This is a genomic window from Pseudarthrobacter cellobiosi (assembly GCF_023913815.1).
Classification (GTDB): Bacteria; Actinomycetota; Actinomycetes; order Actinomycetales; family Micrococcaceae; genus Arthrobacter; species Arthrobacter cellobiosi.
Window position 1 is genome coordinate 115,344 of sequence record NZ_JAMXBK010000024.1, and the last position, 56,094, is coordinate 171,437.

Sequence of the window (56,094 nt, forward strand, 5' to 3'; positions counted from 1 at the left end):
CTTGACCAGCGTGGACTTGGCTGCCTTGAAGTGGCTGTACTCGCCGTCGAACGCTTCCACCACTTCGCTGGCGAGCTGCCAGGCCTGGGCCCCGCCGAGCAGCACAACGTCGCGTTCCACGCCCAGCCGCAGCCCGTAGTCAGAAACAATGCCGCTAGCAAATGAGTGGTAGGTGGACACCTTGGGCTCCAGGGCGTCGCTGCTGAGCAGCCCCTCGGGGAACACTTCGTGCCGTGTGTCCTGGGCAGCGACCCGCTGCAGTGCCGCCAGCTTGGCCCGGATCCGCGTGGCCAGCTCGCCTGCTGCCTTCCTGGTGAACGTAACGCCCAGGACTTCCTCAGGCCTGACCCAGCCGTTGGCAACGAGCCAGACGACTCGGTCGGCCATGGTGGCGGTCTTGCCGGAGCCCGCCCCCGCGATCACCAGCCGGGGAGCCAGGGGTGAGGAAATGATGGCGGACTGTTCGGGCGTCGGCGTGTTCTTTTCACCCAACAGCCTGGACAGCTGCTCAGGGCTGAACAGGGGCCCTGGAACGTGGGGCTGGCTCATTCGGTGACCTGCTTTCCGCGGACACAGAGCGGACAGACTTCAGGGAGCCTGCAGCCGTGCCCCCCGTGGCTGCTCTTTGCCGGGTCATGCCTGGCTTCGAAGCTGTTGCCGGACATTACCGCGGCCGCATCGGTGACCATGTCCAGCGCCCAGTTGTCCTGGGCCTCCAGGGGATCCTGTTGCTGGACGCCAGGGCTTTTGGTTGTCGTACCGAGCTGCGCCAGCACGGCGCCGCCCGGCAAAGGTGAGCCCGGTACTACCGTGTTGGGCCCTGCTGAGCCGGGCATTCCGTGTACATCGGCGAAACCGCCCGCCAGGACCGCCGCCTGGTAGGCACCCAGCTGGGGATGGCGGGACAGCTCTGCCTTGCCAGGCTGCCTTTTGCCCGTCTTGAGGTCCACAATGACGAGCCTTCCTTCGGCGTCGATCTCCAGCCGGTCAACCTGGCCGCGGAGCACGGCGGCGCGGGGAAGGTCGGTCCCGCCGGCCAAATCTCCGACGGACTCGGCATCGTCCGTCCCGGTGTCCGCCGGCGGAACATCGGACAGCCGGACCTCAAAGTCCTGCTCGACGCCCAGCAGGCTCCGGCCCTCGCTCCGCATCACCAGGACGTACTGGGCGAGCTTGCGCACCATTGTTTCGGCACGCTGGAAGTCGAGTTTGCCTTCCCAGTTGTCCTTCATCCCCAGGGTTGGCCACCGGCGGATGAGTTCGGCGACGTACTCGCCCCCGGAGGCTTCCGGCAGGTCCTGCGCGATGGCGTGCACCAGGGTGCCCAGGCTCCGGGCGAAGTCGGTGGCGGCCTCTCCGCCGGCCGCCTGCACAAACCAGTCGAGCGGTGATTTCTGCACGGATTCCACCTTCGACGGCGAGACGTAAACCGTCCCTCCGGGCGGGACAACCGGTTCCGACGTCGTCAAAGGAGGCAGGCCCCACCAGCTGTCCGGATGCGCTCCCGGGACCGCCGGTTCCGCGGCGGCAAGTCCGGCCAGGACCCTGGCGGCCTCGGCGGCTTCGGGCTCATACTTTCCATCCAGCTGCGCGTATTGCCGCAGTTCGGCCACCAGGGCACGCAGCGTCATGGGCCGTTCCACCGGCGTGAAGCCCCTGCCCTCGACGCCCGGCTCAAGCGGCGCCACATAGTCGAGGAAGGACGACGGCTGGTCGTCCTCGGACGAAACAGCGGTGCAGATCAGCATCTCGCAGGCCCTGGAAACGGCCGTGGAGAAGCTCCGGAGTTCGTCGTAGCGGATTTCCCGCAGCCGGCTCAGCGGGTCCAGCTGCAATGCATAGCTGACCCCATGCTCGACGGCGTCAGCGTACAGGCTGCTGCCCAGCAGCTCACCGCGTAGCCGGGTATTGGGCCAGACGCCTTCCTGCAGCCCCGCCACAATGACCACCGGCCACTGCCGCCCGGCAGCACTGGCCGGGGTCATCAGCTCGACGGCGTCGTCCACCTGGGCCCGCGCGGCCAGGGTATCCATCGGCAACTCCTGGTTCAGGAGGTACTCAAGGAACTGCTCCGGCCCGGCGCCCGGCATCTGGTCCACGTAGCGCTCGGCTGTATGGAAGAGCGCCATCATGGCATCAAGGTCCCGGTCGGCTCGGGCTCCATGGGAACCGCCGGTGAGGGCAGATTCGGTCCATGCGTTGGCCAGTCCGGTGGAGTGCCACAGGGCCCAGAGCACGGTCTCGGCATTGGCGCCGGGCTCGGCGGCTGCGCTCCGCCCTGCCTGGATCATGCGGGCGGTCCGGCGCGCGGAACGGCCTTCCAGGCCCAGCGTCCCCAGGGCGCCGGGCTCCAGCAATGCTTCAACCAGCAGCGCGTCGCTGGTCCGTCCGCCGCCGCCCAGCAGCTCTTCCCGCCTCAGCGACTGGCGGAGCCGGCGCAATTCAATGGACGTGGCACCCCCGATGCGCGACGTCAGCAGCGCAACGGCGGCTTCCGGAGTCAACAACTCGGGATCCAGGGCTATGGCGTAGGCGTCCAACAGCGGGCGCACGGCCACTTCATCGCGGACCGCGGACTCGGCTACCGGGACACGGACCGGGATCCCCTGGCCCGCGAGGTAGCGCTGCAGCTCACCGAGTTGGCCGCCGTTACGTACAATCACGGCGATCTCGGCCAGGTCGCGGCCATGGTTGACGTGCTGGTCCAGGATGCGCTGGGCAACGTACCGGAGTTCGTGGACCGGGGACGGTACCAAGTGTGCTTCCACCGTGCCGGCGGACTGCGGCTGGGGTTCGACGACGGCGGTGGGCCCGTGCGCGGTTCCGGCCAGGGGTTCGGGCTGCTTGAGCCGCCTGGCCAGCTGGCCGCCCCCACGCTGCGAGATCCGGCCCGCGACGCCGAGCCAGGCCTCGGCAATGGCCGGGGCGTGCCGATGGGTGTGCCACAGCGGCCGCTCGATGACGCCGGCTGTCGCAGAAAGCAGGCGCGGCAGCTCAGCGACGAGGTCGGGTCGGGCCCCACGGAAGCCCTGCACAACGGTGTCCGGAGAGTAGGCGACATAGCAGTCCTTGCCGGCGGCGATATCGGCGAGCAGTTCGAACACGGCAGGGTTCGCCTCCTGCACATCGTCCACCAACACGAGCTGAAGACGATCCCGTTCCGAGGCCAGGAAGTCAGGCTCGTCCTGGAAGATCTGCCGTGCCGTGGTGATGATGCCGGCGGGGTCGAAGGCCTCCGGCATGCGCAGGTCCAGGACGTCCCGGTACTCGGCGTATAGCGCCGCCGCGGCGATCCAGTCGGGCCGGCCGCACTGGTGGCCCAGCTCCTCCAGGTCACCGGCGGTCCGGCCGGATTCGATAATCCGGTCGAAGAGTTGGCGTACCTCGTGGCGGAAGCCGCGCGTCTCCAGTGCCGCTTCCAGGTCCGCAGGCCACGGAAGTTCCAGTCCGGGCAACCGGTGGCCCTCCAGGAGTTCGCGGATGATGAGGTCCTGTTCCGGGCCGGACAGGAGGCGCGGCGCGCGCGGAAGCGGAAGGATTCCCTCAGCCTTGGCCCGGCGGATCAGGTCAAACGCATAGGCTGCCCAGGTCCGGGCCGGTATGGTGCTCAGACTGCGGTCCAGCCGTGCGGTGAAGCGGTCGCGGAGTGAGTCGGCGGCGAGGCGTCCGGGTGCCAGGATGAGGATCCGCTCCGGGTCCACGCCGTCCTGCAGGGCCCTACGGACGGCGGCTTCGATCAGGATCGTTGATTTTCCGGTTCCCGGTGCGCCGGGAACCAGGACGGGCCCTGAGCCGTGGGGCACGTCGACGGCGTCGCGCTGGTCCGCAGACAACGCCGGGACATCGGCGTGCAGTTGCCGCGGCGGGAGAAGCCGCAGGCCCGTTTCGCCGGATCGTCCGGCTGCGGACGCGGGCCTGGCTGACGTGGGTGCGGACTCGGCGGTATCAACATCGGGGATTGTTACGGTCACACAGACATTTCATCATCAGCCACCGACAATCTATGCAGCCGCCGCTCCAGCTGCTCCGCAATGGCGTCGATCCGGTCGAAGTCTTCCTCGCCCGGTGCCCAGCGTGCTGCCATCAGGTCCACCCGCCATTTGCCTTCGCCGGTGCGCCGGAAAGCATCGTGGTTGCCGAGCAGGGGCGTCCCCTCCTGCAGGTAGTGGCGGAGGGCTTCGGCCTCGTGCCCTTCCGGACCCTGGCCGCTTGCTTTGAGGATGCGCCACCACGCGACCTGGCTGCCGTAGTGGCTCATGGCGTGGCCCACCTGCCGCGGACCGCCGGACCCCAGCAGCTCGGCCACATCACCGTAGGCCAGTGCGGTGCCGGGTGGAACCAGCTCGACCAGCGCGAGCACCGCCTCAATGTACTCAGTCCGCATACCTCAAGGTTACCGGCAGTGGCGTTGGCGGATCCTGTCGGTGCTGGCCGGTAGCGTTGAAGCATGACCTCCTGGAACACCCTCCCCCGCGCAGCCTTCGATCTCGAAACCACCGGACGGAATTCGCGTGCCGCGCGGATCGTCACGGCGTCGGTCACCGTGGTGGACCACAAGGGGGACGTCATCACCGAACACGAATGGCTGGCCGATCCCGGTGTCGAAATCCCTACCGACGCCAGCGATATCCACGGCATCACCACGGAGCAGGCCCGGCGTGAAGGACGGCCGGCCCATGAAGTCACCGGAGAGCTCGCAACTGTCCTGCAGGACCTGTTCGACGCCGGGATTCCGGTCATTGCCTTCAACGCCAGCTACGACTTCACCGTCCTGGCCGCCGAGTCCGCCCGCTACGGCGTCCGGCAGTTGAGCCGCTTCCCCGTCCTGGACCCGTTCATCATGAACAAGCAGGTGGACCGTTACCGCAAGGGTAAGCGCACATTGACCGCTTTGTGTGAGGAATACGGCATTACGCTGGACAATGCCCACACGTCGGCCGCGGACGCTTTGGCCACGCTCCGGATGCTGGATGCCATGGCCATCAAGTTCCCTAAGCTCAAGATGCCGGCCAGCCAGCTTCACGAACTGCAAAAGGACTGGGCTGTCAGCCAAGCGGCGGACTTCCAGAACTACCTGCGCAAGACTAAGCCCGCCGCCGTGATCGAAGGCGAATGGCCCGTCCTCCCCCCGGAAGACGCCAGCGGCGACTTCTAGCTGAGAGCTAACTCACAATTAGGGCGGAACCGCGGACTGCCGCCGTCGGAACCCTCAGATTCGGCCGCAAGGGCAGCATTCATTCATCAGATGTTCAGGAATAGTTTCATTCGTTCCTTTATTCGGCTAACCGCGCCTTGGAACATGACTTTATTCGTCTGGAAGCACTGAAAGCCGGAAATGAGAAGATTAAGTTCAGCGGTAATCCCGCCCGGCCGGCCGGCAGTTGGGAGCAAGGCGCCAGACGCCACACGCGCAGCCTTAGGCCCGGTTGAACTTATGACTCTGATGAAAGTGACTTCCTCATGAAGACCAAAGCCATGAAGTGGCTGACCAGCGTTCCCGTCGCGGTTGCCCTTGCTGTCTCGCTGGCCGCCTGCGGTAGCGGAACGGCCCAGCCGAGCGGCACGCCCACAGATGCCCTCGCCGGCAGCGACCAGCAGACGCTGGACAAGTACACCACCGCCGACGTCACGCCGTTGGACCAGATCGACAAGACCAAGCTGGGCCTCAACACCGAAGGCAAGCTGGAAGTTGGCACACTCTCCGACGCGCCGCCGAATATCTTCATCGACCCGGCCGGCAAGTTCACCGGCTACGACAACGAGCTGCTGCGCGCCGTTGCCGGAAAGCTTGGCCTCGAGGTTGAATTCGTAGCCACCGATTTCTCGGCGCTGCTCTCCCAGGTGCAGACCAAGCAGTTCGATGTGGGATCGTCCTCGATCTCCACAACAGACGCCCGCCGCGCCAACGTGGGCTTCACCAACGGCTACGACTTCGGCTTTATGGCTGTCGTTGCCAAGACCGACAGCGACGTCAAGGGCTTCGCAGACCTGGATGCCAATGTCCGCATCGGCGTTGTCCAGGGCACTGTCCAGGACGACTACGTCACCAACACCCTGAAGCTCGAGCCGGTCCGTTTCCCGGACTACGCCACCGTGTACGCCAACGTGCGCAACGGCCAGATCGATGCCTGGGTGGCACCCTCGCAGCAGGCCACCGGCCAGGTGAAGGACGGCGACGGAACTGTCATCGCCGAGTCTGTTGTGAACACCCAGAACTTCACCGCTTACGCCGTGAACAAAGACAACAAGGCTCTGATCGACGCTTTGAACTCCGGCCTTGATGCCGTAATTGCTGACGGCACCTGGTCCAAGCTGACCAAGGAATGGTACCCGGACCGCGAGGCCCCCGCCGACTGGAAGCCGGGAAGCAAAGCTGCTCCGGCTCCCCAGAGCTGATCTGGGCTTAACCGCTTATGGATCTCCTGGACCAGCTGGGTGAAACGTTCCTCAACTGGGAGGAAATGGCGAAAGTCGTTCCTTCCCTTCTCACGGTGGGCTTGCCCAACACCCTGATCCTGGCCTTGGCCTCGGGCATCCTCGGCTCCTTGTTGGGGCTACTGCTCGCGCTGATGGGCATTTCCCGGAATCCCGTGGCCCGCTGGGCAGCTCGGATCTACACCGACCTGTTCCGCGGCCTGCCCGCCATTTTGGTCATCCTGGTGATCGGTATTGGGCTCAGCCCCATCGCTCGGGAACTCACCGGTAACCGGAACCCCTATCCGCTCGGGATCCTGGCTCTGACGTTGATCGCCGGCGCCTACATCGGCGAGATCTTCCGTTCCGGTATCCAGAGCGTGGAGAAGGGCCAGTTGGAGGCCTCGCGCGCTTTGGGGTTCAGCTACGGCAAGTCCATGCGCCTGGTGGTGGTGCCACAGGGCATCCGCCGCGTGCTGCCTGCCTTGGTGAACCAGTTCATCTCGCTGCTGAAGGATTCCTCCCTGGTGTTTGTGCTGGGCCTGGCAGCCTCCGACCGCGAGATTTTCCGGATCGGTAACGATGCCATGGCCAACACGGGGAACCTTTCGCCGCTGGTGGCCGCCGGCGTTCTGTATCTGATCCTGACCGTGCCGCTGACACACTTCGTGAACTTCATCGACAACCGGCTCCGTACCGGCCGGCCGGAGAAGAAGGAACCGGACGAGCTGGCGGCACCTATCGGCAAGGGGGCACAGGCATGACGGAATTTACTTCCGGCACCCTGACCGGCAAGAACCTGCACCTTTCGTTCGGGCATAACCATGTGCTCCGCGGCATCGACCTCCACGTGGAGAAGGGCACTACGGCTTCGGTCATCGGCCCGTCCGGCTCCGGCAAGTCGACGCTCCTGCGGGTCATGAACCGGCTGATCGAACCGGACCAGGGCGACATCCTGCTGGATGGCCGGTCGGTCCTGAAAGACAACCCGGACGAGCTGCGCCAGCGGATCGGCATGGTGTTCCAGCAGTTCAACCTGTTCCCGCACAAGACCGTGCTGGACAACGTCTCGCTCGCGCTGCGGAAGCTCCGGAAGCTCTCCAACGAGCAGGCGCGCGCCGAAGCCCTGGAGCAGCTGGACCTGGTGGGCCTCAAGCACAAAGCTGATGCCCGCCCGGCCAACCTCTCCGGCGGCCAGCAGCAGCGCGTTGCAATCGCCCGTGCGTTGGCCATGAAGCCTGAGGTGATGTTCTTTGACGAGGCCACCTCCGCGCTTGACCCGGAACTGGTGAAGGGCGTCCTGGCGCTGATGACCGACCTCGCCAAGGGCGGCATGACCATGGTGGTGGTGACCCACGAAATGGGCTTCTCCCGCAACGTCTCAGACACCGTCACGTTTATGGATGCCGGCGTCGTGGTCGAATCGGGTCCGCCGGAGCAGATCTTCACGGCGCCCGCAACGGACCGCCTGAAGGGCTTCCTTTCGGACGTGCTGTAGGCGCACCAACAGAAAATCCCCGTCTCCCGGACTTTTCCCCCACGCATGCTGCGGGGATTTGTCCGGGAGGCGGGGATTTTCTTGCTTCAGCCGTTGCGGGCGCCCGTCAACGGCCGACGGCGGCGCTAGGCTGTCGCGGCAGCTGCAGCCTTCGCGGCGGCCGGGAGGGCGTCAAAGATCCGGTTCATCGCGATGTCGTCGTGGGCGGCCGACAGGAACCAGGCCTCGAAGACCGACGGCGGCAGGTAAACGCCGGATTCCAGCATGGAGTGGAAGAACGGCGCGTACCGGAAGGTTTCCTGGGCCTGGGCGTCAGCATAGTTGTGGACGCCGTTCGCGGACGTGCCGAACGCCACGGAGAAGAGGTTCCCGGCGAACTGGACGGAATGGTCCACCCCGGCACTGTCCAGGGCCGCGGACAGTGCCGAGGAGAGCTCCAGCGAGCGGGCGTCCACAAATGAGTAGACGTCGCGGGTGGCGTGCGTCAGGGTGGCTACGCCGGCTGCCATGGCCACGGGGTTCCCGGACAGCGTTCCGGCCTGGTACACCGGGCCGAGCGGCGCGAGGTAGTCCATAACGTCGGCACGCCCGCCGAGGGCCGCCGTCGGCATTCCGCCGCCGATGACCTTTCCGAAGGTGAGCAGGTCAGGGGTCCACGGGTCCGCTGCATCAGGAGCGCCGCCGGTGAGCCCCCAGTAGCCGGAGTAGCCGGTGCGGAAGCCGGTGAGCACTTCGTCCAGGATGAGCAGGGCACCGTGCTCGCGGGTGATGCGGGACAGCCCCAGGTTGAAGCCCTCCCCCGGCGTCACCACGCCCATGTTGGCGGGGGCGGCTTCGGTGATGACGGCCGCGATGTTGGGCCCGTGCGCGGCAAAGGCGGCTTCGACGGCGGCGAGGTCGTTGTAGGGCAGGACCAGCGTTTCGGCGGCAGTGGCTTCGGTGACGCCGGCCGAGCCCGGCAGCGCCAGGGTGGCAACACCCGATCCCGCAGCAGCGAGCAGCCCGTCCAGGTGGCCGTGGTAGCAGCCGGCGAACTTGATGATGAGGTTCCGGCCGGTGAAGCCGCGGGCCAGCCGGACTGCCGTCATGGTGGCTTCGGTGCCGGTGGAGACCATGCGGACGCGTTCGGCGGCCGGCACGCGCTCCTGGACGATGGCTGCCAGGTTGGCTTCGTCCGGGGTGGACGCGCCGAAGGAAAGGCCGCGGTCAACCGCTGCGTGGACCGCCTCCAGGACGGCCGGGTGGGCGTGTCCCAGCAGCGCCGGGCCCCAGGAGCAGACCAAGTCGACGTATTCTTTGCCGTCGGCGTCGGTCAGGTAAGGACCCTGGGCCGAAACCATGAACCGCGGGGTTCCACCCACCGAGCCGAAGGCACGGACGGGTGAGTTGACGCCGCCGGGCATCAGGGTCTGGGCACGGGCGAAGAGGGCTTCGGAACGAGTCATGCCCCTATTCTTCCATCCTGTGCGGTGGCATCCGGCGCCACGCCATGTGCGGGCTCCGGATACAGAGGCCGCCGGATATAGTGGCCGCCTGCCTCAGCGATCCGCGAGCATGTCCGCAAGCTTGTCTGCGACGAGAGGCGCCACCTTGGAACCGAACAGCTCGATGGAGCGCATCATCTGCTCGTGGGGCAGCGTGCCGCTGCTGTACTTCATCTCGAAGCGGTCCGCACCGAGGGTGCCCTTGAGCCGGGCCACCTTCGCCGCCACGGTCTCCGGGGAACCAACGAACAGGGCACCGTCCTCGTCGGCCGCGGCTTCGAACTCGCCGCGCCCGGCCGGTCCCCAGCCGCGTTCCGCGCCGATCTTGTTCCGGGTGGCGAGCCAATGCGGGTAGTACTCCTCAAGGGCCTGCTCGTCAGTCTCGGCCACATAGCCGGGCGAGTGGACGGACAGAGCCTGCGGATCCTTACCGGCTTCGGCCAGGGTGCGCCGGTACAGATCGGCATAGGGGCGGAAGCGCTCGGGCTGACCGCCGATGATCGCCAGGACCATCGGGTAGCCGTAGGTGGCCGTGCGGACCACGGACTGGGGTGAGCCGCCCACGCCGATCCACGTGGGAAGCAGTCGGCCTTCCACGTGCGGATAGACCATCTGGCCCCGAAGCGATGCCCGGGTCCGGCCGTCCCAGTTCACCGGGTTCTGGGACCGCACGCGGTCATAGATGTCCAGCTTCTCCTCGAACAGCGCGTCGTAGTCGCCCAGGTCGTAGCCAAAGAGCGGGAAGGACTCGGTGAACGAACCCCTGCCCAGGATCACTTCGGCGCGGCCGTTGGAGAGGGCGTCGAGTGTGGCGAAGCGCTGGAAGACGCGGATGGGATCGTCCGAGCTCAGGACCGTGACCGCACTGCCGAGCCGGATGTTCTCCGTGGCCGTGGCGATGGCTGCGAGCACCACGTCCGGCGCGCTGACGGCGAAGTCCCTGCGGTGGTGCTCCCCCACGCCGAAGGAGTGCAGTCCGACGGCGTCGGCCACCTTGGCCTGTTCCACCACCTGGCGCAGCACCTCCGCGTGGTGCTTGGGTGCGCCGTCGGCAGACAGGTCGACGTCGCCGAAGGTACTGACGCCCAGCAGGATGGTGTCCGCGGGGACGGGGGCGGTGGGATTTCCCGGGGTTGACGGAGCGGTTACGGAAGGCTCGTTATTTTCATGCATACGCATACAAACCACGGAGCATCCGGAAACATTCCCTGCCGTCTCAGGATTCGCGAAGCCAGCCGGCGACTTCGGAGGCCCAGTAGGTCAGCACGGTGTTGGCGCCGGCCCGTTTGATGCCGAGGATGGATTCCGTGATGGCACCCCGCCGGTCGATCCAGCCGTTGGCGGCGGCGGCCTCGATCATCGCGTATTCACCCGAGATCTGGTAGGCCGAGACCGGCACGGGGCTCATGGCGGCGACGTCGGCCAGGATATCCAGGTAGCTCATGGCCGGCTTCACCATGACCATGTCTGCGCCTTCCTCAAGGTCCAGTTCCACCTCGAGGAGGGCTTCACGGCGGTTGGCGGCGTCCATCTGGTAGGTGCGGCGGTCGCCCTTGAGCTGGGAGTCCACGGCTTCCCGGAAGGGGCCGTAGAAGGCGGAGGCGTACTTGGCCGCGTAGGCCAGGATGACGGTGTTTTTGTGGCCGGATTCCTCAAGGGCCTGGCGGATGACGGCGATCTGGCCATCCATCATGCCGGAAGGCCCCAGGACGTGGGCACCGGCGTCGGCCTGGGCCACGGCCATCTGGCCGTAGATTTCCAGCGTGGCATCGTTGTCCACATAACCGTCGGCATCCAGGACGCCGCAGTGGCCGTGGTCCGTGAATTCGTCCAGGCAGACGTCGCCCATGATGACCAGGTCATCGCCCACCTCGGCGCGGACGTCACGGATGGCCTTGTTGAGCACGCCGTCCGGATCCAGGGACGCGGTGCCGCGGGCATCACGCACTGCGGGAACGCCGAACAGCATGATGCCGCCCACACCAAGTTCCACGGCTTCCGCTGCGGCACGCTTGAGCGAATCGGTGGTGTGCTGCACAACCCCGGGCATGGAGGAAATGGGCAACGGTTCGCTGAGGCCTTCGCGGATGAACGCGGGCAGGATCAGGTCCGCCGGAGCCAGGCGGTATTCGGCCGTGAGCCGGCGCATGGCGGGCGTGGTGCGGAGGCGGCGCGGGCGGTGGTTCGGAAAGCTCATCGGGTGTTCCCTTCGTTGGCAAATACGGTGCCCAGTGCGACCACTATGCCGTCCGGGGTGGGGACTTGGGCGGTGGCTGCCACCGGGATGCCGAGGGCGGCAGCCTCCGCCGCCGTCGGCCGTCCGATGGCGACGAAACGGCATCGGCCCAGCGGCAGGAGGGTCGCGGCAATGCGCCGCGCGGCGCTCGGCGAGGCTGCTACGACGGCGTCGAGCGTCCCGGCGTCGAGCTCCCTGCGGGTCTGCGACTGACTGAGCTCGCGGGGAGCGCCAGGGTGGGAGACCCCGACGGCGGACGGCAGTTCCGCCTCCAGGCGGAGTTCCGGCCGGGCCGGGTAATCCACGGTGCGGTAGGCCACAACAGCAGTGACGTCGGCCCCCTTGGCTGCCAGACCATCGCGCAGGGCAACCGCAGCGATGTCCGCCTGTGGCAACAGCACGCGCGCCGGGGCGGCGCTCCAGAGGTCCACAAGCCCTTCGGCGGACTGGATGTCCACCGGGGCGAGGGCCACGGGGATGCCGGCGGCCTCGAGGATCCGCCGGGAGGACGGCCCGATCGTGGCCACGTGCGTTCCCGCCGGCACCAGGGCAGCCGGCGTGGTCCCGCGCTCGGCCGCCTTTTCCACGAGCATCCGCACCGTGGTGATGCTGCTGACCACCAGCCAGTCGAAGCCACCGGCGGCCAGGGTATCCAGGGCGGAATCGAGAGCCGGCTGGTCCGTGGCCCGTTCAAAGTCGATGAGCGGCAGGACCAGCGGTTCGGCCCCCAGGCTGCCGAGCAGCGCGGCCAGAGGGCCGGCACGGTCGGCGCTCCGGGTGATCAGGACGCGCCGGCCGCCGAGGCTGCCTGCCGGTGGATCAGGATGCGGCAAGGTCCGCGATCTCCGCGGCGCCGGCAGCGAGCAGGAGCTCGGCCACCTCGATGCCGAGCAGCGTGGCACCGACTTCAGTGAGACCGTCCGTTGCCTTCTTTTCGCGCACCGTCTTGGTGCCGTCCACGGCGCATACAGCCGCCTCGAGGTACAGCATGCTGCCCTTGCGGTAGGCGAAGGCACCCACGGGGGCGGCGCAGCCGGCCTCGAGGCGGGCCAGCACGGCACGCTCCGCGGTCACGGCGAGGCGGGTGTCCTCATCGTTGAGTGCTGCCAGTGCCTGCGCCAAAACGCCTTGCGACGCTTCGGTGGAGCCTGCCTTGCGGGGGGCGTCGGCGCTCCGGCATTCGATGGCCAGCGAACCCTGCCCCGGCGCCGGCAGCATCACGTCCATCTCGAAGAATTCGCTGACGACGTCCAGGCGGCCGATGCGTTCCAGCCCAGCGGCGGCCAGCACGACGGCGTCGAGGTCCCCTGGCGCGCCGGCCGCGTTTCCGGGCAGGCCGGGCACGCGGCCCAGGCGGGTATCAACGTTGCCGCGGATGTCCTGCACGTCCAGGTCAGGGCGTGCGGCCCGCAGCTGGGCAGCGCGGCGCGGCGAGCCGGTGCCCACCGTGGCGCCCTGCGGCAGGTCAGCCAGCTTGAGGCCGTCGCGTGCGCACAGGACATCCCGCGCATCGGCACGCTTGGGCGTTGCGGCGATCGTGAGGCCCAAGGCGGCGCCCGTCGGGAGGTCCTTGAGCGAGTGCACAGCGACATCGCAGGTGTCCTGCAGCAGGGCATCTCGCAACGCGGCGACAAACACCCCGGTGCCGCCCATCTGGGACAGCGATCCTGTCTTGACGTCGCCTTCAGTGGTGATGTGCACCAGCTCCACCGGGAAGCCTCCGACGGCGGCCAGCTGGTCCGCCGTCTGCTGCGTCTGCGTCAGGGCGAGCTTGCTGGCCCTGGTTCCGATCCGTACGGTCACTGCGTTCCTACTCCCCCGGCAGCGCCCGCAGACGCGGCCGGATATGCGTCATGTCCGGTGCCGACGGTGGTATCAGCTCCGGCGATGGTGGGCTTCTCGCCGCGGAAATTCGCGCAGCAGCCCGGCCGGCAGACGTCGTACCAGGGGCCCAGGCCGGTCACGGCGGGCCGGTCGCCGATGTTGTTGGCGAGCGTCCGTTCCGAGATGAGGTCCACGATGCCGTGCACAAACTTCCGGTGCGTGCCCGGCGTAGGCACGCGCGTGGCAGCCAGGCCGAGGTTGCGGCAGGTCTCCAGGGCTTCGGTGTCCAGGTCCCAGACAACTTCCATGTGGTCGCTGACGAAGCCCAGCGGGACGATGACGATGCCTTTGATGCCCTGGCCAGCCAGGTCGGCGATGGCGTCATTAATGTCAGGTTCGAGCCACGGGACGTGAGGCGCGCCCGAGCGGGACTGGTAAACGAGGGACCAGGGGGCGGTCAGGCCTGATTCGGCCTGCACGCGGCTAATGACGGCTGCGCCGGTGGCCAGGTGCTGGGCCACGTAGGCGGAACCTTCCTCGAACTCGCGCGGCTCGTCCCCGGACCGTCCGGCGGCCTCGGCATCCCGGGTAGGGATGGAGTGGGTGGCAAAAAGGATGTGCACGGGGGCGTCCGGTGTTCCCGCGGCAGCGAGCTGCGCCCGCACATCCGCCAGCCCGGCTGCGGTTCCTTCAATGAAGGGCTCCGCAAAGCCCGGGTGGTCGAAGTACTGCCGGACCTTGTCCACCTCAAGCCGGCCGTCCAGCCCCGACTCCGTCAGGGCGATGCCGATGTCTTCGCGGTACTGGCGGCAGCTGGAGTAACAGGAGTAGGCACTCGTGGTGACCATCAGCAGTTTGCGGTGGCCGGCGTCGTACGCGGCCTGCAGTGTCTGCGGAATGTAGGGGTCCCAGTTGCGGTTGCCCCACAGCACCGGAAGCTCTATGCCGCGGGCCGAGAGCTCCGCTTCGAGGGCAGCCTTGAGCTCGCGGTTTTGCTGGTTGATGGGGCTGATGCCGCCGTTGGCCCGATAGTGGTGGGAAACCTCTTCGAGCCGCTCGTCCGGGATGCCTCGGCCGCGGGTGACATTGCGCAGGAACGGGATAACGTCGTCCTGGCCCTCGGGCCCGCCAAAGGAGGCCAGCAGGACGCCGTCATAGTTTTTGGGCGCCATCCGGCCGGCTTCGGTGACCGGGTTGATTCCAGTGGGCACGGCGCCCGCCGCGGGCTCGGGCTGGGTCATGCGAGGACCTCGGCGACCGCTGCAGCGGTGATGCGGCGGCCGGTGTAGAACGGGATTTCCTCCCGTACGTGGTTGCGTGCTTCGGTGGCGCGAAGGTGGCGCATCAGGTCCACGAGGTCCACCAGTTCGGGGGCTTCCAGTCCCAGGATCCACTCCCAGTCACCCAGGGCGAAGGAGGACACCGTGTTGGAGATGACCTGCGGGAACTCCCGGCCCAGCAGGCCGTGGTCACGCAACATCTTGCCGCGTTCCTCGTCGGGCAGGATGTACCACTCATAGGAGCGTACAAACGGGTAGACGCAGAGCCACTCGGCCGGGGCCACACCGCGTGAATAGGCGGGGGTGTGGTTCTTGGCGAACTCGGCTTCCCGGTGGACGCCCATCGCGGACCAGACAATCTCGGTGCCGGCGAAAAGGGTGCTGCGGCGGATGTCGCGGATGGCCTGCTGCAGCGCTTCGGGCTTCGGGCCGTGGAGCCACACCATAACATCGGCGTCGGCGCGCATAGCGGAGACGTCGTAGCTGCCGCGGTGCGTCACGCCGGCTTCGGCCAGGCGGACCAGCAGGGCATCGAAATCGGCAGCAGCGTCAGCGCTGCGCACGAGTTCCTCAGACCGCTTGAACACAGTCCAGAGAGTGAAGAACTGCTCGGCTGATTCTTCGGTTTTAGTGACAGATTCGGCAGAAGTGTGGCTCATGGTTACCAGTTTGCCCCTTCCCTACCGCCAAGTCGAAACCGGGCGACTTCTACAAGACGTAGAAGTGCTGAAGGTCACAGGTTCGGTCCACTGTGGGTCTTGAGTCGATTCGGCACTGAGGTCAGATCCGGCGGATCCGGGCAAAGAGGAGTCCGGCAGCTCCGGCAGACCCCACCAGTCCCACGCCAAGCCAGACCTTCGCAGGTTCGGCCGCCGCAGCTGCTGCCGTGGCCGACGCCATGTTGTCCCGGCTGGCGGGCGCGTTTCCGCGGCGCCCCGGTCCCGAAACAGGGGTGGCGTTGGTGCTGTGGGAACCCTGCGTGGGCTGGTCCGCAGCAGGATCGCCGTCCTGGCCTGCATCCTGGCCGTCCTCCAGCGTCCCGGCGGCGGGCGAACCGGGCTGTCCGTTCGGCTGCGTGCCGGCCGGCGAACCGGCGGCATCCGGGGAAGTGCTGAGCGGCGCAGGAGCGCTCGACGGCGGGACGGCACCTTGGGGAGCCGTGCTCTGTGGTGCTGTGCCCTCGGGTGTAGGGCTGGCGGACGTCGGGGCTGGAGAAGGAGTCGCCGTGGACGTCGGAGTGGAAGAGGTTGAGGGAGTCGGTGCGGGTGCGGGTGCGGCTGTGGAACGTCCACCGGATCGGCCCAAGAGGCCGTTCAGAAGACCGTTAACCCCGTCGGCGTCTGCGTCGACAGTAACGTCGGCGGCACCGGTGGGATCAGCACTGCCATCGGCTGCCTGGGATGCCGGTACGCCGGCGGACAGGACCAGTACCGCTCCGACGGCAGCCGCTGCAGCGCCACGCCGGAGTCGCCCATGGATACTGGTCCGGGAACGGGAAAATTCGGACCTGTAGATAACCATAGTTATCGACCCTAGCCACATCAGGGGGTGGATTGAAAACCGGAAACCGCACCCCGGAGTGGTCCCGTCCAGGCCCATATTCCACTGAACAGGGGCGATGGTCAGCTGACCAGGCTGTGAATTTCTTTCCGCGTATCGGCCACCACGGCGGCGAGTCCGTTGCCGGCCACCCATCCGCCCACAATGCCGAGGCCGGACTCTGCCGCGCAGAGCTTCCTGACCTCGGCCACCCGGGCTTTGTGTCCGACGGCAGCAAACGGCAGGGCCCCTTGCCACCTGACAACATCCCAGCCGACAACGTCGGTCCCCTGCACCGGGACGCCCAGCAGGGCCGAAGCGTCATGCAGGGCGGCAGCCAGGAGCTCCGCGTCGAGGGCTGGGGCGGCGTTGCGGGTCCCGGTCGAGTTTTCCGAGGCTTCCAGGCGACCGTAGGAGAGCCGCAGCACGTGTGTTCCGGGACCTGCCGCAGCGGCCAGCCAGTCCCACTTCGCGGTTGCGTGCGTGAGGGCTTTTGCCTGGATACCGGGCGTCTGGGGAGCTACCAGGACCCCGGTGCCCCGCGGCCTGCGGTCCAGTTCGGGCAGGTCCACTACCAGGGTGACGAGCCGGACGTCGGGACCGCTTTCCGGGCTCCAGCCGGCGAGTGCGGGCAGGGCTTCCTGAAGTAGCCCCACGGCTGCCGGGCCGGGAAGCGCCACCACCAGCACGCCGCCGTCGTACGTTGTGTCACCGGCGGTGACACGCCATCCGTCCGGCGTCCTTTCGACGGCGTCCGCGGCTGTTCCACTCATCAGGCTGACCCCACGGCTGCGGAGATCACTGACCAGGGCCACCACCAGGGTGTGCATCCCGCCCTCCAGGCCGGCGACGGCGGAACCCGCCTTCGCGGTGGATGGCTGGGGCGAACCGCGCCGCTGGGCGGCCACTGCGGCGGCGAGGGAACCGTGCTCGCGGATTCCGGCACGGAGGCCTGGGGCCACCATGTCCACGTCCAGGAGGCCGGGGTCCGCGGAGTGCACGCCGCCCACCACCGGGGCCACAAGGCGGTCCAACACCCGGCGGCCCATCCGGGCCCGAACCAACGCCGACACGCTGGTGACCTCCGCTGTCGCGCCGATCGAAGCCGGCAGGTACTTGTCCAAGGACGCCCGGAGCGAGCCCACAAATCCCAACGACCGTCTGACCTCCGGGTCCCAGGGGTTGGCGGGAATCCCCAGGACTCCGGTCTTGGGCAGTTCGCGCGGGCCGTCCGGAAGCTGCACCCAGGCACCGCCCGGGCGGGGCGCCACAACGTTGCCGCCGAGTCCAAGTTCATCAGCAAGCTCAGCCACGGCTGAGGAGCGCGTAGCGAAGGACTCTGCTCCGCTGTCCAGGGTGAGGCCGACCACCACGTGGCTGCCCACGCAGCCGCCCCAGGATGCGGTGGCCTCCAGGACGGTCACTGTAAGTCCGGCAGCCGCCAACTCCCGCGCGGCCAGCAGGCCGGAGATGCCGCCGCCCAGGACGAGGGCGGCCTGGTTCGGCATCAAGGAGCTGCCCATGGTCCTACTCCGGGGAAATGGAGTGGATGAGTTCTACAACCCGGGTCAGGACCGTGGGGTCCGTTTCGGGCGGTACGCCGTGGCCGAGGTTGAGCACGTGGCCGGGCGCGGAGGCTCCAGCCGCAATGACCGCACGCACGTGGGCTTCGAGCACGTCCCACGGCGCCGACAGCAGCGCGGGGTCGATGTTTCCCTGCAGCGGCACAGTTCCGCCCAGGCGCCGGTTGGCCTCATCCAGCGGAAGGCGGTAGTCCACGCCCACCACGTCCACGCCCACGTCGCGCATCGCAACGAGGAGCTCGGAGGTTCCGGTACCAAAATGGATCAGCGGTGCGCCGAGGTGGCGGACGTGGTCCAGCGCGCGGGCCGAGGCCGGTGCGACGAACTTGGTGTAGTCGGCCAGGCCCAGTGATCCTGCCCAGGAGTCAAACAGCTGTCCGGCGGAGGCGCCGGCCTCCAGCTGGGCGCGGAGGAACATTCCCGAGGCGTCGGCGGCCCAGTTTGCCAGTGCTGTCCAGGTTTCCGGGTCCGCGTGCATCATGGTGCGCGGGCCCAGGTGGTCACGGGACGGCTTGCCCTCCACCATGTACGCGGCGAGAGTGAACGGCGCACCGGCGAAGCCGATCAGCGGGGTCTTACCCAGCTCGGCGACGGTCAGCCGCACGGCTTCGCGGATCGGTTCCAGGGCTTCCCAGGTCAGCTGCGGCAGGGCGGCAACGTCTTCAGCCGTGCGCACCGGCTTGTCCAGCACGGGGCCCACACCCGGCACAATGTCCACGCCGACGCCGGCGAGCTTCAGCGGAATGACGATGTCGGAGAAGAATATGGCAGCGTCCACGTCATGGCGCCGGACGGGCTGCAGCGTGATTTCGGCCGCGAGCTCCGGCCGCAGGCAGGAATCCAGCATGGCCACGCCTTCGCGCACCTTCAGGTATTCCGGCAGCGAGCGCCCGGCCTGGCGCATGAACCACACCGGCCGCCGCGACGGCTTGCCGCCACGGTAGGCGGTGATGAGCGGCGAATCTGCGGTGCGGCCGTCCATCAGCGGATGGCCGGCAGCAAGGGCACCGGCAGCAGACACGGCATTGGACACGGCGGAGCTGGAAGTCATGCCTTTGATTGTGCCCAAAATCGGCCCTAAAAGATAACGACAGCCTGTCACCTGAAGCCGCACCGGCCGCACCGTGGCAGGAATCACGGCCCTCCACCGCCTGTTGCCGTTTGGCGGGTTGTTCTACCGGGCAACGAAAAAGCTATGATTGATCTGCTGTGGTTCTTTTTTCATTGGTGGCTACACACGCCGACATCGACCTTGAGACCGTTGCTCAACTGAGCAACGGTGCTTCCGGTATCGCCACATCCGCACTCTCCGGATCGCCGGCAGTGACGGGTGCGGTGGTGCTTGCCACCTGCAACCGGTACGAAATCTACGGTGAAGCGCCCCACGCTGACGATGTTGAGGCTGCCCGGGCGGCCCTCGTGTCCGAGATCAGCGGCCTCAGCGGACTCAACGAACAGCTCGTGTCCCGCTCCTTCAGCACACGCACCGGCCCCGAAGTCAGCCAGCACCTTTTTGCCGTCAGCGCCGGACTGGACTCCGCCGTCGTGGGTGAACGTGAAATCGCCGGCCAGGTCCGCCGCGCACTCATCACTGCCCAGCACGAGGGCACGGCCAGCTCCGGCCTGGTCCGCCTCTTCCAGGCCGCCTCCAAGACGGCCAAGGATGTCGGAGCACAGACCGCCCTCGGTTCCCGAGGCCTTTCCATCGTTTCAGTGGCACTGGATCTGGCCACCGATCTTTCCGAAAGCCCCGACTGGTCAACGAAGAAGGTGGTGGTGTTCGGCACCGGCGCCTATGCCGGCGCCACGATGGCGCTGCTCCGTGAACGGGGCTGCACCGACATCTCCGTGTTCTCCTCGTCGGGACGCGCCGAAGCGTTCGTCGCCACCCGCGGCGGAACAGCGCTGGACAGCGAATCCCTGCCGGTAGCCGTAGCTGCCTCCGACGTCATGATCGGCTGCAGCGGCTCCGACACCCGGGTCGAGGCCGGCGAACTTGCCGAGATCCGCGCGGGCTCTCCCCAGCCGCTGATCGCGATCGACCTCGCCCTCACCCATGACTTTGACCCCGAAGTCGGCCAGCTCGACGGCGTTGAGCTGCTCACGCTCGAATCCGTGCGTTTGGCGGCACCCCAGGAACAGGCCGAGTCCCTCACCCAGGCCAGCGGCATTGTGTCCGGCGCGGCCCAGGCCTTCGAACAGGAACGGGAAGCCCGCTCGGTGGATTCCGCCATCGTGGCGCTCCGCCGGCACACCATGAACGTCCTGGACGCGGAAATGGAGCGCGTCCGTGCACGGCACGGCTGCACGGCCGCCGCCGAGGAAGTGGAGTTCGCCCTCCGCCGGATGGTCAAGCAGCTGCTGCACGTGCCCACTGTCCGTGCCCGTGAGCTCGCCGCCAACGGCCAGCAGGACGACTACGTATCGGCGCTCGAAACCCTGTACGGCATCACCGTGGAACAGCCGGCCACTGCAACGCAGGCGGAGTGCCCCGTGGACCACCGGGGCCTCGAAACCGCCTGACCTACCCGTCTAATAGACCGGCTTCTGCGGTTCCACGTCGCGCACCCAGGCCAGGATTCCGCCGTCGAGATGGCTGACCCGCTGGTAGCCTGCCTTCCGCGCAGCCTCCAGCACGTTGGCTGACCGAGTGCCCGCCTTGCAGTGGAACACAATGTCCTTCTCCTGCGGGAGTTCCGCCCAGGCCTCCCCCGCGAGGATCCTGCCCTGCGGGATCAGTACCGAGCCGTCGATGCTCACGATGTCGTGTTCGCCTGTTTCCCTGACGTCCACCAGCTCGAAGTCCTTCAGGCCTGCCTTCCGGGAAGCCAGCATGGTGGCCAGCTGGGTTGCCGTCACCGTGTGCTCCGTGTCTGCAGAGGCGGCAGGTGTTATGCCGCAGAAAGCTTCGTAGTCCGTCAGTTCCGTAATGGGTTCCGCCGCCGGGTCCTTGGACACGCGGATCTCGCGCCAGCTGCCGCCCAGGGCATCAAACAGTGCCACCCGGCCCAGGAGTGAACGCCCGACGCCGGTGATCAGCTTGACTGCCTCGGTCACCATGAGTGACCCCACAGCAGCACAGAGCATGCCGAAGACGCCGCCCTCGCCGCAGGAGGGCACGGATCCGGCCGGCGGGGCCTCGGGATAAAGGTCCCGGTAAGTGGGTCCGTACTTTTCCCAGAACACGCTCACTTGGCCGTCGAAGCGGAAGATCGATCCCCACACATAGGGCTTGCCGAGGACGGCAGCGGCATCGTTGACCAGGTAGCGGGTGGCGAAGTTGTCCGCCCCGTCCAGGATCAGGTCGTAGCCCGCGAACAGCTCCAGCGCGTTGGTGGCATCCAGCCTGACGTTGTGCAGCCGGACCTCCACGAGCGGGTTCAGGGCCGCGATGGCGTCCTGCGCGGATTCGATCTTGGGCCGTCCTACGTCGGCGACGCCGTGTATCACCTGGCGCTGCAGGTTGCTGAGGTCAACGGCGTCGTCGTCGATGATTCCCAGGGTCCCCACGCCTGCTGCTGCCAGGTAGAGCAGTGCGGGCGAACCCAGTCCCCCGGCCCCGATGACCAGCACCTTGGCGTTCTTCAGCCGCCGCTGCCCCACCGCTCCGATTTCGGGAATGATGAGGTGCCGCGAGTAGCGTTCCACCTCGGCCAGCGTCAGTTCACCGGCGGGCTCCACCAGCGGCTTAAGCGATACAGAGGAATCATTTGCGGTCAAAGTCGAAGCCATACTTCAATGTATGCCCCGAGATGCCGCACGGTCATATTACCGCGCAGTATTGTGTAGGTAACGGCAAGGGAAAGTAGGGCAACTGTGGTCCATGAAGCACGGGCTGACCGGGCGTCCGGCGGCGAACCGGCCGCACCTCAACGGACCGCGGGCCAGAGGTCCGCCCGGCTTCCCCGGGATGAGCGCCGGGCGCAGCTCCTCGCGGCGGCGCAGGAGGTATTTGTCGCCAACGGCTACCATGGCGCCGCCATGGATGAAATCGCCGAAACGGCCCATGTCAGCAAACCGGTGCTGTACCAGCATTTCCCGTCCAAGCGCGAGCTGTATCTTGCCCTGCTGGACAGCCATCTCGCGTCGCTGACGGACCTGATGCTCGGTGCCCTGAGCTCCACTACCGACAACGACGAACGTGTCCAGGCCGTGATGCGTGCTTACTACCGCTTCATCGCCAGCGACGACCAGGCCCACCGCCTGGTCTTCGAATCGGACCTCATCAACGACCCCGATGTCAGTTCACGTCTCGAGACATTCAACAAGACATTCGCGGACGCCGTGGCACGCGTGATTGCCGAGGACACCAAACTCCCCCACCTGGAGGCGCAGCTTCTGGGACGCGGCCTGGCCGGAATGGCCCAGGTCAGCGCGCGTTACTGGCTGGAAACGGACGGCAACCTGGACCTCGATGTGGCCAGCGACCTCATTTACCGTTTAGCTTGGCGCGGAATCTCGCGCTTCCCCAAAGAGTCCTAGACTACAAATAAGAGAACCCAAGAAACTTTGATTGGCTGGGAGGCCCCCTTTTGGAAATTAAGATCGGCATTCAGAACATTGGCCGCGAAATCATCCTGGAATCAGCTCAGGACGCTGACACTGTAGCCACGGTCGTTGAAGAAGCCATCACCAAGGGCACCGAACTCCGCCTCAAGGACGACAAGGGACGCATCATCATCGTTCCCGGCAGCGCCCTGGGCTACGTGGAAATCGGCGCCGAAGAGGCCCGCAAGGTCGGTTTCGGCCAGTTCTAGCACGTCCGCGGCCAACCGCCCTGGCGGTTGGCCGCTGCTTTCCGAGGAGATCCCATGCTTTCACTGACCATCGTTGTCCTGGTCACAGCAGCCGCAGGCTTTATTGTCTGGGCCAATGACAAGCGCCACACCCGGTACGGCACAGGGTTGCCCGCAGGGGTTGCCGTTGTGGTGGGCGCGGTGAGCTGGATCATCTTCATCGCGGCAGGTTTTGGCTACCAGCCGGGCCTGACGTGGATTCCCTGGATCCTGCCCATGGCGCTCGGCACCGTCGCTGCCGTCGGGACGGTCATCTACCTGGGTCGGACCCGGGCAAGCCACGATACGCAGCGGCTGACTCAGGCGCTCAAGATGTAGCAAGGACGATGCCTTGAGTACCGGTGACCACCACCCAGCAGGGTGGTGGTCACCGTCTTTTAACTAACCGGTTGGGCGGTGGCTCCGAGCCGTGCCGCAGCCGCACTCACTGCCGCTGCAGCAGCGGCATCCCGCTCAGTGACCTCGCCGCCGGCGTCGTGGGACGTGTAGCGGAGATGGACCTTGTTGTAGCGCCACTCAAGGTCCGGATGGTGGTTCTGCTGTTCCGCGAGGCGTCCGACGGCGGCAATCAGCTCCAGTGCGGCGGCCGCCGTCGGCGTTTTATAGACAGTGACCAGCCCGCCCAACCGGTACCGCCAGTCGGGCAGCGCCTCGAGGACGGCGTCGATCCGCTCCCTGGTGAGTTTGTGTTCCTTGCCGGCCACAGCGGCCTCCTTGGCTCGTCCGGTGAGCCGCCCCGGCAGGCCGAGGGCGCCAGGCCTGGAGAAAACGGCCTAGAGAAACTCTGCCCGGCCTTCCATGGCCGATGACGCCAGGGCGTGCTCGCGGCGCGGAATCCTGCCGGCCGCTTTCGCCAGCCTACCGGCGATGACGGCGTGTTTGAAGGCCTCCCCCATAAGTGCCGGGTTCTGCGCACGCGTGACTGCCGTGGCCAGCAGCACAGCATCACAGCCAAGCTCCATGGCCAGGGCGGCGTCGGATGCCGTGCCGATGCCGGCGTCCAGCACCACGGGCACCGAGGCGCGCGAGACGATCAGTTCGATGTTGTGTGGATTCAGGATTCCCAGGCCGGTGCCGATGGGAGCTCCGAGCGGCATGACCGCGGTGGCACCCAGGTTTTCCAGCCGCAGGGCCAGGACCGGGTCATCGTTGGTGTAGGCGAACACTTTGAAGCCCCGGTTTACAAGCTGTTCTGTAGCATCCACGAGCTCCACCGCGTCCGGCAGCAGGGTCTGTTCGTCGGCGATGACTTCCAGCTTGATCCAGTCGGTTTCCAGCGCTTCGCGGGCCAGTTCCGCCGTCATGACCGCGTCCCGGGCGGTGAAGCAGCCTGCGGTGTTGGGCAGGATCCGGATCCCGTGGTCCACCAGGAGCTGGAAAAGGGACCCCGATTCAGCCAGCGAATAGCGCCGCATGGCCACCGTGGTCAGTTCGGTTCCGGACGCCAGCAGGGCTGCGCCCAGCCCGTCGAGGCTGGGGGCGCCACCGGTGCCCATGATGAGGCGGGAGCCGAGCTCGACGCCGTCGATGACCAGCCGGTCAGTGTCCTCGGGCCGGTTCTGTGTGCTGATGTTGCTGGTTACTGTCATGGTGTCAGCCTCCCTGGACTGCTGTGACCAGTTCGACGTCGTCACCTTCGGCGAGCGCCGTGACGAACCACTGGCTGCGGGGTACTACTTCGGAGTTATGGGCGACGGCGACGCCGAGTTTCTGCCCGTCTGTCGCCTGGCCGTTGGCCGCGAGGGGACGGCCAGTGATCTGGCTGATGAGGGTGGTGATGGACGCGTCGTCCGCCACGGAATGGCGCGAGCCGTTGAGGGTGATGTTCATGCTGATTCCTTCTGTGTGTCGAGGTCCTTCGTGCTGCTGATGTCCTTACGCGGCGACTGTGTACCGGCTACGTGGTGCTTTCCTGAAAAGCGGGCCGGGCTGAGGGCCCCCCATCGGGGGTCCGACCGGCCGTCCAGCAGGTCCCGGCAGATGGCCGCCGCCACCGGAGCAAGCAGCACTCCGTGGCGGAAAAATCCGGTGGCAACAATCAGCCCGGCAATGTTCGCTGTGTTCCCCGTCCTTGGTGCGGAAGCCCGTACGCGGCCGAGGAGAGGGGCGTTGTCCGGGGTCGCCGGCCTTGCCCGTGCCGTGCATTCCAGGAGTTCCAGCTCCGAGACCGCCGGCACCAGGACCTGGGCGTCACGCAGCAACTGGTACACGCCGCCGGCCGAGACAGCAGCGTCGCCCGTCCCGGCGAGCGCATCTTCTCGCTGCGTTGCCCCGATCACCACCGTGCCGTCCTGCCGGGGAACGATGTAGACCGGCACGCCATGGACCATTCCACGGACCGTCGAGGTGAGGAGCGGACGCAGGTGCTCCGGAACAGCAAGGCGCAGGATGTCACCGTAGACGGGCCGCAGGGGCAGGTGCAGTCCAACCGGGAGGCCATCCAGCGACCCCGCCTGCAATCCGTTGGCCACGATGGTCTCCCCGGCCCGGACACTTCCGCCGTGGGCGAGCCTCACCCCAGTGACGCGGCCGTCCTCCCAAAGAAGGGAAGCAGCCCGTTGGTCAACGGCGAATCCCCCGCGGGCACCTGCCACGGCCGTTCCTGCTCCCGGTTCGTGGACGGCCAGGACTTCCTGGAGGCACGCCACCAGTTTCCGTGGATCCACCTGGTGGTCGGCGGGGATGTCCAGGGCGCAGGATATGGCCGGGCTAAGCAGGGATTCCCTCGTCCTGGCCTCACGGACAGTCAGGGGTTCCACCACCAGGCCGCTGGCCTGCTGCACGGCCCGGAGGTCCATCAGCGCGCGGCGGTCCGCAGCGTCCGCGCCGATGGCGAGCGTCGGCGTCGTCAGATATCCGGTATCGCCAGCCCCGGCCAGGGCGAGGTCCGCCGCAAAGGCAGGCCACAGGCCGGAGGATGCCAGCATCAGCTCAAGGAGGTCTTCCTCCTGGTAGTGCAGTTCGCTCACAGGGGCCAGCATGCCGGCGGCTGCCCAGCTGGCGCCGTTCCCGGGCGCGTCATCGATCAGCACGACGGAACGGCCGGATCGCCGGGCCTCCCAGGCTATGGCGTGGCCGATGACTCCGCCGCCGATGACGGCCACGTCGGCGTGCAGGACGGCCGGGCTGGCTGATGCGGTCTCGGGTGGGCTGCTTATTGCGGGGGGCATATGTTCCTTCCCTACGCCGGTACTAGCCGGATCAGGTCAAGCGGTCGGCTCTGACGCCCTCTCAGCCCGGCCGCTTTGTGACGGCTGCAACGGGCTCCCGCAGTACCCGCCCAGTTTAGGGGACTTAGGCTGGTTTCCATGAACGCGCAATCCTTCGCCGCTGCAGGCACGCCCTCCGCCCCCTCCGCCGCTCCCGAATCCTTGACCGGAACAGACCCCGCCGGCGGCATAAACACCGGCCTCCCGCACAGCGCCAGGCTGTACCTGTGCACCGACGCGCGCCGGGACCGCGGGGACTTTGGCGAGTTTGTGGACGCGGCGTTTGCCGGCGGCGTGGACATCATCCAGCTCCGGGACAAGGCGATCGAGGCGGCGGAGGAGCTGGAGCTGCTGGCCGTGCTTCAGGCCGCGGCCGAACGCCACGGAAAGCTGTGGTCCGTCAACGACCGTGCCGATATCGCGCTACTGTCCGGCGCCCCCGTCTTCCACATCGGGCAGAAAGACCTGCCGGTCGCTTCCGCCCGCACGCTCCTCGGCGGGCGGGCATCGATCGGGCTTTCAACCCACACCGCCGAGCAGATCGAAGGCGCCATCCGGCTGTCTGGCGGGCTGACTGACCAAAGCGGCCTGGACTACTTCTGCGTAGGACCGGTCTGGGCCACTCCGACGAAACCGGGCCGGGCCGCCGTCGGCCTTGACCTCGTGCGGTACGCGGCCGAAGCAGTCCGCGCTGCCGGTGGCACCCAGGCCACGCTGCCCTGGTTTGCCATCGGAGGCATCGATCTTGGCAACGTGGAGCAGGTGGTGGAGGCCGGCGCCGGCAGGGTTGTTGTGGTGCGTGCCATCACCGAAGCCTCCGACCCCGCAGCGGCGGCCGCGGCACTCCTGGCCGCCCTGGACGCGGGCGCGTCCTGACAATCCTCCGCGTGGCGGACGGCCGGCGTGCACGATCCGTGGAAATCGAGCTAACCTGACTTTCGTGTCACATCATAGGTTGGCCCCCAATGTCCACGAGCAAACCAACGACCTCGCGGCGGCGCTGAGCGCCCTGCGTACCGAGCTGGAACTGCCGGGGCCATACCCGGCGGAGGCGGTCCGGGACGCGGAAGCGGCAGTGGCCGCACACGAATTGCCGGGCGCTGACCTGACGGACGTGGACTTCCTCACCATCGATCCGGCGTCGTCCACTGACCTGGACCAGGCGTTGTTCATCGAGCGTGCGAGCACGGGCTACCGGGTGCTTTACGCCATCGCTGACGTGCCGTCCTTTGTGCGCCCCGGCGGCGGACTGGACGCGGAGACCCGGCGCCGCGGCCAGACGTTCTACGCCCCTGACGGCCGTATCCCGCTGCACCCGGAAGTCATCAGCGAAGGTGCCGGCAGCCTCCTGGCCGGGCAGCTGTGTTCCGCCTACGTGTGGGAGTTCGGGCTGGACGACGCCGCGCAGGTCTCCACTGTGAGCGTCCAGAGGGCCACCATCCGCAGCCGTGCCAAGCTGAGCTACAAGGGGGTCCAGGCCGAATTCGACGCCGGGACGGCCGGTCCTGTCCTGCAGCTCCTGAAGGAAGTGGGGCTCAAGCGCGTTGAACTGGAGCGACAGCGCGGCGGCGCCAGCCTGAACATGCCGGAGCAGGAAATCGTGCAACTGCCCGACGGCGGCTACCGGATTGCCGCTGCACCGCAGCTGCCGGTGGAGGACTGGAACGCCCAGATCTCCCTGATGACGGGGATGGCGGCGGCAAACCTGATGTTGGCGGGAAAAGTGGGCATCCTGCGGACCATGCCCGCGCCGGATGAGCGCTCCCTGCGTCACTTCCGCCTCCAGACCGAGGCCTTGGGCAAGCCGTGGGACGGCAAGATCAGCTACGGCGAATACCTCCGCAGCCTTGATCCGACAGAGCCCCGGCAACTGGCCATCCTGCACTCCGCCGGTATGCTGTTCCGCGGCGCCAGCTACACGGCGTTCGACGGCACAGTCCCGGAAGACGCCATCCAGTCCGCCATCGGCGCCGCCTATGCCCACACCACAGCACCACTCCGGCGCCTTATCGACCGCTTTGTCCTGGTGATCTGCGAAGCCCTGAGCAACGGCAAACCGGTACCGGACTGGGCGCGGGAAGCCCTGCCGTCCCTGCCGGAGATCATGGCCGGATCCGACCAGCTGGCATCGCGGATGGAACGCATGGCGCTGGACACTGTGGAGGCCGCGCTCCTGGTCAACCATGTGGGCCAGGAATTCGATGCGATCGTGATCTCCGGCTCCAAGCCGCAGAAGGACAACGGCAACGGCAACGGGAAAAACGGCAACGGCACCAAGAACGGTGCCGCAAAAAACGGGAATGGCCCCTCGGGGATCATCCAGATCGCCGAACCCGCCGTGACGGCCCGGTGCGGCGGCGACCTGGAATCCGGCACCAAGGTGCGGGTCCGCCTGATCTCCTCCGATATCGCCGCCCGCGAGGTCCACTTTGAGTTGCTGGCCTGAATGATTTCCGCGCTGCCTGATCGGCCCAAAGCCGGGATTCAGGGTCCGTGCGGCTAGACTGAAGAAGTAGATATGGATGCCCGGTCGTTGATTTCCTTGATTTGAATTCAACAAGCCCGCCCCTACGCGATCTTGAGATGCACCCGTTGGTCACCAGTGCCAGCATTTTGATAGCCCGCGATCGGCTTCCACTGGATTTGCTTGCGCGCCAGAGCGTGCTCCGGAACGGCCACGTTGGCCGGCCCGTTGAGCAGGCAGCGCCAATGCCCAAATGAATAAGGAAACTCCCCTGTGAGTGAATTGCATACCCACCAGATCCTGACTGACGACTCCGGCATCGAGACGATCGAACCCGAAGAAACCATCATCTCGGACGAGAAGCCGCACGAGATCGAGGAGAAATCCTTCGCTGACTACAACGTCCGCGCCGACATCGTGGAGTCCCTCGCCGACGCCGGGATCACCCACCCCTTCCCCATCCAGGCCATGACCCTGCCGGTGGCGCTTTCGGGCCACGACATCATCGGGCAGGCCAAGACCGGCACCGGCAAAACCCTCGGCTTCGGCATTCCCGCGCTGCAGCGCGTGGTGGGTCCGGACGACGCCGGCTACGACAAGCTCGCCGTTCCGGGTGCACCTCAGGCCCTGGTCATCGTGCCGACGCGCGAGCTGGCCGTCCAGGTGGCCAATGATCTCCAGAACGCATCCCGCAGGCGGAACGCCCGCATCACCACCATCTACGGCGGCCGTGCCTACGAGCCCCAGGTGGAAGCCCTGCAGAACGGCGTCGAGGTGGTCGTCGGAACCCCCGGCCGCCTCATCGACCTCTACAAGCAGAAGCACCTCGTCCTCAAGAACGTCAAGATGGTCATCCTTGACGAGGCCGATGAAATGCTGGACCTCGGATTCCTGCCGGACGTGGAAACCCTCATCGCCGGTACCCCTGCAGTCCGCCAGACCCTGCTGTTCTCCGCCACGATGCCGGGCCCGGTCATCGCCATGGCCCGCCGCTACATGACGCAGCCCACCCATATCCGGGCCGCTGATCCGGACGACGAGGGCCTCACCAAGCGCGACATCCGCCAGCTCATCTACCGTGCCCACAGCATGGACAAGATCGAAGTTGTGGCCCGCATCCTGCAGGCACGCGGACGCGGCCGGACCATCATCTTCACCAAAACCAAGCGCACCGCCGCGAAGGTTGCCGAGGAGCTTGTGGACCGTGGCTTCGCCGCCGCTGCCATCCACGGTGACCTTGGCCAGGGCGCCCGCGAGCAGGCGCTCCGTGCCTTCCGCAACAACAAGGTGGACGTCCTGGTGGCCACTGACGTCGCCGCCCGCGGCATCGACGTCGACGACGTCACGCACGTCATCAACTACCAGTGCGTTGAAGACGAAAAGATCTACCTGCACCGTGTGGGCCGTACCGGCCGCGCGGGCAACAAGGGCACAGCAGTGACCTTCGTTGACTGGGACGATATGCCGCGCTGGGGCCTGATCAACAAGGCCTTGGGGCTCAGCGTCCCGGAGCCCGTGGAAACGTACTCCTCCTCCCCGCACCTTTACGAAGAGCTGGATATTCCGGAAGGCACCAAGGGCCGCCTGCCCCGCAACAAGCGTGTGCTGGCCGGCGTCGACGCCGAGGTCCTCGAGGACCTGGGCGAGACCGGCAAAAAGAACACCCGTCCCAGCGGTGGCCGTGACAGCGGGCGCGACGGCAACCGCGACGCGGGCCGCTCCGGTGCTCGCGACAGCAGCAGCCGCCGCACCGGCGAGCCCGGCGGACGCTCCGGTGACCGCCGTCGTCGTACCTCTGATGCGGCGACCGCCGGCACCAGCCCCGCCCCCGAACCGGCTGCTGCGGCTCCGGCCGAAGGCGAAGTGGACCCCCGTGCCCGCCGCAGCCGGACCCGCACCCGCCGCCGCAACGGCGAAGTGGTGGCCGGTGCCGACAACGGCCCGCAGCAGCGCAGCACCGAGGCATAACCGCCTCGATGACTGACACCGTCTGGGCGCCGGACGGCAGCAACCTGGTGGTTCACGCGGACAACGCGGAGTTCCTCCCCTCGCTGCCGGACGGCGCCTTCACCTTGATATACGTTGACCCGCCGTTCAACACCGGCAGGGTCCAGAAGCGCCAGGAAACGCGGATGGTGCTGAACACAGACGGTGACGGCGACCGCGTGGGCTTCAAGGGGCGTTCCTACGACACCATCAAGGGCGCCCTGCACCGGTACGATGACGCCTTCAGTGACTACTGGTCATTCCTGGAACCCCGGCTCGTGGAGGCCTGGCGGCTGCTGGCTGACGACGGCACGCTGTACCTCCACCTGGACTACCGGGAAGTCCATTACGCCAAGGTGATGCTTGACGCAATCTTCGGCCGTGAGTGCTTCCTCAACGAGATCATCTGGGCGTACGACTACGGTGCCCGGGCCAAGTACCGCTGGCCCACCAAGCACGACAACATCCTCGTGTACGTCAAGAACCCGGCGAAGTACCACTTCGACAACGCCGAGGTGGACCGCGAGCCGTACATGGCACCGGGCCTGGTGACACCGGCGAAGCGGGAACTCGGGAAGCTGCCCACCGACGTCTGGTGGCACACCATCGTCTCCCCCACAGGCAAGGAAAAGACCGGCTACCCCACGCAGAAGCCCGAGGGCCTCATCCGCCGTGTGGTGACGGCGTCAAGCCGGCCCGGTGACTGGTGCCTGGACTTCTTCGCCGGTTCCGGAACCCTGGGCGCCGTGGCGGCCAAACTGGACCGGAAGTTCGTGTGTGTGGACCAGAACCAGCCGGCCATCGACGTGATGGCCAAGCGGTTGGGTGCCAAGGCAACCTTTACGTCGTTCCCGCCCAACTGATCAGGGACGGACGACTGCGGTTCCCGTGCCCAGTTCCTCAATCCGTGCCAGCACGTCCGCGGTGGTGAGGTTTTCTCCGAGCAGGTTCGGTTTTCCTGTGCCGTGGTAATCCGAAGAACCCGTGATCAGCAGTCCGTGCTTGGCGGCGAGCCCACGCAGGAATTCCCGCCCTTCCTCCGGATTGTCCCGATGGTCGATCTCCAGCCCTGCCAAGCCTGCATCGATCATGTCCCGATAGGTTCGCTCCCCCACGATCCGACCGCGGCCCGACGCCACGGGGTGGGCGAACACGGGAACGCCACCAGCGGCACGGACCAGTTCGACGGCGGTGGCCGGGTCGGGTGCGTAGTGCTGGACAAAGTAGCGCGAATGGGACGTCAGGATGGACGTGAACGCCTCCGAGCGGTCTGCCACCACGCCGGCCGCCACCAAAGCATCAGCGATGTGCGGCCGGCCCAGCGTAGCCCCGGGAGCCACATGGTGGATGACGTCGTCCCACGTCAGCGGGTAGTCCTCGGCGAGCAGGGTCACCATCCGTTCGGCCCGGGTGAGGCGCGCGTCCTTGGCCTTGGTGATCTCTTCAAGCAGCCCCGGGTGGTCAGGATCGTGCAGGTAGCTCAGCAGATGCACGCTGATGCCCTGCCCGGTCCGGCAGGAGACCTCCATGCCTGGGACCAGTGCCACCCCGTTTTCCAACGCCGCGAGGGACGCTTCAGCCCAGCCGTCCGTGGAGTCGTGATCGGTTAGTGCCACCACGTCCAGGCCCGCCCGGGCAGCCGAAGCCATCACGTCGGCGGGGGTTTCGGTGCCGTCCGAAACGTTCGAGTGGGCATGCAGGTCAATCCTCACTTGCCCAGCCTAGTTGACCGCGTCCGCGCCGGTATTGGCCCCCGGCTCGGTGCCGGTGAGACGATGGTGCCGTGAACGATGCCGAAAACACCCCGACCTCTGCCTCCCAGCCCCTCGACGAGCGCGTCAACAACCGCTCTCAGCGGCCCAGTTCCGCTGCCTTCAAGGCCTTTATGGCCAGTAACTGGGCGCCGTCCGGGCAGCACCTGCCGGCGCTCGACGCCGTGGCCAACTACGCCGCGGCCCGGCGCAAGGCCATCTCAGAGAAGTTCAAAGGCGAACGCCTGGTCATCCCCGCCGGTCCGCTGAAGGTCCGCTCCAACGACTGCGACTACCGGTTCCGTCCGCATTCCGGCTTCGCGCATCTCACCGGGCTGGGCCTGGACCATGAGCCGGACGCCGTGCTCATTCTGGAACCGGCCGGTGAAGGAAAGGGCGACGGCGGCAGTCACCACCGTGCCACGCTGTACTTCCGTCCGCTGGCCGGCCGGGATACAGAACAGTTCTACGCTGACTCCCGTTCCGGCGAGTTCTGGATCGGTGCACGGCCCACCCTGGCCGAGTTCAAAGCGCGCCTGGGCCTGGCCACCGCCCACATCGATGGACTTGAATCCGCGATCACCAAGAACGTGGGTGCCCCGGAGATCGGCGGCATCTCGATCCGACTGGTGCGCAAGGTAGACGAGAACATCGACGCCCTGGTGGATACTGCCCGGTACAACACTGCCAAGGACCCGGACAACCTGGACCTGGCTGTCCTGGATGCACTGGATGAAAAGCTTTCCGAAGCGCTGTCTGAACTCCGCCTCCTGAAGGATGAGTGGGAAATCGAACAGATGATGACTGCAGTAGCTGCGACTGTCGAGGGCTTCGTGGAGGTAGTCAAGGCCCTGCCCCGCGCCCTGACCCATGCCCGCGGCGAGCGCGTGGTGGAAGGCGCGTTCTTTGCCCGTGCCCGCGAGGTAGGCAACGAACTGGGCTACGACACCATCGCCGCCGCCGGCAACAACGCCACAGTCCTGCACTGGACGCGGAACACCGGCAGGATCAACGCCGGCGAACTGCTGCTGCTGGACGCCGGCGTTGAAGCGGACTCGCTCTACACCGCAGACGTCACCCGCACACTGCCGGTCAACGGCGCGTTCACCGCAGTCCAGCGCAAGGTTTACGAGGCAGTCCTGGATGCTGCCGACGCCGGATTCGCCGCTGCCCAGCCAGGTGCCAGGTTCCGGGACATCCACACCGCCGCGACCACCGTGTTGGCGGAACGCCTCGCCGAGTGGGGGCTGCTCCCGGTGAGTGTCGAGGAAGCCGTCAGCCCGGAAGGCCAGCAGCACCGCCGCTGGATGCCGCACGGCACCAGTCACCACCTTGGCCTGGATGTCCACGACTGTGCCCAGGCAAAGCGCGAACTGTACCTCGACGGCATCCTCACGGAGGGCATGGTGTTCACCATCGAACCCGGCCTGTATTTCAAGAACGAGGACCTGGCCATCCCGGCTGAGTACCGCGGCATTGGAGTGCGGATCGAGGACGACATCCTGATGACGGCCGATGGTCCCGTGAACCTCAGCGCCGCGCTGCCCCGCAAGGCCGACGACGTCGAGTCCTGGATGGCAGGCATCTACCAAGAGCTGGAGGGCGGCTTGGCAAGCGGCCACATCCGCTAGAGGTCGTTGCGTCCAGCGCATCTCCGCAGGGATGCGCTGGACGCCATACCCCTTGATGAAGCTCTCATAACAGTTCTTGGCAATCGCTTGCCAAGAGTTGGCGTTGATGAATACGCTAGCCGCAGAGAAAGAAAATCGTAGACTGAATTTTAGTCTCGGATCTCTGCCGCAATGTATGTCTTCAAAGGAGAAGCCTCATGGGTATGTCTAAACCGCGTCGCATCGGCACTATCGCCGCAGCGGCCATTTCCGTTCTTATGCTTGCCGCGTGCGGCGGCTCTGGCGGCTCGGGCGGTGCGACCTCCGGCGCCTCGGGCGGCAAGGTGGACGGCACAGGAAAAACCCTCAACGTCCTGATGAACGTCACCGCGCAGTACCCCCAGGAACAGCAGGCCTGGTTCAAGGAAATGAGCGCCAAGTTCAAGACGGAAACCGGGGCAGACATCCAGTGGGAGACGTTCGCCACCGCCAATGACGAGATGACCCGGATCCAGACATCAGTCGTCTCGGGGCAGGGACCTGACGTCTACGGACTCGGCACCACCTTCACCCCCACGGCGTACTCCACCGGGGCCTTTGTGAAACTCGGTGACAACGAGTGGAACCAGCTCGGCGGCAAGGACAAGTTCGTTCCCGCGGCGCTCGGCATTTCCGGTCCGGATCAGGGCAACCAGATCGGTATCCCGTTCGTGAGCCGGCCGTTCGTGATGGCCTACAACACCGAGCTGCTGGCTGCTGCCGGCATTGAAAAGCCTGCCACCACCTGGGACGAGTTCACCGAGCAGGCAAAGAAGCTCACGAAGGGCGACCAGTACGGTGTTGCGGTGGCCTACAAGGACAACTTCGATCCCTGGAAGTACATCTGGGGCATGTCCATCCAGGCCGGCAATCCCATCATCGACGGAAGCAAGGTCCGTCTCGATGACCCCATCACCAAGAAGGCCTACGAGACCTACTTCGGTTGGGTGACCAAGGACAAGGTAGTTGACCCCTCCGCCGTTGGCTGGGCCAACCCGCAGGCCCTGGCCGCCTTCGCCGCCGGCAAGGCAGCCTACTTCCCCATGACCTCACCGCTGTCCATCCCCGCGCTGGATGCCTCCGCGGTCAAGGGCAAATACAAGTACGCCCTGATGCCCACCGTTCCCCCGGGCGAGACCTCCAACCCTTCGGACGGTAAGCCGGCCGCCAGTATTCTGTCCGGCGACAACCTCGTGGTAGCTGACTACTCGAAGCAGAAGGACCTGGCCTTCGCGTTCATCAAGATGATCACCAACAAGGACGTCCAGCTCAATTACTTCAAGGTCTTCGGCCAGCTTCCCGCCAACCAGGAAGCCGCGAAGGAACTCGCCACCAATGAAGTGATTGCGCCGGCCCTTGAGTCGGGAGCCAAGTCCGTAGCGACGCCCTTCAGCGGTGCGTGGGGCGATGTCCAGCTGTCGCTGACCAACGTAGTTGTCCAGTCCATTCCGGATCTTTCCTCCGGAGCAGTCAGCGAATCCAACCTGTCCCAGCGGCTCAAGGACGAACAGGCCAAATCGCAGACCGCACTGGACCGGGCCAAGAAGTAAGACCGGCCCACCAACTGCGGAAGGTTACGGAAAATGGCTAGCAGCGTTACCGAGCCCCGGCCGTCGGACAGCAGTCCGGTGGCCGGGGCGGCCGCCGGACCCGGCGAAACCACACCCCCTGGGAAGCGACGAAAGGGGCTCAGCGAGAGGAACCGGCCTCTTTGGCTCCTGATTCCCGGCGGACTGCTGATGACGATTGTCATCCTCGTCCCCCTGGCCATGGGCATCTGGATGTCACTGATCGATCTGGATCAGTACACCCTTCGCCAATGGGTCAGTGCCGAATTCATTGGCATCCAGAATTTCATTGAAGCGGCGGTCAGCAGCGAATTGCTTCGCTCCATCTGGCTTTCTGTTTCCTTCGCGGTGATTTCCACGGTGGTGACCATACCCCTGGGCGTGGCCGCCGCCGTCGTCACCCAGAACGCCTACCGCGGCCGTGCCGTGGTGCGGTCCGTCTTCCTGATCCCCTACGTCCTGCCGTCGTTTGTGGTTGCCAGCGTGTGGCGGACCATGCTGCAGCCGGATGGAATCGTGAATGTGACGCTGACCAACATGGGAATGGATGGCGGATTATGGCTTAACGGTCCGAACGCGTACTGGACCCTGGTGTGGGTGGAAATCTGGGCGGCCTGGCCGTTCATCTACCTGCTGGCGCTATCCGGCCTGCAGGCAGTGGACCACGAGGTCCACGAGGCGTCGGCCCTGGACGGGGCACTGTGGTGGAACAAGCTGCGGTACGTGATCTTCCCTTACCTGAAGGGACCGGTTTCGCTCGCCTTCCTGCTTGCTACCTTGAACCACATCAACAACTTCACTCTGCCCTATGTCCTGTTTGGTGCGCCGGCACCATCGGATGTGAATGTGCTGCCGATCCTGGTTTACGTCACCAGCTTCCAGAGCTTCCGGTTTGGCCTCAGCGCCGCCATGGCGGTCGTTTCGCTGATCCTGATCGCCATTCCGCTCTTCATCTACCTGCGCGCAGTCCGGCTTGATGTGCACGAAGGAGGAAAGAAATGACCATCGACGCGGCAAACCCGATCGAGCAGCAGAAGAAGCAGCCCATCCGGCGTGACGCGGCCCTGGAGGTCACACGCCTTATGCCGAGGCCACTGCTGGCCACCCTGACTGTCCTGCTCTGCGCCTTGGTCCTCATCCCGATCGTGTATATCTTCCTGGCCTCGCTGAACACGGATGTGGGAGTCGCCAGCGGCGAGTTCTGGCCGAGCAGCTTCTCTTTGGACAGCTACACCAAGATCTGGGATTCCGTGGGGCTGGCGAAAGCCATCGGCAACAGCCTGATAGTTTCCGGGGCCACGGCAGTCGTCTCGGCCATTATGGCTATCGGCACGGCCTACGTGCTGGTCCGGTTTGAGTTCCGCGGGCGCCTGACGGTGCTGCGAGGGCTGCTGGGTCTCCAGTCCGTCCCGGGAACCCTGATGCTCCTGCCGGTCTTTGTGCTCTTCTCCTCCGCCGGCACCTATTTGGGCGTGACCGTCATCGGCACGCTCTGGGGCCTGTTTATCGCCTACCTGACGTTCGCGCTGCCGTTCTCAACCTGGGTGATGGTCACCTACCTCCGCGGTCTGCCGCGGGAACTGGAGGAAGCGGCGCGCATTGACGGCGCCTCAAACCTCGGGATCCTGTTCCGGATCATCATTCCGCTCAGCTGGCCCGGAATCATCGTTTCCGCGATTTTCGCCTTCCTGCTGGGCTGGAATGACGTGCTGTTCGCGTCGGTATTCACCCGCCCGGACACGCACACAGCCGCAGTTGCGCTGCAGGTGTTCGCGTCCGCGGTCGAGGGCGGAGCAATCCCCGTGTACTCGCAGTTGATGGCAGCTTCGCTGGTTTGTGCCGTCCCTGTGGTGGTGCTGTACTTCATGTTCCAGAAATACCTCGTTGGCGGCTTGACAGCCGGCAGCGTCAAGTAAGACAGCTTCGAATAACAGACAACTCCGCCCGATACAGCATTGCTGTTCCGGTCGGAGTTGTTTGTTTATTGCGGGCCTTGTCCCTCGGGCCGTGGGTCAATCTGGCCGTGGGTCAATCTGGCCTCCGGCGGCGCCGCTTAGGGTGTGGATTCGCCGGAGTCCTTGGAGGAGTCAGGCTGGGAGTGCGCCCGGGACCGATCTGCGGCGGGCTGCTCTGAGCCGGTCTGTTCTGTGCCGGGCTGTTCGGTGCCGGGCTGGCCTGTGGTGGCCTGGTCTGAGACACGGACGCCGTACTGCGGCCGGCCGTCAGGGAGGTCCGGGTAGCGGACGGCGGCAGCGGGAGCCTTCGCCGGCTGGGCCGCTGCCTCCGGCTGCGTGCCCTGGTCCGGGCCGGCAGCCTGGCCCACGCCTTGGGCTGTCCCTTGGCCCGACCTACCGGCACCCTGCTGTCCGTAGGGGTCATTCCAACTGGCAGGGCGTGCGGGTCCCTGACCAGGCTGATTGCCCGGCTGGCCGGGCTGCTGGCCCGTCTGGCCCGTCTGGCCCGGCTGGCCGGGCTGGCCGGGCTGCTGACCCGTCTGGCCCGTCTGGCCCGGCTGGCCGGGCTGCTGACCCGTCTGGCCCGGCTGACCCGTCTGGCCGTACTGCTGGTTCTGGTAGCCCTGGGGATTGTATGGGGCGGCTGCTGCGTCCGAGCGGGTCATGGGCAGTTGCTGGAGCAGCCGGCGCGCATCATGGGCAGCTTCCACCGATACCACAACGTCGTAGCTGGTGGCCACCACCTGGCTGGTGGAGGTGAAATCCCGCTTTCCGCGCTGCATGGCATAGGTGACGATGCCGAACAGCATAAAGAAGGCAGCCCCCATCAGCACAGACGCCAGGATGGAGAAATAGCCGGGCGATGGTGCGAAGAAGGAAAGCATGACGCCCACGAAGAGGCCGAACCACATACCGCTGAGCGCCCCGGAGAGAGCCACCCGAGGGTAGCTGAGGCGGCCGGTCACCCGCTCAACCATCTTAAGTTCGTTGCCCACGATGGAAACCATCTGGACCGGGAACTGCTGGTCGGCGAGGTAGTCCACCGCCTTCTGGGCATCCAAGTAAGAGGTGTACGAGCCTACGGTGTCACCGGTGGGCACCGTGCGGGCATCGTCGGGCCCACTGGGGCCACCGGCCTTGGGAGCACCAAAAATGTTTGACATACACCCATTCTTGCCCATCAGCATGTATGCCGCCTGTAAATTCAGCTAAAAGAGAGCAGACTCGGTAGCCTGTAGACGTGAGCACAAATCTTTCGCGCGTCTTCGTGGCCCGCCTGCTGGGTCTTGACGTCTTCGACCCTTTGGGCGACCGCCTGGGCAGGTTGCGCGATGTGGTGGTGCTCTCGCGTGGCAGCCGCGGCGCCCCGCACGTGGTGGGCATCGTCGTCGAAGTTCCCGGCAAAAAGCGCGTCTTTGTGCCGATGACACGTATTACCTCCATCGACCAGACACAGATCATCTGTACGGGCCTGGTCAACCTTCGGCGCTTTGAGCAGCGCGGCGCCGAGACGCTGGTGGTCGCGGAAATGTTCGACCGCCGCGTCACTCTCCGGGACGGCAGCGGCGACGCCACCATCGAGGACATCGCCATGGACCAGCACCGGTCCCGCGACTGGTTCGTGAGCAAGCTGTTCGTCCGCCGGGGCCACTCCTTGTCCCCGCTCAGCCGGCTGCGCCGGAACGAGACCATGATCATCGACTGGGCCGACGCCCTCCAAGGTGCCCGCACCGAACCCCAGGCAGCCACCCAGTTCGTGGCCAACCACGAGGACCTCAAACCCGCAGACTTCGCCGAGGCCCTGCAGGAAATGAGCGACAAACGCCGCTTCGAAGTGGCCAGCGAACTCCAGGACGAACGCCTGGCCGACGTGCTGCAGGAAATGCCCGAAGACGACCAGGTGGAGATCCTCTCCGCCCTCGACGTCGAACGCGCGGCGGACGTCCTGGAGGAAATGGACCCCGACGACGCCGCCGACCTCCTCGCCGAACTCCCTTCTGCACAGGCGGAGGAGCTTCTCCGCCTCATGGAACCCGAAGGCGCCGAGGACGTCAGGCGGCTCCTCGAATACGACGAGGACACCGCCGGTGGCCTGATGACGCCTGTTCCGGTGATCCTCCCCCCGGAGGCAACCGTCGCCGAGGCACTGGCCCACGTCCGCCGTGAGGAACTCTCCCCCGCCCTCGCCTCGTCCATCTTCATCACCCGGCCCCCGTTGGAAACCCCCACGGGACGGTTCCTGGGCGTTGTGCACATCCAGCAACTGCTCCGCTACCCGCCGCCGGAACCCCTGGGCAACCTCGTGGACAAGAACCTTGAGCCGGTCTCCGACCAGGCCCACATCAGCGAGGTGGCGCGCACCCTCGCCACCTACAACCTGAACTGTCTTCCCGTGGTCAATGACGCAGGCCGGCTCGTGGGGGCGGTGACTGTTGATGACGTTTTGGATCATCTGTTGCCGGATGACTGGCGCGCCTATGATGGCGAAGCCCCGATAAGAAAACTGGGAGGCCGCATTGGCTGACACCGGCGCCCCCAAGAATCCCAATAAGAAGGCGGCTGCCAAGGGCGGACTCGACACACCCCTAAGTGGCCGCCAGCGCATCCTGCCGAAGTTCTCACCGGACCCGGATGCATTCGGCCATGCGACGGAAGGCTTCGCCCGGTTTATGGGCACGCCGCAGTTCCTGGTCTATATGACGGTCTTCGTCGTCATCTGGCTGGTCTGGAACACGTGGGCACCGGCGGAGTGGCAGTTCGATTCGCGCCTCCTGGGCTACACCCTCCTGACACTCATGCTTTCCCTGCAGGCCTCCTACGCGGCCCCGCTGCTGCTGCTGGCCCAGAACCGGCAGGACGACCGCGACCGGGTCTCCCTCCAGCAGGATCGCCAACAGGCGGCACGCAACCTGGCCGACACCGAGTACCTCACCCGGGAGCTGGCGTCGCTGAGGATCGCGCTGCGCGAGGTTGCCACCCGCGACTACGTCCGGGCCGAACTACGGACACTCCTCGAGGACATGCTGGAAGCGCAGGAGGAACTGCGGTCCCACGATCCCGCCGGATCCGGCAGCCATGAGTCCCCGCGTGAGAAGGTCAAGGAAAAGCTGAAGGAAAAGCGCGACAAACAGCGGAACCCCCGCACGCAGCAGATTCCCAAGGTCAAACCCAGCCATGTCGCCTACGACACCGTCGCCAAGGACACGGCCGCTACCGACCCCGCAATCCAGGACCCGGCCGTCCCCAAGCACATCCCCACCACCGAAAGCTGAGCCCCGCCCGCATGAGCGCCTCCCTGGAGCAGGCAGTCCACGCTGCGCTGGCCACCGTGATCGATCCTGAGCTCCGCCGTCCCATCACGGAACTGGGCATGGTGGAGTCTGTGGATGTCGCTGCGGACGGCCGGGTCAGGCTGGCTGTCCTGCTGACCATCGCGGGCTGCCCCCTGCGCGGGACCATTACCGCAGACTCCGAGAAGGCGCTGTCCGCAGTTCCGGGCGTGACCGCCGTCGAGGTTGAACTGAAAGTGATGAACCAGGCCCAGCGGGACGCCCTGAAGGAACAGCTCCGCGGCGCCTCCGGGCAGCGCGGGATTCCGTTCAACGAGCCGGGGTCCCTGACCAAGGTGTTCGCGGTGGCAAGCGGCAAGGGTGGTGTGGGCAAGTCATCGCTGACCGTCAACCTTGCCTGCGCCCTGGCCGCCCAAGGCCTCCGTGTGGGCATTGTGGACGCCGACGTCCATGGCTTCTCGGTTCCGGCCCTGATGGGCATCACGCAGGCGCCCACCCGGGTGGACGACATGATCCTGCCGCCGGTGGCCTACGGCGTAAAAGTGATTTCCATCGGCATGTTCGTCGCCGGAAACCAGCCGGTTGCCTGGCGTGGGCCGATGCTCCACCGGGCCCTGGAACAGTTCCTGACGGACGTCTACTTCGGCGACCTCGACGCCCTGTTCCTCGACCTGCCTCCCGGCACCGGTGACATCGCGATTTCGGTGGCCCAGTTGCTGCCGAAGGCTGAGATCCTGGTGGTCACCACGCCCCAGGCCGCAGCTGCCGACGTCGCCGAGCGCGCCGGTGCCATCGCCACCCAGACAGGTCAGACGGTGGCCGGCGTTATCGAGAACATGTCATACCTGGAAATGCCCGACGGCGAGAGGATGGAGCTGTTCGGCAGCGGCGGTGGGGCGGTCCTCGCCGAACGGCTCACGACGACGGTGGGCACCGATGTGCCGCTCCTGGGACAGATTCCGCTGGACATCCTGCTGCGGGAAGGCGGCGACGCCGGCACGCCCATCGTGCTTGGCCGGCCAGAAACTCCGGCGGCCATTGCTTTGACCGAAATCGCCGGAAAACTTGCTGCCAGGCCCAGGGGCCTGACAGGGATAAAACTGGGCCTGCAGCCGCGTTAACGCAGCGTTGCCCACCAGAGGCGACGGGGGCCTAGGTGGCTTCGGTATCGAACGGGGCGGGTTCGCCCGGAGGCAGCGACTGGACTACACGTTCCGGACGGGAGGGAGCCGTCCCTCCTGTGGCAACCGCCCCTGCACCGGCAACCGCAGCCACCGCTGCTGGCGCTCCAGCACTGACGGACTTGGTGTCGTCGTCGAGGAGGGCTTCCTTGATGATGCGCCGCGGATCGTACTGGCGGGGATCGTATTTCTTCCAGTCGACATCGTCGATGTCGATGCCGACTTCTTCCTTGATCTGCTCCCGGGCACCGGAGGCCATCCGGCGGACTTCCTTCACGAGATTCGCAAGTTTCTGGGTGTATTCGGGCAGGCGCTGCGGACCGATCACCAGAATGCCGATGATCAGCAGGAGGAAGAACTCCGGGCCGTTGATTCCAAACACTTTAGGAAGATTACCCTCTCAGGAGCCCCGCTGACGATTCCTGCCCGCCAGCGTCGCAAAGTGCCTGCATCAGGGAGCCAGCATCTCCCCGAGTTTGCGGATTCCCCGCTCCAACCGGGCCCCGGGAGAGTCGTCCGCTGCGGTCGTCGGGGAGTCGGCAGGCGCCGTGCTGACACCAGCGTTGATTCCTTCTACGGCGAGGACGCTGAGCCGCTGCAGCACTGGAACGGCGTCATCAGCCTGCTCCGCCGGGAGGTCGGACTCAACCGTGAAAATGCCTGCCGAGGTCTCTACGGTAGCCGTCCAGGGCGCCTGCCTGCTGACCAGCAGCTTCCCCTTGTTCTGACCGGCGATCTGTTCGGAGTTCTGCTGGGCGTCCTGACCCGACTGCTTCTCGGCGTCCGCGGGATGCTGTTCCACGATGGTTGCATAGTGTTGCCCATCGGTCAGGTGCATTTCCACCGCCGGCCGCCCATTCAGCGTTATGGCATTGGCGCTCCGGACGTGGAAGCCGAGTGACGCCAGTTCCGGACAGACCCAGCCTTCAGAGCGTAGGGCCAACAATTGCGGAGCACTGATCTCCCTGCCGTCGGCCGGTAGCTGGGCCGTATGCTGCACCAGGCTCCCGCTGATGGCCGTTTGGGCGACAGGCAGGCTGTCCCCCGCCAGCGCAAACGCGCTGACGGCAAGAATTCCAGCGGCTGCGGCTGTCCCGCCGGCTGCGAGTGCCAGGACCCTCGCAGCCCGGTACTGGCTCGGGGCTGGCTCGGCCGCTGCCGCCAGCAGCTGCGTCCTGACCAGCAGCCGGGCCGTCAGGTCCTCGCTGGCAGGCGGCACGGCCGCGTCACGGAGCCGCTCGATGTACTGGCGTTCACGCTTCAGCGCCGCTGCACATTCTGCGCAGGTCTGCACATGGTCGGCACCGCGGTGATGCCGGCGGCCGAATGGGTTCCGGGGCGTCATGGTGCCGATCAGAGGATGCTGGCGATGCGCGGCAGCGAAAGCTTCGGCTTGCGTCCTTGCTGAGGCCTGGGATCGCGGTGGGCCAGCTTTTCGCGCAGCATGGTCCGGCCCCGGTGGATACGGGAACGGACGGTGCCCAGTTTGACGCCGAGGGCAGCGGCCACTTCGTCGTAGGACAGGCCTTCCAGGTCGCAAAGCACGACGGCGGCGCGGAAGTCCGGGGGCAGCTCTTCCAAAGCAGCCTGCACATCGAGGTCCAGGTTGTTCAGTTCAAAGCTCTGTTCTGGTCCGGGCTCCCGCCCGGGGATCCGGGATTCGGCGTCATCGGCCAGCGCGTCAAACCGAATGCGGGTTTTCCGGCGCGCCTGGTCCAGGAACAGGTTGGTGGTAATGCGGTGCAGCCAGCCATCGAGTGTCCCCGGCTTGAAATTCTCCAGTGACCGGAAGACGCGGACGAACACCTCCTGGGTGAGGTCCTCGGCGTCGAACTTGTTCCCCGTCAGGCGGTACGCCAGCCGGTAGACCTTGGCGGAGTGGTTGGCCACCACTTCCTCCCAGGTGGGCCTGATCCATATAGCGGCGGAATCTTGCGCCGCAGGGACAGGTGCCATACCTGATGCTGACATCGTCCACTCCCGTCGTGGATTGCTATCGCCCGGATACTGTTGACATCTCTGGTTCGGCGCCGATCACCTCATGGATGACCGGACATCCATCATTTCAAAGTTGGCTGGGAATTTCCTGACCGGGGCGGTTCTTCAGCCAGAGGCACAACGATTCCCTTCCGCGGCTGGCACCCCCGCACACAGTAGGCTGTACTAAACACTCCCCTGCCGCCCAGAAAGCGAATCACATGAGCGCCGACAAATCCACGAGCTGGTCCTATGCAGAAGATCTGCCCGCAGAGGATGAGGTTATGCTTCGTGCCAGGGAGCGCTCCTTCGAACTGGGCGTGACGCCCATCGGCGCAGGTGTTGGTGCGGTCCTGACGGTGTTGGCTGCGGGTTCGAAGGCTCAGACCGCCGTCGAAATCGGCACAGGCGCAGGTGTCTCGGGGGTTTGCATCCTGCGGGGGCTCGGACCGCAGGCCGTGCTGACCACCATCGACGTGGACGTCGAACATCTGAAGGCGGCACGTGAAGCCTTTTCGGAGGCCGGCAGTCCGGCCAACCGCACCCGTACTATTTCCGGCCGCGCCGGGGATGTCCTGCCGCGCCTGACCGACTCCGCTTATGACCTGGTGTTTGTCGACGCCGACAAGCCCGGCCTGCCCGGCTACGTGGAACAGGCCGTCCGGCTCCTGAAGGCCGGCGGGCTGCTCATCATCAATGACGCACTGGACAAGGACCGCGTGGCCAACCCGGCCGTCCGGGAGTCCAATACGGTGGTGCTCCGCCAGGTGGGCAAGGCAATCCGCGACGACGACCGCCTGGCGTCCGCGATGCTTCCCACGGGCGACGGCCTGCTGGTCGCGGTTAAGAAGTAGATCCACAGGAAATAAGCCAGGGTCCGCAGCCGGTTGGCTGCGGACCCTGGCCCTGCGGGATTATTCGGCAACGCCGAACAGGATTATTCAGTCACGCCGACGAGGCATTCCTTGAGGTTGGCCGCCTCCGCAGCGTTCAGTTCCACCACAAGCCGTCCGCCGCCTTCGAGCGGTACGCGCATGATCAGGCTGCGGCCCTCTTTGGTGACTTCCATAGGGCCGTCGCCGGTGCGTGGTTTCATAGCCGCCATGAGGAATTTCCCCTCCATTTAGTCCCAGGACATATCAGCCCGGATGGGCTGTGTCCGCATGGTCAAATCAAGCCGCTATGGCGGCCCGTACTGATGCCGCCATGGCTGAACATTTCTGAATGCTTTTTGTCCCTGCTTACTTACTATTATCCCGTAATGACCCGCACGTAGCTAATCGATGGACATTTACGGCCGCGTCGGATTCCCCAATCCACCGGCCAGGCGCCGCCCGCGATCACGGCGGATAATCGCCGCCTCCCGGAAGCTGCGCCCAAGCCCACAGCCAGACGATCCACACGATCTGGAGCAGGACAAACATTGTCAGGACCGTGCCGCGGTATGCCTTCGACCGGGACAAGAGCGCGGCAGCCAGGGCCAACGGGAACAGCGGGAGCAGCATCCGGAAAGTACTGGTCTGGGGGTGGAGGAACACCAGGAGGTAGCCCATGTAGCAGGCGCACCACAGGCGCATTTCCACACCAAGCCGGACCACCGGCGGGGAGAACAGCAGGAGCGCAAAGAGGCCCGCAAAGACGAATGGCGCCACGATCCCCAGGACGGGGCCAAAGAGGTCGACGCCGGCGTCGAACCAGGGCTTGAAGGGCACCAGGTCACGGCCGCGCCACACTGTTTCGGTTTTGGTATACGCCTCAATATCTCCGGTGGCGGCCCAGGCCGCTGCCGGCCACAGCAGTGCCGAGGCCCCGCACACCACGGTTAGGCCCGCCAGGGAGGCTAGCTCCCCGAGGCTGTGGGTGCCCGGCCGCTCCTCGCGCCCCCGTTCGACCAGTCGCCAGAGGAAGAGAAGCCCCACCATGGCGGCAAAGGGAACGCCCACGGGTCGGGAGAGGCACAGCAGCAGGACCACCGGCATGGCAACGAAATAATGACGCCTGATGACGAGCAGCAGGGCGGTGGCCAGCAGGAAAACGGTCAGCGGCTCCGCGTACGGGACCTGGAGAATGGCGGACACCGGAAAGGTCGCGAAGAATGCCACGCCCCAAAGCGCCGCAGTGTGCGAAGCCTTGTGCCTGAACAGGCAGTACAAAACCAGCGCCGCACCCAACCCCGCCAGCATGGCGACGACCGTCAGCGCCGCGGCAGGGCTGATTCCGGTCAGGCCTGCGAGCGCACGGCCCAGGGCCGGGAAGAGCGGATAGAAGGCCCACGCATTTTCCTGCACGTTGCCGGCGGCATCCGTTGGAAGCGGTGAGGGATAACCGTCGGTGACGATCCGGCCGTACCATCGCGCATCCCAGATATTGATGAAGTTCCAGTAGTCAGGGACGGCCGGAAACCACGGGTTGGGCCCTTGGTGCAGGGCGGCTGCCATAAAGATGCAGGCGCTGACCAGCCGGGCAATGGCGTAGAGGGCGGCAACCTGCAGCCACCAGGGCCAGCGTTGGACCGCCCACATGGCGCGGGCGCCGAATGCGGTGATCAACGCCGTCGGGCCCGTCCGGTCCCCCGTGTCAGTGCTCAAACGCCGGCCTCCGGGCGCGCCGCCCGTTCCGTTTCCAGCAGCCGTGCCCGGAGCCTGCCCATTTCTTCGTCTTTGGCCGCGATCTGGTCCCGCAGTTCGTCGAGGACCTGGTCCACCTGGTCCATCCGGTACCCACGCAGGCCGAGGGAGAAGCGGACCCGGTCGACGTCGGCAGGTGCAGCGTCCGCGGGCAGCAGCACCGGCGGAAGGTTGGCGGGCGGCTGCCCGAACCCCGGGTAGAGAATCGGATTCTCCGGGACCTCGGCGCCCGTGGCCGGTTCACTGCCCCGGCGGAGGCTGCGCAGAATGCCGCGGCGGCCACCGGCGCCTGCCCACAGGGTGGCGGCGATCAGCACGATGGCGAGGTAGACCAGGAAAAAACTCACAGCACCCATCGTGCCAGATATGGGCCGGCAGCCTATTCGGGCCGTTGCTCGCCGTTGGTGGGAACCGGGGGCGTCCCGTGCAGCACCAGTTGCACCGCTTCGGCGGGATCGTCCACCACCTGGATGAGGTCCAGGTCCTTTGCGGAGACCATTCCCTCGGCCACGAGGGTGCCCTTGATCCATTCGATCATCGGCCCCCAGAAGTCGACGCCGAGGAGCACGATCGGGAAGGAGGTCACCTTCCGGGTCTGGACCAGGACCATGGCTTCAAAGAGTTCATCCAATGTCCCGAGGCCGCCGGGAAGAACGATGAATCCCTGGGCATATTTGACGAACATGGTCTTCCGGGCGAAGAAGTAGCGGAAGTTGATGCCGAGGTCCACCCACTGGTTCAGGCCCTGCTCGAAGGGCAATTCGATGCCCAGGCCGACGGACACGCCGTTGCCTTCCACGGTGCCGCGGTTGGCGGCCTCCATGGAGCCCGGACCGCCGCCGGTGATGACGGCCACGCCCGCGGCTGCCAGCTTCCGGCCTACTTCCATGCCCATTTCGTAGTACGGGCTGCCGGGCTTGGTGCGCGCCGAGCCGAAAACACTGACGGCGGGCCCCAGATCGGCAAGCGCGCCGAACCCCTCGACGAACTCGCTCTGGATCCGGAGGACACGCCAAGGGTCTGAATGGACGAACTGTCCTGCGCCTTTGGTATCAAGCAAATGCTGGTCGGACATTTCCACAGCCGCCTGCTTGCGACGGAGTTCAAGGGGCCCCTTACGGCGCGGCTGGGAAGTTTTGGCCGGATCTGCGTTGATGCTCATCCCCCAAGGCTAATGCCAACGCCAGCGTGCCTGTGGCAGGTATCTCTTGAATCACGATCCGCGCGAACTTAGCGTGATTCACCTCCTAACCAGCCAATGTTCGCTAGATTCTTCTTTATGACTACTCATGTGCCCGGCGATGCGCTCGTCTCCCTGAATGGTGTGAATAAGCATTACGGTCAGTTGCACGTTTTGAAGGACATCAATCTCCACGTCCGTAAGGGCGAAGTGGTGGTGGTTATTGGCCCGTCAGGCTCAGGAAAGTCCACGTTGTGCCGTGCCATCAACCGTCTGGAAACCATCGAAGGTGGCACCATCAGCATTGATGGAAAGGTGTTGCCGGAGGAGGGGAAGGAACTGGCCCAGCTCCGCGCCGACGTCGGGATGGTCTTTCAGTCCTTCAACCTCTTCGCGCACAAGACCATCCTTGAGAACGTGACGCTTGGTCCCATCAAAGTCAAAGGCGTTGCCAAGGCCCAGGCCGACAAGGAAGCCATGGCATTGCTGGAGCGCGTGGGCGTGGGTCACCAGGCCCCCAAACTCCCGGCGCAGCTCTCCGGCGGCCAGCAGCAACGGGTGGCCATCGCCCGCGCCCTGGCGATGAAACCAAAGGTCATGCTCTTTGATGAGCCCACCTCTGCGCTGGACCCCGAGATGATCAACGAGGTCCTCGACGTCATGATCCAGCTGGCCAAGGAAGGCATGACCATGGTTGTGGTCACGCACGAAATGGGCTTCGCCCGGAAAGCCGCCGACCGTGTGGTTTTCATGGCGGATGGCCAGATCGTGGAGGATGCCAAGCCGGAAGAATTCTTCACCAACCCGAAGAGTGACCGCGCGAAGGACTTCCTGTCCAAGCTGCTCACCCACTGATTTTCCATCAACGAACACACACTCCAGTTCGCACCCAGGCCGTGACCCACGGCCGATCAATGAAAGGAATGTCATGAAGGCATTTATGACCCGCCGGAAGTCGTTCTTCGTGGCGGCTACTGCTGCCCTGGCGTTGTCCCTGAGCGCATGTGGCGGCACCACCCCCGGCACCACCAGCGATCCCACTGTTGCCGACAAGCCGACGTTTGCCGCCGGCACCACCATGGCCAAGCTGTCCGCCGCAGGCACCATCAAGATCGGCACCAAGTACGATCAGCCGCTCTTCGGCCAGGTGGGCCTGGACGGCAAGCCGGTGGGCTTCGACGTCGAGATGGGCAAGCTGATCGCAGCCAAGCTGGGCATCGCTGCGGACAAGATCGAATGGTCAGAGACTGTCTCAGCCAACCGCGAACCCTTCATCGAGCAGGGCAAGGTGGACCTTGTTATTGCCACGTACACCATCAATGACAAGCGCAAGCAGGTTGTCAGCTTCGCGGGCCCGTACTACGAGGCCGGCCAGGCGCTGATGGTGAACAAGGACAACACGTCCATCACCAAGCCTGAGGACGTCGCAGGCAAGAAGGTCTGCTCCGTGACCGGTTCCACCCCTGCCGCGACGATCGTGGACAAGTACAAGGCCGAGCTCGTACCGGCAGCCACTTACTCCGCTTGCCTTGAGCCGCTGCGCAACAAGCAGGTCGAAGCGATCACCACGGACAACGTGATCCTGGCCGGCTTTGTGGACAAGGAACCGGATGCCTTCAAACTGGCGTCGGATCAAACCTTCACCAAAGAGCCGTACGGCATTGGCCTGAAGAAGGACGACACCGAGTTCCGCAACTGGATCAATGACCAGCTGGAGGCGTTTGGCAAGGACGGGTCCTACAAGAAGGCCTGGGAAGCAACGGCGGGTGCGGTCATCAAGACCGCCCCTGAACTTCCCGCCATCAACCGCTACTAGGTAGCAACGGCGGCTTCCGGGGAATTCGTTGAACGCGTTCCCCGGAAGCCGCCAGCCTGCTTTTTGACCCCCTACGCCCAGAGCCGAAGGATCCTATGGAAGTCATCATTGAAAACCTCCCCCTTTATTGGGAAGGCCTTCTCCGCACCCTTTTCCTGTCCGTCGTCTCCGGGATCATCGCCCTTATCCTCGGAACACTCCTGGCGGCAGCCCGCGTTTCCCCCGTTGCGGCCCTCCGGGGATTCAGCACCGTCTACGTGGAAATCCTCCGGAACACCCCACTGACCATTGCTTTCTTCTTCGCGGCGATCGTCCTGCCCCGCCTCGGCGTGACCTTCCAGCAGTTCGAGGTCGCAGCGATCATCGCCCTCAGCGCCTATACAGCGGCCTTCATCGCTGAAGCCGTCCGCTCAGGCGTTAACAGCGTCCCGCTCGGCCAGGCTGAGGCCGCGCGCAGCATCGGCATGAACTTCGGCCAGGTCCTGAATCTCATCATCCTGCCGCAGGCGCTGCGGACCGTGATCCCGCCGCTGATCAACATCCTGATTGCCCTCGTCAAGAACTCGTCCGTCGCCGGCGCGTTCTTTGTCCTGGAACTGTTCGGCTACGGCCGCCAAATGGCCAACGCCAACGGTGACCAGGTCATGGCAGTACTGCTCGGCGTAGCGTTCTTCTATCTGCTCCTCACCATTCCGCTGGGCATCCTTGCCAGCACGGTGGAACGAAAGGTGGCGATTGCCCGATGACTTCAGTCCTCTACGACGTTCCCGGCCCCAAAGCGCGCCGGGTCTCGCTGATTGGTTCCGTGGTTGGAACCGTGCTGATCCTGGGACTTCTGGCATGGATTGGCATGACTCTCGCCCAGCAGGGCATTTTTGAAGGTCGCCGCTGGGCGATCTTCACCCGGGGCGATGTCTGGACGCTGCTCGCCAATGGCCTCGGCGCAACGCTCAGCGCCGCCGCCCTCGCGGCAGTGATCGCGTTCCCCCTTGGCCTGATGTTCTGCCTGCTGCGCATCTCGCTGGTCGCCTGGATCCGGATTCCCGCCCGCGTGGTCCTGGAGTTCCTGCGCGGCATGCCGGTTGTGCTGATGATGCTCTTCGTCCTGCTGGTGTTCGGGACGAGTTCCTTCGTCGCAGTGGTGGCCGGGCTGGTCCTGTACAACACCGCTATTTTCGCGGAGATCATCCGGGCGGGCATCCAATCACTGCCGAAGGGACAGCGGGAGGCGGGCCTGACCATCGGCCTGACCAGTTTCCAGTCCCGGATGCTCATCGAGCTGCCGCAGGCTGTCCGCCGTATGATGCCGTCGCTGGTTGCCCAACTCGTGGTGCTCCTGAAGGACACCTCCCTGGGCTACATCGTGGCGTACGGCGAACTTCTGCGTGCAGTGCAGGTCATGGCGGACTTCCTCGGGAACGCGTTCCTGTTCCCCATCTTCTTTGTGGCTGCCGCCATCTACATTGTGATCAACATCTGCGTTTCCCGGCTCGCAATCTGGATCGAGCGCCGGGGTTCCAAGAAGGCAGCCGGTGGAGTTGCTCCGGCGCCAACCGCAGTGGTCGCACCGGAACTGCCGGACTTGCCGGAACGCAAATAGCAGCACGCGCGCACACGCAAAAGGTCCGGAACCCTTCAGGGGGTCCGGACCTTTTGTGTGGAGCCTGTTGTTGGCTCTTTTACCTTTCGCCGCGGCTACGTGGCGAGCCAGCTACTAAGTGCCCGCAGGCATTCCCGGATGGCGTCGGCGTCGACGTGCTCGTTGTCCTTGTGGGCCAGCAGCGGATCGCCGGGGCCGAAGTTCACTGCCGGGATCCCCAGTTCGCTGAAACGCGCGACGTCGGTCCAGCCGTATTTCGGTTTCGGCTCGGCTCCGACGGCGGCCACGAAGGACGCGGCGGCCGGGTGGTTCAGTCCCGGGCGCGCACCGGCGGCGGCGTCCGTGCGGACCACAGCGAAGCCCGCCAACAGTTCGCGCACATGCGCCTCCGCCTGGTCCGGCGTCTTGTCGGGGGCGAAGCGGTAGTTGATTTCGACGACGCAGCGGTCGGGGATGACGTTGCCGGCCGTGCCGCCATTGATCTTCACGGCGTTGAGGCTCTCGCGGTAGTCGAGGCCGTCCACGTTGATGGTCCGCGGCTCGTAGGCTGCCAGCCGGGCCAGGATGGGTGCCGCTGCGTGGATGGCGTTGCTGCCCATCCACGCACGGGCAGAGTGTGCTGCCTCGCCCACCGTCGTGGCCTCAAAGCGGCTCGTGCCGTTGCAGCCACCCTCGACGGTGCCATGGGTCGGCTCCAGGAGGATGGCAAAATCGCCGCCCAGGAGGCTGCCGTGGTTGCGGACCAGGCGGCCCAGTCCGCTCTTGACCGCTTCCACTTCCTCGTGGTCGTAGAACACGAAGGTGACGTCCCGCTGGGGCGCCGCGCCGCCGTCGAACATTGTGGCCGCCAGCGCGAGCTGCACGGCGACGCCGCCCTTCATGTCCGTGGCTCCTCGTCCGTAGAGCACGCCCTCCCCCGGGATGCCTGAATCCCAGGTGGACGGTACGGTACCGCGCGCGCCTTCAGCAACCGGCAACGGCACGGTATCCAGATGTCCAGCGAGGATAACGCGTTCCGCCCTGCCGAGTTCCGTGCGCGCGATGATGGCGTCACCGTCGCGGACTACCTGGAGTTCCGGGATGGCCCGCAGCGCCACTTCGACGGCGTCAGCCAGTTCCGTCTCATTCCCGGAGACACTGTTGATGTCCATCAGGGCGGCCGTCAGCACAGACACGTCCTGGCGGAGGTCCAAAGGAAAGGTGGTCGGTTCAGGCGCGGTCTCGGCAGTCACGTTGCCAGTCTAGTTCGAACCCGATGCCCGCCTCTCGCTAGACTGGGGGCATGACTGAGACCGCTACCTCCGCCGCGCCCAACGACCAGAACGCAACTTCCGAAGCCCGCTCCGCCTACGGCTTCGGGCTGGCAACCATCGCCAGTGCCACGGGCAAGGAAAATGCCCAGGCCACCGTCCTGGACGTCTGGTTCCCCACGCCCGCGCTTGGCGTTGCGGCACAGAACCTTCGCGCTGTGGAGAATGCGGACGAAACCCTGGTCCAGCTCGCCGCCAGCGGCACCGACGCGGACCGCGGGACCGAGCAGAAGGTGGTCTTCGTCCAGATCAACCTTGACGAAGCTCCGGCTGACACTGCCGACGCATACCTCCGGCTGCACCTGCTCTCCCACCGGCTGGTCCGGCCCAACACGATCAACTTGGACGGCATCTTCGGCAAGCTCCCCAACGTGGTGTGGACCAACTTCGGCCCCGCCGCGGTGGAAGGCTTCGAACTGACCCGCGCCAAGCTTCGCCGCCGTGGTGCCGTCACCGTCTACGGCGTGGACAAGTTCCCCCGCATGGCGGACTACGTGGTGCCCGCCGGCGTCCGGATCGCCGACGCCGACCGCGTCCGCCTCGGTGCCCACCTCGCCGAAGGCACCACCGTGATGCACGAAGGCTTTGTGAACTTCAACGCCGGCACCCTGGGCGCCTCCATGGTGGAAGGCCGCATCTCGGCCGGCGTCGTCGCCGGCGACGGCAGTGACGTGGGAGGCGGCGCGTCGATCATGGGCACCCTCTCCGGGGGCGGCAAGGAAAAGATCGTCATCGGTGAGCGCGTCCTGCTCGGCGCCAACTCCGGCGTCGGCATCAGCGTCGGCGATGACTCCGTGGTGGAGGCAGGCCTCTACGTCACCGCTGGAACCCGTGTGCTCGTTCCCGGGCCCAAGGACCAGGATGGCGAGGACACAGCCAAGATCGTGAAGGCAGCCGAGCTGTCCGGCGTCCCCAACCTGCTGTTCCGGCGCAACTCCACCACCGGCGCCGTCGAGGTGTTGCCGCGCAAGGGCCAGACGGTGGAACTCAACGACGCCCTCCACGCCAACTGACCCGTCGGTGGCACGTGGACGCAGTTTCGTTCGCCCCACCGTGCTGCTGCTTACCCTGGCGCTGGCGGGCGCCGGTATCTACACAGCGGTCTCCTTCCTGCAGCGCTCCGAAACCCTGGTCACGGAGCGCTGCACGGCCGACGTCGGGGCCCAGAGCGCTGAGCTTGCAACGGACCAGGCGGTTAATGCCTCACTGATTACGGCGGTGGCGGTGCAGCGTGGGCTGCCTCCCCGGGCAGCCAGCATCGCCCTTGCCACCGCCATGCAGGAATCCAAGCTCCGCAACATCGCCCATGGCGACCAGGCCGGACCTGACTCCCGCGGACTCTTCCAGCAACGGCCCTCGCAGGGGTGGGGATCCGAGACCCAGGTCATGGACCCGTACTACGCTGCCAATGCTTTCTACGATGCCCTCGTAAAAATTCCAGGCTACGAGTCCCTGGAAATCACTGACGCCGCCCAGCGTGTCCAGCGCTCGGCCTACCCCCTCGCCTACGCCCAACACGAAGATATGGGCCGGTCCTTCGCGTCCGGCCTGACCGGCCAGACGCCCGCCTCCGTGCTGTGCACTTTGCGTGCCCCGCAGGAACCGGGCATCCCCGCCGCCGTCGAGTCCGAGCTAGCCCAGGCGTACGGGCCGCTCGCCATCACCACTGAAAATGAATCGCTCGTGGTGGCAGCTGACGGCACCCAGGCCTGGTCCGTGGCGCAGTGGGCAGTTGCCAACGCCAAGGGCATGGCGGTGACGCGCGTGGATGTGGCCGGCCGGAGCTGGGACCGGGAGGTTCAGGGCGGCTGGCGGGAATCCGACGCGCCCGTTGGCCAGGTCCGCATTACGGTGGCACCGGCCGGCACCGGCAGCTGACGGCCCGGTACTGATGCCCGGATGCTGACCGCGCCGCTCAGACCAGGATGTCCACCACGGGCTGGACGTAGCTGCGGAAGAGCTCCGGCGCGGACATGAGGTTATGGCTCATGATGATCTTGTCCGGCTCCAAATACCACGCCCGCTGTTCGTTCAGAGGCAGTTCGATGATGGTCAGGGTGAAGTCCCGTGCCCCCCGGCCGACCTCCAGCAGGCGGTCATCCACCATGTCGCCCAACAGCTGGTCCGAACCGCTGGCCACCCGTTCTGCTTCCAGCCGGACGTACTCACTGCGGCGCTCCCGTGCCCAGGTCAGGGCGGACCCGAAATGCGCCTGCAGGACGCGCTGGAGGGCCGGGGAATTTCCGAATTCCCCAAAATCCGGCGGGGACAGCTCCGGTGACGTCTGAGGGTGCGCCTTCAGCAGCTGCTCCCACCAGGCTTCCCATTCGGTCTTGAGTGCGCTCAGCCCGCCGACGTCGGAGGTGAGATGCGAGTGGTCGGCATGGCGGATCTTCGGCGCGGCATGCGACAACGCGGGGTGGCCGGCGCCGTCGAGTCCTGCCGCATCACGGACAAAGAGCGCGATCATCAGAGGCCCGGACGTATCCGTAGTAATCTGCCAGCCGGAACCACCTGTGTGATGCATCCCTACTCCTCCTGTGGCCTGCCTGTACCGGCCTGACCCGCCGGTTCCGCTCCCCCGGCTCCCAGTCTATTCCCGATGCCACCGGACGGTAATGTCAGGCGGCCAGGCTCTTCAGGTGCCGGTCCAGGACGTCATGGCACATCTGTGCCGTCATCCAGGCGGGCTGCAGGAGGGCGTGCATGCACAGCCCGTCCAGCGTAGCCAGCAGCCTCTCCGCCTCGACCGCCAGCGACTGCTGCCCGTCGCCGTCGTCCGGTACCAGGGCGGTGATGACCTGCCCGACGACGGCGGCCACCTCCCGGTGGCTCCGATCGGCCTCGGCCGCGAGGAAGGGGCGGATCCTGGCCGCGTTCTTGAAGGCCATCCACACACAGGCGTCCACGGCCCGTTCCTCGTCTAGCGGCAGAAATTCACTCAACAGGGTTAAAACCGCCTCGCGATGCGGGCCGGTCCCGGGTTTACTGGCGGCCATAGCCGGCAACGCCGCGATGAGCCGGCCCGTGATCCGGTCCACAACGGCAGCAAAGGAATGGCTGAGCAGTTCTTCACTGCCGGCGAAGTAGTGCCGGACGGAGCCTACGGCGAGGCCTGCTTCGTCCGCCACCTCCCGCAGTGACGCCCGCTCGAGGCCGTCGACGGCGATGATCCTGAAGACCGCTTCAACGATCTCTGCACGCCGGGCTTCGGCATCAACAATTTTGGGCATCCCCATTATTTAGCACACCCGTGCTTAAATCCACGCATCCGCGGAATTGGGATAGCGTGGGGGCATGAAAATTCTGGTCACAGGTGGCACCGGGTACATCGGTTCGCACACAGTCTTGTCCCTGCAGGAAGCCGGCCACGATGTGGTGGTGATCGATAACCTGGTGAACTCCAGCGAGGAGTCACTGCGCCGGGTATCCGAACTCAGCGGCAAGACCGCCGAATTCCACAACGTGGACCTGGTGGACGAAGCCGCAGTGGAAGGCGTCTTTGCCGCCCACACGATCGACGCAGTGATCCACTTTGCCGGGCTCAAGGCCGTGGGTGAGTCGGTCCGCGAACCGCTCAAGTACTACTACAACAACCTCGTGGGCACGCTGAACCTGATCCGGGTGATGGACCGCCACGACGTCCGCTCCATCGTCTTCAGCTCCTCCGCCACCGTGTACGGTGAGCACAATCCCATCCCCTATGTGGAGAAGATGGAGATTGGCGCCAACAACCCCTACGGCCGCACCAAGGAACAGATCGAGGACATCCTCGCCGACCTGGGCGCTGCTGACACCCGTTGGCATATTGCCCTGCTGCGCTACTTCAACCCGGTGGGCGCACACCCGTCCGGCCGCATCGGCGAGGACCCACAGG

At 65.9% G+C, this 56,094-nt stretch carries 57 protein-coding genes and 1 riboswitch (2 of these 58 running past the window's edge); of the genes, 27 read left to right on the forward strand and 30 right to left on the reverse strand.

Going from position 1 to position 56,094, the window contains the following annotated elements; all coding sequences use genetic code 11:
* The 3 genes from NG701_RS10920 to NG701_RS10930 form a co-directional block, all read right to left on the reverse strand.
* Nucleotides 1-549, reverse strand: partial view of an ATP-dependent helicase gene (locus NG701_RS10920; protein WP_252567346.1) — the 5' end (the start) only. 3,024 nt of this gene lie to the left of the window's left edge; the window shows 549 of its 3,573 coding nt (coding positions 1-549); its start codon is at nt 547-549; the stop codon falls past the left edge of the window.
* A complete protein-coding gene (locus NG701_RS10925) occupies nt 546-3,878 on the reverse strand; it encodes an ATP-dependent helicase (RefSeq protein WP_252567654.1) in 3,333 nt (1,110 codons plus the stop codon). Before NG701_RS10925 ends, NG701_RS10920 begins: the two co-directional genes overlap by 4 nt.
* Nucleotides 3,879-3,967: 89 nt before the next feature.
* Entirely contained in the window at nt 3,968-4,384 is a 417-nt protein-coding gene (locus tag NG701_RS10930; protein WP_252567348.1) for an MGMT family protein, read from the reverse strand.
* 63 nt (nt 4,385-4,447) lie between these two features.
* On the opposite strand from NG701_RS10930, the gene NG701_RS10935 reads away from it, so the two are divergent.
* The 4 genes from NG701_RS10935 (at nt 4,448) to NG701_RS10950 (ending at nt 7,912) form a co-directional block, all read left to right on the forward strand.
* Nucleotides 4,448-5,155 (forward strand): 3'-5' exonuclease, encoded by a 708-nt coding sequence (locus NG701_RS10935; RefSeq protein ID WP_252567350.1) that lies wholly within the window; start codon nt 4,448-4,450, stop codon nt 5,153-5,155.
* Between the two features lie 305 nt (nt 5,156-5,460).
* Nucleotides 5,461-6,396, forward strand: a complete 936-nt coding sequence (locus tag NG701_RS10940; RefSeq protein WP_252567352.1) for an ABC transporter substrate-binding protein — start codon at nt 5,461-5,463, stop codon at nt 6,394-6,396.
* Between the two features lie 17 nt (nt 6,397-6,413).
* Nucleotides 6,414-7,178, forward strand: coding sequence for an amino acid ABC transporter permease (locus NG701_RS10945; RefSeq protein WP_056343886.1), 765 nt, complete (start codon nt 6,414-6,416; stop codon nt 7,176-7,178).
* The gene (locus NG701_RS10950; protein ID WP_252567354.1) at nt 7,175-7,912 is read left to right on the forward strand and encodes an amino acid ABC transporter ATP-binding protein; all 738 of its coding nucleotides are present in this window, start codon (nt 7,175-7,177) and stop codon (nt 7,910-7,912) included. The genes NG701_RS10945 and NG701_RS10950 overlap by 4 nt, the downstream gene beginning before the upstream one ends.
* A gap of 125 nt (nt 7,913-8,037) precedes the next feature.
* On the opposite strand, the gene hemL is transcribed toward NG701_RS10950, so the two are convergent.
* From hemL to hemE, 10 genes are all read right to left on the reverse strand, one after another.
* Nucleotides 8,038-9,357, reverse strand: a complete 1,320-nt coding sequence (hemL, locus tag NG701_RS10955; RefSeq protein ID WP_252567356.1) for a glutamate-1-semialdehyde 2,1-aminomutase — start codon at nt 9,355-9,357, stop codon at nt 8,038-8,040.
* Between the two features lie 93 nt (nt 9,358-9,450).
* Nucleotides 9,451-10,569: an LLM class flavin-dependent oxidoreductase gene (locus NG701_RS10960; RefSeq protein WP_252567359.1), complete on the reverse strand. Its 1,119-nt coding sequence runs from the start codon at nt 10,567-10,569 to the stop codon at nt 9,451-9,453.
* 43 nt (nt 10,570-10,612) lie between these two features.
* The gene (gene hemB, locus NG701_RS10965) at nt 10,613-11,593 is read right to left on the reverse strand and encodes a porphobilinogen synthase (RefSeq protein WP_252567361.1); all 981 of its coding nucleotides are present in this window, start codon (nt 11,591-11,593) and stop codon (nt 10,613-10,615) included.
* Entirely contained in the window at nt 11,590-12,465 is an 876-nt protein-coding gene (locus NG701_RS10970; protein WP_252567363.1) for a uroporphyrinogen-III synthase, read from the reverse strand. Before NG701_RS10970 ends, hemB begins: the two co-directional genes overlap by 4 nt.
* Nucleotides 12,452-13,435: a hydroxymethylbilane synthase gene (hemC, locus tag NG701_RS10975; RefSeq protein ID WP_252567365.1), complete on the reverse strand. Its 984-nt coding sequence runs from the start codon at nt 13,433-13,435 to the stop codon at nt 12,452-12,454. The genes NG701_RS10970 and hemC overlap by 14 nt, the downstream gene beginning before the upstream one ends.
* Entirely contained in the window at nt 13,432-14,697 is a 1,266-nt protein-coding gene (locus tag NG701_RS10980) for a ferrochelatase (protein WP_252567367.1), read from the reverse strand. The genes hemC and NG701_RS10980 overlap by 4 nt, the downstream gene beginning before the upstream one ends.
* Entirely contained in the window at nt 14,694-15,395 is a 702-nt protein-coding gene (hemQ, locus tag NG701_RS10985; RefSeq protein ID WP_252567369.1) for a hydrogen peroxide-dependent heme synthase, read from the reverse strand. The genes NG701_RS10980 and hemQ overlap by 4 nt, the downstream gene beginning before the upstream one ends.
* 121 nt (nt 15,396-15,516) lie before the next feature.
* Entirely contained in the window at nt 15,517-16,257 is a 741-nt protein-coding gene (locus tag NG701_RS10990; RefSeq protein ID WP_252567371.1) for a hypothetical protein, read from the reverse strand.
* Between the two features lie 101 nt (nt 16,258-16,358).
* The gene (hemG, locus tag NG701_RS10995; RefSeq protein ID WP_252567373.1) at nt 16,359-17,798 is read right to left on the reverse strand and encodes a protoporphyrinogen oxidase; all 1,440 of its coding nucleotides are present in this window, start codon (nt 17,796-17,798) and stop codon (nt 16,359-16,361) included.
* A gap of 4 nt (nt 17,799-17,802) precedes the next feature.
* Entirely contained in the window at nt 17,803-18,909 is a 1,107-nt protein-coding gene (gene hemE, locus NG701_RS11000; protein WP_252567375.1) for a uroporphyrinogen decarboxylase, read from the reverse strand.
* A gap of 158 nt (nt 18,910-19,067) precedes the next feature.
* Here hemE and NG701_RS11005 point away from each other — a divergent pair, with 158 nt between their 5' ends.
* Entirely contained in the window at nt 19,068-20,381 is a 1,314-nt protein-coding gene (locus NG701_RS11005; protein ID WP_252567377.1) for a glutamyl-tRNA reductase, read from the forward strand.
* A 9-nt stretch (nt 20,382-20,390) separates the two neighbouring features.
* Here NG701_RS11005 and moeB read toward each other — a convergent pair whose 3' ends face one another.
* Complete coding sequence (gene moeB, locus NG701_RS11010) at nt 20,391-21,590, reverse strand: molybdopterin-synthase adenylyltransferase MoeB (protein WP_252567379.1); 1,200 nt, start codon at nt 21,588-21,590, stop codon at nt 20,391-20,393.
* 84 nt (nt 21,591-21,674) lie between these two features.
* Here moeB and NG701_RS11015 point away from each other — a divergent pair, with 84 nt between their 5' ends.
* The 3 genes from NG701_RS11015 to NG701_RS11025 are packed head-to-tail and all read left to right on the forward strand — an operon-like array spanning nt 21,675 to nt 22,972.
* A complete protein-coding gene (locus tag NG701_RS11015) occupies nt 21,675-22,340 on the forward strand; it encodes a TetR/AcrR family transcriptional regulator (RefSeq protein WP_056343929.1) in 666 nt (221 codons plus the stop codon).
* A gap of 50 nt (nt 22,341-22,390) precedes the next feature.
* Nucleotides 22,391-22,615, forward strand: coding sequence for a DUF3107 domain-containing protein (locus NG701_RS11020; protein WP_252567380.1), 225 nt, complete (start codon nt 22,391-22,393; stop codon nt 22,613-22,615).
* A gap of 54 nt (nt 22,616-22,669) precedes the next feature.
* Nucleotides 22,670-22,972: a hypothetical protein gene (locus NG701_RS11025; RefSeq protein ID WP_252567382.1), complete on the forward strand. Its 303-nt coding sequence runs from the start codon at nt 22,670-22,672 to the stop codon at nt 22,970-22,972.
* Between the two features lie 59 nt (nt 22,973-23,031).
* Here the strand turns inward: NG701_RS11025 and NG701_RS11030 are convergent, their stop codons facing one another.
* From NG701_RS11030 to thiO, 4 genes are all read right to left on the reverse strand, one after another.
* Nucleotides 23,032-23,358, reverse strand: coding sequence for a 4a-hydroxytetrahydrobiopterin dehydratase (locus tag NG701_RS11030; protein WP_252567384.1), 327 nt, complete (start codon nt 23,356-23,358; stop codon nt 23,032-23,034).
* Between the two features lie 69 nt (nt 23,359-23,427).
* A complete protein-coding gene (locus tag NG701_RS11035) occupies nt 23,428-24,243 on the reverse strand; it encodes a thiazole synthase (RefSeq protein WP_256475747.1) in 816 nt (271 codons plus the stop codon).
* Between the two features lie 4 nt (nt 24,244-24,247).
* A complete protein-coding gene (gene thiS, locus NG701_RS11040; RefSeq protein WP_058931870.1) occupies nt 24,248-24,484 on the reverse strand; it encodes a sulfur carrier protein ThiS in 237 nt (78 codons plus the stop codon).
* Nucleotides 24,481-25,824, reverse strand: coding sequence for a glycine oxidase ThiO (thiO, locus tag NG701_RS11045; protein ID WP_252567393.1), 1,344 nt, complete (start codon nt 25,822-25,824; stop codon nt 24,481-24,483). Before thiO ends, thiS begins: the two co-directional genes overlap by 4 nt.
* Nucleotides 25,815-25,935, reverse strand: a riboswitch (TPP riboswitch). (Overlaps the previous gene by 10 nt.)
* Before the next feature lie 27 nt (nt 25,936-25,962).
* On the opposite strand from thiO, the gene thiE reads away from it, so the two are divergent.
* The 4 genes from thiE to NG701_RS11065 all read left to right on the forward strand — a co-directional run bounded on the left by thiE (nt 25,963) and on the right by NG701_RS11065 (nt 31,176).
* Nucleotides 25,963-26,739 (forward strand): thiamine phosphate synthase, encoded by a 777-nt coding sequence (thiE, locus tag NG701_RS11050; RefSeq protein ID WP_252567395.1) that lies wholly within the window; start codon nt 25,963-25,965, stop codon nt 26,737-26,739.
* A gap of 64 nt (nt 26,740-26,803) precedes the next feature.
* Nucleotides 26,804-28,309 carry an RNB domain-containing ribonuclease gene (locus NG701_RS11055; RefSeq protein WP_252567397.1) on the forward strand — a complete coding sequence of 502 codons (1,506 nt, stop codon included), beginning with the start codon at nt 26,804-26,806 and terminating at the stop codon, nt 28,307-28,309.
* A gap of 291 nt (nt 28,310-28,600) precedes the next feature.
* Nucleotides 28,601-30,295 carry a DEAD/DEAH box helicase gene (locus NG701_RS11060; protein ID WP_252567399.1) on the forward strand — a complete coding sequence of 565 codons (1,695 nt, stop codon included), beginning with the start codon at nt 28,601-28,603 and terminating at the stop codon, nt 30,293-30,295.
* Between the two features lie 8 nt (nt 30,296-30,303).
* On the forward strand, nt 30,304-31,176 hold the full coding sequence (locus NG701_RS11065; protein ID WP_252567401.1) for a DNA-methyltransferase: 873 nt from the start codon (nt 30,304-30,306) through the stop codon (nt 31,174-31,176).
* Here the strand turns inward: NG701_RS11065 and NG701_RS11070 are convergent, their stop codons facing one another.
* Nucleotides 31,177-32,025, reverse strand: coding sequence for a PHP domain-containing protein (locus tag NG701_RS11070; RefSeq protein ID WP_252567403.1), 849 nt, complete (start codon nt 32,023-32,025; stop codon nt 31,177-31,179).
* A gap of 71 nt (nt 32,026-32,096) precedes the next feature.
* On the opposite strand from NG701_RS11070, the gene NG701_RS11075 reads away from it, so the two are divergent.
* The 4 genes from NG701_RS11075 to NG701_RS11090 all read left to right on the forward strand — a co-directional run bounded on the left by NG701_RS11075 (nt 32,097) and on the right by NG701_RS11090 (nt 37,197).
* Nucleotides 32,097-33,695 carry an aminopeptidase P family protein gene (locus NG701_RS11075; RefSeq protein ID WP_252567405.1) on the forward strand — a complete coding sequence of 533 codons (1,599 nt, stop codon included), beginning with the start codon at nt 32,097-32,099 and terminating at the stop codon, nt 33,693-33,695.
* 203 nt (nt 33,696-33,898) lie between these two features.
* Nucleotides 33,899-35,263: an ABC transporter substrate-binding protein gene (locus tag NG701_RS11080; RefSeq protein ID WP_252567407.1), complete on the forward strand. Its 1,365-nt coding sequence runs from the start codon at nt 33,899-33,901 to the stop codon at nt 35,261-35,263.
* A gap of 33 nt (nt 35,264-35,296) precedes the next feature.
* Nucleotides 35,297-36,283: a carbohydrate ABC transporter permease gene (locus tag NG701_RS11085; RefSeq protein ID WP_252567409.1), complete on the forward strand. Its 987-nt coding sequence runs from the start codon at nt 35,297-35,299 to the stop codon at nt 36,281-36,283.
* 80 nt (nt 36,284-36,363) lie between these two features.
* On the forward strand, nt 36,364-37,197 hold the full coding sequence (locus tag NG701_RS11090) for a carbohydrate ABC transporter permease (RefSeq protein ID WP_252567658.1): 834 nt from the start codon (nt 36,364-36,366) through the stop codon (nt 37,195-37,197).
* Between the two features lie 137 nt (nt 37,198-37,334).
* Here the strand turns inward: NG701_RS11090 and NG701_RS11095 are convergent, their stop codons facing one another.
* Nucleotides 37,335-38,399, reverse strand: coding sequence for a YflT domain-containing protein (locus NG701_RS11095; RefSeq protein ID WP_252567411.1), 1,065 nt, complete (start codon nt 38,397-38,399; stop codon nt 37,335-37,337).
* A gap of 77 nt (nt 38,400-38,476) precedes the next feature.
* On the opposite strand from NG701_RS11095, the gene NG701_RS11100 reads away from it, so the two are divergent.
* From NG701_RS11100 to NG701_RS11110, 3 genes are read left to right on the forward strand one after another with little or no spacing between them, the layout of a single operon-like run.
* Nucleotides 38,477-39,760: a magnesium transporter MgtE N-terminal domain-containing protein gene (locus tag NG701_RS11100; RefSeq protein ID WP_056343970.1), complete on the forward strand. Its 1,284-nt coding sequence runs from the start codon at nt 38,477-38,479 to the stop codon at nt 39,758-39,760.
* On the forward strand, nt 39,753-40,508 hold the full coding sequence (locus NG701_RS11105) for a DUF1003 domain-containing protein (protein WP_252567413.1): 756 nt from the start codon (nt 39,753-39,755) through the stop codon (nt 40,506-40,508). The genes NG701_RS11100 and NG701_RS11105 overlap by 8 nt, the downstream gene beginning before the upstream one ends.
* An 11-nt stretch (nt 40,509-40,519) precedes the next feature.
* Nucleotides 40,520-41,647, forward strand: a complete 1,128-nt coding sequence (locus tag NG701_RS11110) for an Mrp/NBP35 family ATP-binding protein (protein WP_252567415.1) — start codon at nt 40,520-40,522, stop codon at nt 41,645-41,647.
* Nucleotides 41,648-41,678: 31 nt separating this feature from the next.
* Here the strand turns inward: NG701_RS11110 and NG701_RS11115 are convergent, their stop codons facing one another.
* From NG701_RS11115 to sigE, 3 genes are all read right to left on the reverse strand, one after another.
* Entirely contained in the window at nt 41,679-42,089 is a 411-nt protein-coding gene (locus NG701_RS11115; protein ID WP_252567417.1) for a twin-arginine translocase TatA/TatE family subunit, read from the reverse strand.
* 69 nt (nt 42,090-42,158) lie between these two features.
* On the reverse strand, nt 42,159-43,052 hold the full coding sequence (locus tag NG701_RS11120; protein ID WP_252567419.1) for an anti-sigma factor: 894 nt from the start codon (nt 43,050-43,052) through the stop codon (nt 42,159-42,161).
* Nucleotides 43,053-43,060: 8 nt separating this feature from the next.
* Nucleotides 43,061-43,678: an RNA polymerase sigma factor SigE gene (sigE, locus tag NG701_RS11125; RefSeq protein WP_252567421.1), complete on the reverse strand. Its 618-nt coding sequence runs from the start codon at nt 43,676-43,678 to the stop codon at nt 43,061-43,063.
* A gap of 227 nt (nt 43,679-43,905) precedes the next feature.
* On the opposite strand from sigE, the gene NG701_RS11130 reads away from it, so the two are divergent.
* A complete protein-coding gene (locus NG701_RS11130) occupies nt 43,906-44,538 on the forward strand; it encodes an O-methyltransferase (RefSeq protein WP_056343985.1) in 633 nt (210 codons plus the stop codon).
* An 83-nt stretch (nt 44,539-44,621) separates the two neighbouring features.
* On the opposite strand, the gene NG701_RS11135 is transcribed toward NG701_RS11130, so the two are convergent.
* From NG701_RS11135 to NG701_RS11150, 4 genes are all read right to left on the reverse strand, one after another.
* Nucleotides 44,622-44,789, reverse strand: a complete 168-nt coding sequence (locus tag NG701_RS11135) for a DUF3117 domain-containing protein (RefSeq protein WP_009357720.1) — start codon at nt 44,787-44,789, stop codon at nt 44,622-44,624.
* A gap of 235 nt (nt 44,790-45,024) precedes the next feature.
* Nucleotides 45,025-46,206 (reverse strand): putative hexosyltransferase, encoded by a 1,182-nt coding sequence (locus NG701_RS11140; RefSeq protein ID WP_252567660.1) that lies wholly within the window; start codon nt 46,204-46,206, stop codon nt 45,025-45,027.
* A gap of 62 nt (nt 46,207-46,268) precedes the next feature.
* Nucleotides 46,269-46,667, reverse strand: a complete 399-nt coding sequence (locus NG701_RS11145) for a DivIVA domain-containing protein (RefSeq protein WP_252567423.1) — start codon at nt 46,665-46,667, stop codon at nt 46,269-46,271.
* 23 nt (nt 46,668-46,690) lie between these two features.
* Complete coding sequence (locus NG701_RS11150) at nt 46,691-47,473, reverse strand: LOG family protein (protein WP_252567425.1); 783 nt, start codon at nt 47,471-47,473, stop codon at nt 46,691-46,693.
* A 117-nt stretch (nt 47,474-47,590) separates the two neighbouring features.
* Here NG701_RS11150 and NG701_RS11155 point away from each other — a divergent pair, with 117 nt between their 5' ends.
* From NG701_RS11155 to NG701_RS11170, 4 genes are all read left to right on the forward strand, one after another.
* Nucleotides 47,591-48,346: an amino acid ABC transporter ATP-binding protein gene (locus tag NG701_RS11155; protein ID WP_104062136.1), complete on the forward strand. Its 756-nt coding sequence runs from the start codon at nt 47,591-47,593 to the stop codon at nt 48,344-48,346.
* A gap of 73 nt (nt 48,347-48,419) precedes the next feature.
* Entirely contained in the window at nt 48,420-49,307 is an 888-nt protein-coding gene (locus NG701_RS11160) for a glutamate ABC transporter substrate-binding protein (RefSeq protein ID WP_252567427.1), read from the forward strand.
* A gap of 95 nt (nt 49,308-49,402) precedes the next feature.
* On the forward strand, nt 49,403-50,053 hold the full coding sequence (locus NG701_RS11165) for an amino acid ABC transporter permease (RefSeq protein ID WP_056343998.1): 651 nt from the start codon (nt 49,403-49,405) through the stop codon (nt 50,051-50,053).
* Entirely contained in the window at nt 50,050-50,907 is an 858-nt protein-coding gene (locus NG701_RS11170; protein WP_252567428.1) for an amino acid ABC transporter permease, read from the forward strand. The genes NG701_RS11165 and NG701_RS11170 overlap by 4 nt, the downstream gene beginning before the upstream one ends.
* A 95-nt stretch (nt 50,908-51,002) precedes the next feature.
* Here the strand turns inward: NG701_RS11170 and dapE are convergent, their stop codons facing one another.
* Nucleotides 51,003-52,139 carry a succinyl-diaminopimelate desuccinylase gene (gene dapE, locus NG701_RS11175; RefSeq protein WP_252567430.1) on the reverse strand — a complete coding sequence of 379 codons (1,137 nt, stop codon included), beginning with the start codon at nt 52,137-52,139 and terminating at the stop codon, nt 51,003-51,005.
* 50 nt (nt 52,140-52,189) lie between these two features.
* On the opposite strand from dapE, the gene dapD reads away from it, so the two are divergent.
* Nucleotides 52,190-53,230: a 2,3,4,5-tetrahydropyridine-2,6-dicarboxylate N-succinyltransferase gene (gene dapD, locus NG701_RS11180; RefSeq protein ID WP_252567432.1), complete on the forward strand. Its 1,041-nt coding sequence runs from the start codon at nt 52,190-52,192 to the stop codon at nt 53,228-53,230.
* A gap of 7 nt (nt 53,231-53,237) precedes the next feature.
* Nucleotides 53,238-54,095 (forward strand): transglycosylase SLT domain-containing protein, encoded by an 858-nt coding sequence (locus NG701_RS11185; protein WP_374208681.1) that lies wholly within the window; start codon nt 53,238-53,240, stop codon nt 54,093-54,095.
* Nucleotides 54,096-54,132: 37 nt separating this feature from the next.
* On the opposite strand, the gene NG701_RS11190 is transcribed toward NG701_RS11185, so the two are convergent.
* Together NG701_RS11190 and NG701_RS11195 are read right to left on the reverse strand one after the other, a co-directional pair.
* On the reverse strand, nt 54,133-54,744 hold the full coding sequence (locus NG701_RS11190; protein WP_252567436.1) for a hypothetical protein: 612 nt from the start codon (nt 54,742-54,744) through the stop codon (nt 54,133-54,135).
* A gap of 94 nt (nt 54,745-54,838) precedes the next feature.
* Nucleotides 54,839-55,450 (reverse strand): TetR/AcrR family transcriptional regulator, encoded by a 612-nt coding sequence (locus NG701_RS11195; RefSeq protein WP_252567437.1) that lies wholly within the window; start codon nt 55,448-55,450, stop codon nt 54,839-54,841.
* Nucleotides 55,451-55,514: 64 nt separating this feature from the next.
* Here NG701_RS11195 and galE point away from each other — a divergent pair, with 64 nt between their 5' ends.
* Nucleotides 55,515-56,094 carry the 5' portion of a UDP-glucose 4-epimerase GalE gene (gene galE, locus NG701_RS11200; protein ID WP_252567439.1) on the forward strand. The gene runs 434 nt beyond the window's last position, so the window shows 580 of its 1,014 coding nt (coding positions 1-580); it begins with the start codon at nt 55,515-55,517; the stop codon falls past the right edge of the window.

Excerpts from the sequence above, each read along its gene's own strand:
- NG701_RS10930 (WP_252567348.1), bottom strand. The coding sequence starts at position 4,384 with ATGCGGACTGAGTACATTGAGGCGGTGCTCGCGCTGGTCGAGCTGGTT.
- NG701_RS10935 (WP_252567350.1), top strand. The coding sequence starts at position 4,448 with ATGACCTCCTGGAACACCCTCCCCCGCGCAGCCTTCGATCTCGAAACC.
- NG701_RS10940 (WP_252567352.1), top strand. The coding sequence starts at position 5,461 with ATGAAGACCAAAGCCATGAAGTGGCTGACCAGCGTTCCCGTCGCGGTT.
- NG701_RS10945 (WP_056343886.1), top strand. The coding sequence starts at position 6,414 with ATGGATCTCCTGGACCAGCTGGGTGAAACGTTCCTCAACTGGGAGGAA.
- NG701_RS10950 (WP_252567354.1), top strand. The coding sequence starts at position 7,175 with ATGACGGAATTTACTTCCGGCACCCTGACCGGCAAGAACCTGCACCTT.
- hemL (WP_252567356.1), bottom strand. The coding sequence starts at position 9,357 with ATGACTCGTTCCGAAGCCCTCTTCGCCCGTGCCCAGACCCTGATGCCC.
- NG701_RS10960 (WP_252567359.1), bottom strand. The coding sequence starts at position 10,569 with ATGCATGAAAATAACGAGCCTTCCGTAACCGCTCCGTCAACCCCGGGA.
- hemB (WP_252567361.1), bottom strand. The coding sequence starts at position 11,593 with ATGAGCTTTCCGAACCACCGCCCGCGCCGCCTCCGCACCACGCCCGCC.
- NG701_RS10980 (WP_252567367.1), bottom strand. The coding sequence starts at position 14,697 with ATGACCCAGCCCGAGCCCGCGGCGGGCGCCGTGCCCACTGGAATCAAC.
- hemQ (WP_252567369.1), bottom strand. The coding sequence starts at position 15,395 with ATGAGCCACACTTCTGCCGAATCTGTCACTAAAACCGAAGAATCAGCC.
- NG701_RS10990 (WP_252567371.1), bottom strand. The coding sequence starts at position 16,257 with ATGGTTATCTACAGGTCCGAATTTTCCCGTTCCCGGACCAGTATCCAT.
- hemG (WP_252567373.1), bottom strand. The coding sequence starts at position 17,798 with ATGGGCAGCTCCTTGATGCCGAACCAGGCCGCCCTCGTCCTGGGCGGC.
- hemE (WP_252567375.1), bottom strand. The coding sequence starts at position 18,909 with ATGACTTCCAGCTCCGCCGTGTCCAATGCCGTGTCTGCTGCCGGTGCC.
- moeB (WP_252567379.1), bottom strand. The coding sequence starts at position 21,590 with ATGGCTTCGACTTTGACCGCAAATGATTCCTCTGTATCGCTTAAGCCG.
- NG701_RS11025 (WP_252567382.1), top strand. The coding sequence starts at position 22,670 with ATGCTTTCACTGACCATCGTTGTCCTGGTCACAGCAGCCGCAGGCTTT.
- NG701_RS11035 (WP_256475747.1), bottom strand. The coding sequence starts at position 24,243 with ATGACAGTAACCAGCAACATCAGCACACAGAACCGGCCCGAGGACACT.
- thiS (WP_058931870.1), bottom strand. The coding sequence starts at position 24,484 with ATGAACATCACCCTCAACGGCTCGCGCCATTCCGTGGCGGACGACGCG.
- thiO (WP_252567393.1), bottom strand. The coding sequence starts at position 25,824 with ATGCCCCCCGCAATAAGCAGCCCACCCGAGACCGCATCAGCCAGCCCG.
- thiE (WP_252567395.1), top strand. The coding sequence starts at position 25,963 with ATGAACGCGCAATCCTTCGCCGCTGCAGGCACGCCCTCCGCCCCCTCC.
- NG701_RS11065 (WP_252567401.1), top strand. The coding sequence starts at position 30,304 with ATGACTGACACCGTCTGGGCGCCGGACGGCAGCAACCTGGTGGTTCAC.
- NG701_RS11080 (WP_252567407.1), top strand. The coding sequence starts at position 33,899 with ATGTCTAAACCGCGTCGCATCGGCACTATCGCCGCAGCGGCCATTTCC.
- NG701_RS11085 (WP_252567409.1), top strand. The coding sequence starts at position 35,297 with ATGGCTAGCAGCGTTACCGAGCCCCGGCCGTCGGACAGCAGTCCGGTG.
- NG701_RS11090 (WP_252567658.1), top strand. The coding sequence starts at position 36,364 with ATGCCGAGGCCACTGCTGGCCACCCTGACTGTCCTGCTCTGCGCCTTG.
- NG701_RS11095 (WP_252567411.1), bottom strand. The coding sequence starts at position 38,399 with ATGTCAAACATTTTTGGTGCTCCCAAGGCCGGTGGCCCCAGTGGGCCC.
- NG701_RS11110 (WP_252567415.1), top strand. The coding sequence starts at position 40,520 with ATGAGCGCCTCCCTGGAGCAGGCAGTCCACGCTGCGCTGGCCACCGTG.
- NG701_RS11120 (WP_252567419.1), bottom strand. The coding sequence starts at position 43,052 with ATGACGCCCCGGAACCCATTCGGCCGCCGGCATCACCGCGGTGCCGAC.
- sigE (WP_252567421.1), bottom strand. The coding sequence starts at position 43,678 with ATGTCAGCATCAGGTATGGCACCTGTCCCTGCGGCGCAAGATTCCGCC.
- NG701_RS11130 (WP_056343985.1), top strand. The coding sequence starts at position 43,906 with ATGAGCGCCGACAAATCCACGAGCTGGTCCTATGCAGAAGATCTGCCC.
- NG701_RS11135 (WP_009357720.1), bottom strand. The coding sequence starts at position 44,789 with ATGGCGGCTATGAAACCACGCACCGGCGACGGCCCTATGGAAGTCACC.
- NG701_RS11140 (WP_252567660.1), bottom strand. The coding sequence starts at position 46,206 with ATGTGGGCGGTCCAACGCTGGCCCTGGTGGCTGCAGGTTGCCGCCCTC.
- NG701_RS11145 (WP_252567423.1), bottom strand. The coding sequence starts at position 46,667 with ATGGGTGCTGTGAGTTTTTTCCTGGTCTACCTCGCCATCGTGCTGATC.
- NG701_RS11150 (WP_252567425.1), bottom strand. The coding sequence starts at position 47,473 with ATGAGCATCAACGCAGATCCGGCCAAAACTTCCCAGCCGCGCCGTAAG.
- NG701_RS11155 (WP_104062136.1), top strand. The coding sequence starts at position 47,591 with ATGACTACTCATGTGCCCGGCGATGCGCTCGTCTCCCTGAATGGTGTG.
- NG701_RS11160 (WP_252567427.1), top strand. The coding sequence starts at position 48,420 with ATGAAGGCATTTATGACCCGCCGGAAGTCGTTCTTCGTGGCGGCTACT.
- NG701_RS11165 (WP_056343998.1), top strand. The coding sequence starts at position 49,403 with ATGGAAGTCATCATTGAAAACCTCCCCCTTTATTGGGAAGGCCTTCTC.
- NG701_RS11170 (WP_252567428.1), top strand. The coding sequence starts at position 50,050 with ATGACTTCAGTCCTCTACGACGTTCCCGGCCCCAAAGCGCGCCGGGTC.
- dapD (WP_252567432.1), top strand. The coding sequence starts at position 52,190 with ATGACTGAGACCGCTACCTCCGCCGCGCCCAACGACCAGAACGCAACT.
- NG701_RS11190 (WP_252567436.1), bottom strand. The coding sequence starts at position 54,744 with ATGCATCACACAGGTGGTTCCGGCTGGCAGATTACTACGGATACGTCC.
- NG701_RS11195 (WP_252567437.1), bottom strand. The coding sequence starts at position 55,450 with ATGCCCAAAATTGTTGATGCCGAAGCCCGGCGTGCAGAGATCGTTGAA.